General features: G+C 69.9%; 57 protein-coding genes, 1 rRNA gene and 1 riboswitch (1 of these 59 only partly in view). Of the genes, 5 read left to right on the top strand and 53 right to left on the bottom strand.

The window, feature by feature from the left end; genetic code table 11:
- The 7 genes from lpdA to JI746_RS16775 all read right to left on the bottom strand — a co-directional run.
- Nucleotide 1, bottom strand: partial view of a dihydrolipoyl dehydrogenase gene (gene lpdA / locus JI746_RS16805; RefSeq protein WP_201691102.1) — a 1-nt sliver only. Its footprint begins 1,394 nt before the window's first position; a 1-nt sliver of its 1,395-nt coding sequence is all that appears in the window; only part of the start codon is in view: it crosses the left edge, with 1 base visible at nucleotide 1; the stop codon falls past the left edge of the window.
- Between the two features lie 6 nt (nucleotides 2–7).
- A complete protein-coding gene (locus tag JI746_RS16800) occupies nucleotides 8–1,369 on the bottom strand; it encodes a dihydrolipoamide acetyltransferase family protein (protein ID WP_201691101.1) in 1,362 nt (453 codons plus the stop codon).
- 2 nt (nucleotides 1,370–1,371) lie between these two features.
- Complete coding sequence (locus JI746_RS16795) at nucleotides 1,372–2,433, bottom strand: alpha-ketoacid dehydrogenase subunit beta (RefSeq protein ID WP_201691100.1); 1,062 nt, start codon at nucleotides 2,431–2,433, stop codon at nucleotides 1,372–1,374.
- Between the two features lie 2 nt (nucleotides 2,434–2,435).
- Nucleotides 2,436–3,671, bottom strand: coding sequence for a 3-methyl-2-oxobutanoate dehydrogenase (2-methylpropanoyl-transferring) subunit alpha (locus JI746_RS16790; protein ID WP_201691099.1), 1,236 nt, complete (start codon nucleotides 3,669–3,671; stop codon nucleotides 2,436–2,438).
- 180 nt (nucleotides 3,672–3,851) lie between these two features.
- Nucleotides 3,852–4,115 carry a hypothetical protein gene (locus tag JI746_RS16785; protein WP_201691098.1) on the bottom strand — a complete coding sequence of 88 codons (264 nt, stop codon included), beginning with the start codon at nucleotides 4,113–4,115 and terminating at the stop codon, nucleotides 3,852–3,854.
- A gap of 337 nt (nucleotides 4,116–4,452) precedes the next feature.
- Entirely contained in the window at nucleotides 4,453–4,803 is a 351-nt protein-coding gene (locus JI746_RS16780) for a DUF4148 domain-containing protein (RefSeq protein ID WP_201691097.1), read from the bottom strand.
- A 139-nt stretch (nucleotides 4,804–4,942) separates the two neighbouring features.
- Nucleotides 4,943–5,650 (bottom strand): Crp/Fnr family transcriptional regulator, encoded by a 708-nt coding sequence (locus tag JI746_RS16775; protein WP_201691096.1) that lies wholly within the window; start codon nucleotides 5,648–5,650, stop codon nucleotides 4,943–4,945.
- Between JI746_RS16775 and JI746_RS16770 the strand changes: the two genes are divergently transcribed.
- Nucleotides 5,650–7,275 (top strand): adenylate/guanylate cyclase domain-containing protein, encoded by a 1,626-nt coding sequence (locus JI746_RS16770; RefSeq protein ID WP_236599909.1) that lies wholly within the window; start codon nucleotides 5,650–5,652, stop codon nucleotides 7,273–7,275. The two genes, JI746_RS16775 and JI746_RS16770, sit on opposite strands and share 1 nt — an antisense overlap.
- A 32-nt stretch (nucleotides 7,276–7,307) precedes the next feature.
- On the opposite strand, the gene JI746_RS16765 is transcribed toward JI746_RS16770, so the two are convergent.
- The 42 genes from JI746_RS16765 to JI746_RS16560 all read right to left on the bottom strand — a co-directional run bounded on the left by JI746_RS16765 (nucleotide 7,308) and on the right by JI746_RS16560 (nucleotide 44,368).
- On the bottom strand, nucleotides 7,308–7,454 hold the full coding sequence (locus JI746_RS16765; protein WP_201691095.1) for a hypothetical protein: 147 nt from the start codon (nucleotides 7,452–7,454) through the stop codon (nucleotides 7,308–7,310).
- 154 nt (nucleotides 7,455–7,608) lie between these two features.
- Nucleotides 7,609–8,103: a GNAT family N-acetyltransferase gene (locus JI746_RS16760; protein ID WP_201691093.1), complete on the bottom strand. Its 495-nt coding sequence runs from the start codon at nucleotides 8,101–8,103 to the stop codon at nucleotides 7,609–7,611.
- Nucleotides 8,100–8,729 carry a phosphatase PAP2 family protein gene (locus JI746_RS28215; RefSeq protein ID WP_201691091.1) on the bottom strand — a complete coding sequence of 210 codons (630 nt, stop codon included), beginning with the start codon at nucleotides 8,727–8,729 and terminating at the stop codon, nucleotides 8,100–8,102. The genes JI746_RS16760 and JI746_RS28215 overlap by 4 nt, the downstream gene beginning before the upstream one ends.
- Entirely contained in the window at nucleotides 8,729–9,706 is a 978-nt protein-coding gene (locus JI746_RS16750) for a tripartite tricarboxylate transporter substrate-binding protein (RefSeq protein ID WP_201691089.1), read from the bottom strand. Before JI746_RS16750 ends, JI746_RS28215 begins: the two co-directional genes overlap by 1 nt.
- A complete protein-coding gene (locus JI746_RS16745; RefSeq protein WP_201691087.1) occupies nucleotides 9,703–10,770 on the bottom strand; it encodes a thiamine phosphate synthase in 1,068 nt (355 codons plus the stop codon). Before JI746_RS16745 ends, JI746_RS16750 begins: the two co-directional genes overlap by 4 nt.
- A complete protein-coding gene (locus tag JI746_RS16740) occupies nucleotides 10,767–11,534 on the bottom strand; it encodes an SDR family oxidoreductase (RefSeq protein ID WP_201691085.1) in 768 nt (255 codons plus the stop codon). Before JI746_RS16740 ends, JI746_RS16745 begins: the two co-directional genes overlap by 4 nt.
- The gene (locus JI746_RS16735) at nucleotides 11,531–12,535 is read right to left on the bottom strand and encodes an ABC transporter substrate-binding protein (protein ID WP_201691083.1); all 1,005 of its coding nucleotides are present in this window, start codon (nucleotides 12,533–12,535) and stop codon (nucleotides 11,531–11,533) included. The genes JI746_RS16740 and JI746_RS16735 overlap by 4 nt, the downstream gene beginning before the upstream one ends.
- A 9-nt stretch (nucleotides 12,536–12,544) precedes the next feature.
- Nucleotides 12,545–13,300: an ABC transporter permease gene (locus JI746_RS16730; RefSeq protein ID WP_408004107.1), complete on the bottom strand. Its 756-nt coding sequence runs from the start codon at nucleotides 13,298–13,300 to the stop codon at nucleotides 12,545–12,547.
- Nucleotides 13,297–14,118: an ABC transporter ATP-binding protein gene (locus JI746_RS16725; protein ID WP_201691082.1), complete on the bottom strand. Its 822-nt coding sequence runs from the start codon at nucleotides 14,116–14,118 to the stop codon at nucleotides 13,297–13,299. The genes JI746_RS16730 and JI746_RS16725 overlap by 4 nt, the downstream gene beginning before the upstream one ends.
- On the bottom strand, nucleotides 14,115–15,587 hold the full coding sequence (locus JI746_RS16720) for an acyl-CoA reductase (RefSeq protein WP_408004106.1): 1,473 nt from the start codon (nucleotides 15,585–15,587) through the stop codon (nucleotides 14,115–14,117). The genes JI746_RS16725 and JI746_RS16720 overlap by 4 nt, the downstream gene beginning before the upstream one ends.
- Complete coding sequence (locus JI746_RS16715) at nucleotides 15,584–16,663, bottom strand: LuxE/PaaK family acyltransferase (protein ID WP_201691080.1); 1,080 nt, start codon at nucleotides 16,661–16,663, stop codon at nucleotides 15,584–15,586. The genes JI746_RS16720 and JI746_RS16715 overlap by 4 nt, the downstream gene beginning before the upstream one ends.
- Nucleotides 16,660–17,505: a bifunctional hydroxymethylpyrimidine kinase/phosphomethylpyrimidine kinase gene (thiD, locus tag JI746_RS16710; RefSeq protein WP_201691079.1), complete on the bottom strand. Its 846-nt coding sequence runs from the start codon at nucleotides 17,503–17,505 to the stop codon at nucleotides 16,660–16,662. Before thiD ends, JI746_RS16715 begins: the two co-directional genes overlap by 4 nt.
- Before the next feature lie 59 nt (nucleotides 17,506–17,564).
- Nucleotides 17,565–17,660: riboswitch (TPP riboswitch) on the bottom strand.
- Nucleotides 17,661–17,758: 98 nt separating this feature from the next.
- Nucleotides 17,759–18,535 carry an SDR family NAD(P)-dependent oxidoreductase gene (locus tag JI746_RS16705; RefSeq protein ID WP_201691078.1) on the bottom strand — a complete coding sequence of 259 codons (777 nt, stop codon included), beginning with the start codon at nucleotides 18,533–18,535 and terminating at the stop codon, nucleotides 17,759–17,761.
- Nucleotides 18,536–18,538: 3 nt separating this feature from the next.
- Nucleotides 18,539–19,159 (bottom strand): glutathione S-transferase family protein, encoded by a 621-nt coding sequence (locus JI746_RS16700; RefSeq protein ID WP_201691077.1) that lies wholly within the window; start codon nucleotides 19,157–19,159, stop codon nucleotides 18,539–18,541.
- Between the two features lie 64 nt (nucleotides 19,160–19,223).
- Nucleotides 19,224–19,658 (bottom strand): FKBP-type peptidyl-prolyl cis-trans isomerase, encoded by a 435-nt coding sequence (locus JI746_RS16695; protein WP_201691075.1) that lies wholly within the window; start codon nucleotides 19,656–19,658, stop codon nucleotides 19,224–19,226.
- Between the two features lie 38 nt (nucleotides 19,659–19,696).
- Nucleotides 19,697–20,050 (bottom strand): Hpt domain-containing protein, encoded by a 354-nt coding sequence (locus JI746_RS16690; RefSeq protein WP_201691074.1) that lies wholly within the window; start codon nucleotides 20,048–20,050, stop codon nucleotides 19,697–19,699.
- Nucleotides 20,051–20,082: 32 nt separating this feature from the next.
- Nucleotides 20,083–22,068, bottom strand: coding sequence for a hybrid sensor histidine kinase/response regulator (locus tag JI746_RS16685; protein ID WP_201691072.1), 1,986 nt, complete (start codon nucleotides 22,066–22,068; stop codon nucleotides 20,083–20,085).
- Nucleotides 22,065–22,937 (bottom strand): sensor histidine kinase, encoded by an 873-nt coding sequence (locus JI746_RS16680; protein WP_201691070.1) that lies wholly within the window; start codon nucleotides 22,935–22,937, stop codon nucleotides 22,065–22,067. The genes JI746_RS16685 and JI746_RS16680 overlap by 4 nt, the downstream gene beginning before the upstream one ends.
- A 1-nt stretch (nucleotide 22,938) precedes the next feature.
- Nucleotides 22,939–23,940, bottom strand: coding sequence for an ATP-binding protein (locus JI746_RS16675; protein ID WP_236599922.1), 1,002 nt, complete (start codon nucleotides 23,938–23,940; stop codon nucleotides 22,939–22,941).
- Nucleotides 23,937–24,344 (bottom strand): anti-sigma regulatory factor, encoded by a 408-nt coding sequence (locus tag JI746_RS16670; protein WP_201691068.1) that lies wholly within the window; start codon nucleotides 24,342–24,344, stop codon nucleotides 23,937–23,939. The genes JI746_RS16675 and JI746_RS16670 overlap by 4 nt, the downstream gene beginning before the upstream one ends.
- Nucleotides 24,334–24,708 carry an STAS domain-containing protein gene (locus JI746_RS16665; RefSeq protein ID WP_201691066.1) on the bottom strand — a complete coding sequence of 125 codons (375 nt, stop codon included), beginning with the start codon at nucleotides 24,706–24,708 and terminating at the stop codon, nucleotides 24,334–24,336. Before JI746_RS16665 ends, JI746_RS16670 begins: the two co-directional genes overlap by 11 nt.
- A 4-nt stretch (nucleotides 24,709–24,712) precedes the next feature.
- A complete protein-coding gene (locus JI746_RS16660; protein ID WP_201691064.1) occupies nucleotides 24,713–25,573 on the bottom strand; it encodes an STAS domain-containing protein in 861 nt (286 codons plus the stop codon).
- An 88-nt stretch (nucleotides 25,574–25,661) separates the two neighbouring features.
- Entirely contained in the window at nucleotides 25,662–26,327 is a 666-nt protein-coding gene (locus tag JI746_RS16655) for an HAD family hydrolase (protein WP_201691062.1), read from the bottom strand.
- Nucleotides 26,324–26,695, bottom strand: a complete 372-nt coding sequence (locus JI746_RS16650; RefSeq protein ID WP_201691436.1) for a YchJ family protein — start codon at nucleotides 26,693–26,695, stop codon at nucleotides 26,324–26,326. Before JI746_RS16650 ends, JI746_RS16655 begins: the two co-directional genes overlap by 4 nt.
- Nucleotides 26,696–26,730: 35 nt before the next feature.
- Nucleotides 26,731–27,147, bottom strand: coding sequence for a rhodanese-like domain-containing protein (locus tag JI746_RS16645; protein WP_201691060.1), 417 nt, complete (start codon nucleotides 27,145–27,147; stop codon nucleotides 26,731–26,733).
- A gap of 44 nt (nucleotides 27,148–27,191) precedes the next feature.
- Nucleotides 27,192–28,319, bottom strand: coding sequence for an acyl-CoA dehydrogenase family protein (locus tag JI746_RS16640; protein ID WP_201691058.1), 1,128 nt, complete (start codon nucleotides 28,317–28,319; stop codon nucleotides 27,192–27,194).
- 85 nt (nucleotides 28,320–28,404) lie between these two features.
- Nucleotides 28,405–29,070 carry an SDR family oxidoreductase gene (locus JI746_RS16635; protein WP_201691057.1) on the bottom strand — a complete coding sequence of 222 codons (666 nt, stop codon included), beginning with the start codon at nucleotides 29,068–29,070 and terminating at the stop codon, nucleotides 28,405–28,407.
- A 127-nt stretch (nucleotides 29,071–29,197) separates the two neighbouring features.
- A complete protein-coding gene (locus JI746_RS16630) occupies nucleotides 29,198–30,379 on the bottom strand; it encodes an acetyl-CoA C-acyltransferase (RefSeq protein WP_201691056.1) in 1,182 nt (393 codons plus the stop codon).
- Nucleotides 30,380–30,409: 30 nt separating this feature from the next.
- Nucleotides 30,410–30,904 (bottom strand): hypothetical protein, encoded by a 495-nt coding sequence (locus JI746_RS16625; protein WP_201691055.1) that lies wholly within the window; start codon nucleotides 30,902–30,904, stop codon nucleotides 30,410–30,412.
- Nucleotides 30,901–32,715 carry a bifunctional isocitrate dehydrogenase kinase/phosphatase gene (gene aceK, locus JI746_RS16620; RefSeq protein WP_201691054.1) on the bottom strand — a complete coding sequence of 605 codons (1,815 nt, stop codon included), beginning with the start codon at nucleotides 32,713–32,715 and terminating at the stop codon, nucleotides 30,901–30,903. Before aceK ends, JI746_RS16625 begins: the two co-directional genes overlap by 4 nt.
- A gap of 10 nt (nucleotides 32,716–32,725) precedes the next feature.
- Nucleotides 32,726–33,379: a carbonate dehydratase gene (can, locus tag JI746_RS16615; protein WP_201691053.1), complete on the bottom strand. Its 654-nt coding sequence runs from the start codon at nucleotides 33,377–33,379 to the stop codon at nucleotides 32,726–32,728.
- Nucleotides 33,380–33,470: 91 nt separating this feature from the next.
- Nucleotides 33,471–34,649 (bottom strand): isovaleryl-CoA dehydrogenase, encoded by a 1,179-nt coding sequence (locus tag JI746_RS16610; RefSeq protein ID WP_201691052.1) that lies wholly within the window; start codon nucleotides 34,647–34,649, stop codon nucleotides 33,471–33,473.
- 22 nt (nucleotides 34,650–34,671) lie between these two features.
- A complete protein-coding gene (locus JI746_RS16605) occupies nucleotides 34,672–35,133 on the bottom strand; it encodes a PaaI family thioesterase (protein ID WP_201691051.1) in 462 nt (153 codons plus the stop codon).
- A gap of 35 nt (nucleotides 35,134–35,168) precedes the next feature.
- The gene (locus JI746_RS16600) at nucleotides 35,169–35,594 is read right to left on the bottom strand and encodes a MerR family transcriptional regulator (protein ID WP_201691049.1); all 426 of its coding nucleotides are present in this window, start codon (nucleotides 35,592–35,594) and stop codon (nucleotides 35,169–35,171) included.
- A gap of 195 nt (nucleotides 35,595–35,789) precedes the next feature.
- A complete protein-coding gene (locus JI746_RS16595) occupies nucleotides 35,790–36,695 on the bottom strand; it encodes a M48 family metallopeptidase (protein WP_201691047.1) in 906 nt (301 codons plus the stop codon).
- A 42-nt stretch (nucleotides 36,696–36,737) separates the two neighbouring features.
- Nucleotides 36,738–37,502, bottom strand: coding sequence for a lysophospholipid acyltransferase family protein (locus JI746_RS16590; RefSeq protein WP_201691045.1), 765 nt, complete (start codon nucleotides 37,500–37,502; stop codon nucleotides 36,738–36,740).
- Nucleotides 37,503–37,516: 14 nt separating this feature from the next.
- Entirely contained in the window at nucleotides 37,517–38,086 is a 570-nt protein-coding gene (gene gmhB / locus JI746_RS16585) for a D-glycero-beta-D-manno-heptose 1,7-bisphosphate 7-phosphatase (protein ID WP_201691043.1), read from the bottom strand.
- Between the two features lie 16 nt (nucleotides 38,087–38,102).
- Nucleotides 38,103–40,208, bottom strand: a complete 2,106-nt coding sequence (gene glyS / locus JI746_RS16580; protein WP_201691041.1) for a glycine--tRNA ligase subunit beta — start codon at nucleotides 40,206–40,208, stop codon at nucleotides 38,103–38,105.
- A 1-nt stretch (nucleotide 40,209) separates the two neighbouring features.
- Nucleotides 40,210–41,115, bottom strand: coding sequence for a glycine--tRNA ligase subunit alpha (gene glyQ, locus JI746_RS16575; RefSeq protein WP_201691039.1), 906 nt, complete (start codon nucleotides 41,113–41,115; stop codon nucleotides 40,210–40,212).
- Between the two features lie 67 nt (nucleotides 41,116–41,182).
- Nucleotides 41,183–42,727, bottom strand: a complete 1,545-nt coding sequence (gene lnt / locus JI746_RS16570; protein WP_201691037.1) for an apolipoprotein N-acyltransferase — start codon at nucleotides 42,725–42,727, stop codon at nucleotides 41,183–41,185.
- Entirely contained in the window at nucleotides 42,724–43,608 is an 885-nt protein-coding gene (locus JI746_RS16565) for an HlyC/CorC family transporter (RefSeq protein ID WP_201691035.1), read from the bottom strand. Before JI746_RS16565 ends, lnt begins: the two co-directional genes overlap by 4 nt.
- A 103-nt stretch (nucleotides 43,609–43,711) precedes the next feature.
- Entirely contained in the window at nucleotides 43,712–44,368 is a 657-nt protein-coding gene (locus JI746_RS16560) for a GNAT family N-acetyltransferase (RefSeq protein WP_201691031.1), read from the bottom strand.
- A 167-nt stretch (nucleotides 44,369–44,535) separates the two neighbouring features.
- Between JI746_RS16560 and JI746_RS16555 the strand changes: the two genes are divergently transcribed.
- Nucleotides 44,536–46,299, top strand: coding sequence for an adenylate/guanylate cyclase domain-containing protein (locus JI746_RS16555; RefSeq protein WP_201691030.1), 1,764 nt, complete (start codon nucleotides 44,536–44,538; stop codon nucleotides 46,297–46,299).
- A gap of 4 nt (nucleotides 46,300–46,303) precedes the next feature.
- On the opposite strand, the gene JI746_RS16550 is transcribed toward JI746_RS16555, so the two are convergent.
- The 3 genes from JI746_RS16550 to JI746_RS16540 form a co-directional block, all read right to left on the bottom strand.
- Nucleotides 46,304–46,963 carry a Crp/Fnr family transcriptional regulator gene (locus tag JI746_RS16550; protein ID WP_201691029.1) on the bottom strand — a complete coding sequence of 220 codons (660 nt, stop codon included), beginning with the start codon at nucleotides 46,961–46,963 and terminating at the stop codon, nucleotides 46,304–46,306.
- Nucleotides 46,964–47,027: 64 nt separating this feature from the next.
- The gene (locus JI746_RS16545) at nucleotides 47,028–47,663 is read right to left on the bottom strand and encodes a helix-turn-helix transcriptional regulator (RefSeq protein WP_201691028.1); all 636 of its coding nucleotides are present in this window, start codon (nucleotides 47,661–47,663) and stop codon (nucleotides 47,028–47,030) included.
- A 98-nt stretch (nucleotides 47,664–47,761) separates the two neighbouring features.
- Nucleotides 47,762–48,727, bottom strand: coding sequence for an esterase/lipase family protein (locus tag JI746_RS16540; RefSeq protein ID WP_201691026.1), 966 nt, complete (start codon nucleotides 48,725–48,727; stop codon nucleotides 47,762–47,764).
- A 59-nt stretch (nucleotides 48,728–48,786) separates the two neighbouring features.
- Between JI746_RS16540 and JI746_RS16535 the strand changes: the two genes are divergently transcribed.
- Genes JI746_RS16535 through JI746_RS16525 form a run of 3 tightly spaced genes read left to right on the top strand, consistent with a single transcriptional unit; the run spans nucleotide 48,787 to nucleotide 52,199 of the window.
- A complete protein-coding gene (locus JI746_RS16535) occupies nucleotides 48,787–49,524 on the top strand; it encodes an FFLEELY motif protein (protein ID WP_201691025.1) in 738 nt (245 codons plus the stop codon).
- 46 nt (nucleotides 49,525–49,570) lie between these two features.
- Nucleotides 49,571–51,259: an AMP-binding protein gene (locus JI746_RS16530; protein WP_201691021.1), complete on the top strand. Its 1,689-nt coding sequence runs from the start codon at nucleotides 49,571–49,573 to the stop codon at nucleotides 51,257–51,259.
- A 25-nt stretch (nucleotides 51,260–51,284) separates the two neighbouring features.
- A complete protein-coding gene (locus tag JI746_RS16525) occupies nucleotides 51,285–52,199 on the top strand; it encodes an MBL fold metallo-hydrolase (RefSeq protein WP_201691019.1) in 915 nt (304 codons plus the stop codon).
- Between the two features lie 61 nt (nucleotides 52,200–52,260).
- On the opposite strand, the gene rrf is transcribed toward JI746_RS16525, so the two are convergent.
- Nucleotides 52,261–52,373: ribosomal RNA gene (gene rrf / locus JI746_RS16520) — 5S ribosomal RNA — on the bottom strand.
- Nucleotides 52,374–52,500: the final 127 nt, after the last annotated feature.

The raw sequence follows: 52,500 nt of genomic DNA, 5'->3' as shown, positions 1-52,500 counted from the left end.
TCGTTTTCTACTCCACGAACAGCATGGCCGGCGACTCGAGCAGGGCCCGCACTGCCTGGATGAAACGCGCCGCGTCCATGCCGTCGATCACGCGGTGGTCGAAGGACGAGGACAGGTTCATCAGCTGCCGTGCGACGACCGCGCCGTTGCGGATCACCGGCCGCTCGACGATCCGGTTGACACCGACGATCGCCACTTCGGGATGGTTGATCACCGGTGTGGTGACGATGCCGCCCAGCGGCCCGAGGCTGGTGATCGTGAGGGTGGAGCCGGCGAGTTCCTCGCGCGTGGCCTTGCCGGAGCGCGTGGCGTGCGCCAGGCGCGCGATCTCCCGCGACAGCCCCCACACGTCCTGCGCCTCCGCATGGCGCAGCACGGGCACGGCGAGGCCGGCGTCAGTCTGCGTTGCGATGCCCAGGTGCACCGGGTTCGAGCGCGCGATCACGCCCGCATCGTCGTCGAAGCGCGCGTTGACCTGCGGGAAATCGTCCAGCGCCAGCACCACCGCACGCGCGATGAAGGGCAGCACCGTAAGCTTGCCGCGCGTGTCGCCGAACTTCGCATTGAGCTGCGCCCGCAGGGCTTCCAAGTCGGTGACGTCCACTTCCTCGACGTAGCTGAAGTGCGGGATGCGGCGCTTGGCCTCCTGCATCTTCTGCGCGATCTTGCGGCGCAGGCCGATCACGGGAATGGCTTCCTCGCCCTGCCGCTGGCGCAGCGCGGTGGCGCGCGCCGTGGGCCCCTGGCCGCGCGCGGCGAGATAGACGTCGAGGTCCTCGTGGATGATGCGGCCGGCGGGGCCGCTGCCGTGCACGAACTGCAGCTCGATGCCGAGATCCCAGGCGCGGCGGCGGACGGCCGGGGAGGCGATGGGCTTCTCTCCCGGCGGCCGCATCGGCGCCGGCGTGGCGCGCGGCGGTTCGCGCCGGCCCAGGCTTTCCTCCCTCCCCCTCTGGGGGAGGGCCGGGGTGGGGGCGCTCCCGGCCGCCGGCGCATCGACATCCGCGTTCTCGTGCGTAATGTCGTCCTTCCGGTCAGGAGCAACAGGCGCCGCGCCGGCGCCAGCCCCCACCCCAACCCTCCCCCGGAGGGAGCCTGCAGCCGCGCCTTCGCGCACGTTGCCTGCCCCTTCGACTTCCAGGCGGATCAACTCGGCGCCTACCGCCATCAACTGCCCCGGCTGGCCGCCGAGCGTTTCCACTTTGCCGGCCACGGGCGAGGGAATCTCCACCGTCGCCTTGTCGGTCATCACGTCGGCGAGGATCTGGTCTTCCTTCACCGTGTCGCCGGGCTGCACGCGCCAGGCCACCAGTTCCACTTCGGCGATGCCTTCGCCGATGTCGGGCATCTTGATCGCATAGAGTCCCATGATCAGCCCTCCACCGCGCGCTGCAACGCGGCGCCCACGCGCCCCGGGCCGGGGAAGTAGGCCCATTCGGTGGCGTGCGGATACGGCGTGTCCCAGCCGGCCACGCGCTCGATCGGCGCTTCCAGGTGGTAGAAGCAATGCTCCTGCACGGTCGCCGCGAGCTCGGCGCCGAAGCCGCTGGTCCTGGTCGCTTCATGCACCACGACGCAGCGGCCGGTCTTCTTCACCGATTCCAGCACCGTCTCCAGGTCCAGCGGCCAGAGCGAGCGCAGGTCGATGATCTCGGCATCGACGCCGGTCTCTTCGGCCGCCGCCAGCGAGACCCAGACCATCGTGCCGTAGGTGATCACCGTGAGTTCCTTGCCGGGGCGGACCACGGCGGCCGATTCGAGCGGCACGCTGTAGTAGCCCTCGGGGACGTTGCCCAGCGGATGCTTGGACCACGGCGTCACCGGCCGGTCGTGGTGGCCGTCGAAGGGGCCGTTGTAGAGGCGCTTGGGCTCCAGGAACACCACCGGGTCGTCGCTCTCGATCGAGGCGATCAGCAGGCCCTTGGCGTCGTACGGGTTGCTCGGGATCACGGTGCGCAGGCCGCACACGTGCGTGAACAGCGCCTCCGGGCTCTGGCTGTGCGTCTGGCCGCCATAGATGCCGCCGCCACAGGGCATGCGGACGGTGAGCGGGCAGGTGAAGTCGCCGGCGGAGCGGAACCGCAGGCGCGCGGCTTCCGAGACGATCTGGTCGTAGGCCGGATAGAAGTAATCGGCGAACTGGATCTCCGCCACCGGCCGCAGGCCATAGGCACCCATGCCGACGGCGGCACCGACGATGCCTCCTTCGTTGATCGGCGTGTCGAAGCAGCGCGACTTGCCGTATTTCTGCTGCAGGCCTTCGGTGACGCGGAACACGCCGCCGAAATAGCCGACGTCCTCGCCGAACACGACGACGTTGTCGTCGCGCTCCATCATCACGTCCAGCGCGCTGCGCAGCGCCTGGATCATGGTCATGGGCCGGGTCTCGCCGGCGGCCTGCGCGACCCGGGCTTCCTTCGTTTTCGTGAGCATCTTCAGACCCCCAACTCTTGTCTCTGGCGGCGCAGGTGCGCGGGCATCTCGGCGTAGACGTCCTCGAACATCGTGGACGCGCTCGGGATGTGGCCATCGAGCAGCGTGCCGTGGCTCTCGGCTTCCTTCTGCGCGGCGGCCACTTCGGCTTCGAGTTCGAGCTGCACCTGCTGGTGTTCCTGGTCCGACCACGCGCCGAGCGTGATCAGGTGCTGCTTGAGGCGCTGCACCGGGTCGCCGAGCGGGAAACGCTCCCAGTCGTCGGCCGGGCGGTACTTGGTGGGATCGTCGGAGGTGGAGTGCGGCCCGGCGCGGTAGGTCACCCATTCGATCAGCGTCGGCCCGAGGTTGGAGCGCGCGCGCTCCGCCGCCCAGCGCGAAGCCGCCAGCACCGCGAGGAAGTCGTTGCCGTCCACCCGCAGCGAGGCGATGCCGGCACCGACGCCGCGCGCGGCGAAGCTGGTCGATTCGCCGCCGGCCACCGCCTGGAAGGTGGAGATCGCCCACTGGTTGTTGACCACGTTCAGGATCACCGGCGCGCGGTAGACATGGGCGAAGATCAGCGCGTTGTGGAAGTCCGATTCGGCGGTGGCGCCGTCACCGATCCAGGCGGAGGCGATGCGCGTGTCGCCCTTGATGGCCGAGGCCATCGCCCAGCCCACCGCCTGGATGAATTGCGTGCCCAGGTTGCCGGAGATCGAGAAGAAGCCGGCCCGCTTGTACGAATACATCACCGGCAGCTGCCGGCCCTTGAGCGGGTCGCGCTGGTTGGACAGCAGCTGGCACATCAGCTCCGCCAGCGGGATGTCGTCGCGCGAGAGCAGCAGCCCCTGCTGGCGGTAGGTCGGGAAACACATGTCCCCGGGCTCCAGCGCCTGGGCGTGCGCCACCGCGATCGCTTCCTCGCCGAGGCACTGCATGTAGAACGAGATCTTCTTCTGCCGCTGCGCGATCAGCATGCGGGCGTCGAAGATGCGCGTCTTCATCATGGCGCGCAGGCCCTTGCGCAGCTGCGCAGGGCTCACTTCCGGCACCCAGGGGCCGACCGCGTGCCCCTCCGCGTCGAGTACGCGGATCAGCTCGTACGCGAGGTCCTGCGTATCGAAATGCGAAGTGTCCACCGGCGGCCTTCGCGCGGCCCCGGGCGCGGAGACATGGAGGTAGGAAAAATCGGTCGGACTGCCGGGGCGCCCTGAAGGCTCCGGCACGTGCAGGCGCAAGGCCTCGTGCTGGCTCATCGAATGTCTCCGCGCGATCGTGTCGCGCCTCATTGTGGAGGGCGGAACGCGACGGCGGGTGGCTGCGCGCCCCACGAAAGCCGCGTGGGTAACGCGGCAGCAGCGACTATAGCCAATGCCGGGCTGGGCAGGGCGGTTCCACGAGCCGACGAGCGTGGGGTGCCAGAGAACGCGCGATCGTCACCTGTCGCGATGCCGCGCTTCGCCCCACGACCAGCGCGGCGGCTCCCCCGTGATCCAGCACACCACGGTGAGCACCACGCTTGCGGCAGCGACAGCGACAAGAAAGCGGACGACGCCCGCACCCGGTGGGTACATGACGCAGATGCCGACGATCGCCGCGAGGTAGAGAGCGAGCACGACCCAACCCTGCCACGCGGATGGGACGCCCCACCCCCATCCATGGCGCTTGGCGGGAAACCAGTAGTTCCGGGGTCGGGGCATGTTGCTGCGTCTCCTGTGGCGGTCAAGGTCGGACTCGAACGGCTCGCAGCGCCGAAGCGGTGCGCCGCGTACGGATCATGCGCGCGGGCACTTGACCCCCACGCAGGTGCGGCGCCCATCTGGCACCCTGCGCGGAGTTTGATGCGGGATCGAGGAGGCAGGTTCAGCGGAAACGCTGAAGCCGAGGGGATGTGCGGCGATGCTGGGGTGCCGGCGCCATGGCAGGCCGGGGGGAAAGCGGCGAAGCGTGCGGCGGCCGCGATCCTCTACTGCGTGCGGCGGACCGGCCGCTGCGCCCGCTGCGAGCGCGCGCCGGTCATGTCCGCCACGGAGGATCTCAGTGGGCGTTGACGGGCTGGCCGGCAAGCACCGCGCCGGCGACACCGGGCGTGCGGGCCGACAGGTACGCCGAGCCGCTGTCTTCGCCGGTGAGGGCCGCAGTCTCGTCGCGCGACTGCATGTATTCGGCGTTGACCTGCGCGCGCGTCTTGCTGCCTTGCAGGCCGCGCAGCTGGTCGTAGCCCTGGGCCCAGGGGTTCACGCCGGAGGCCTTGTACTGCTGCAGTTCGACCGTCACTTCGGCGCGGCTCTTGGCGCCCGTGACAGGCGTGGTGTTGGCCAGCGGGCTCTCGGCGAAAGCGGAGGAAGCGGCAACGAAGGCGATGGCGGCGATGAGGGTGCGGTTCATGGTGGCTCCTTGGGGTTGTGGGGGTGGACGTCGTGTCCACAACCCAGACTCTAGGGATCCACCGCTTCGAGCGATGTGCGTTTGCGCACCGGCTTTCGACGATGCCGGCAGGCGCCGCACGCCGCTGGAACGACGCGCCTCAAGCCGCGGAGCGCACCTCCTCCACCATGCGTTCCAGCTTGGGCACATCCAGCAGCACCAGCGCATTGCCGTCCTTCGCGAGCAAGCCCTGCTTCGTGAGCAGGGACAGTTCGCGCGTGACCTGCTCGCGGTAGGTGCTGACCTGGCTCGCCATGTCGGCGTGCTTGGGCGCGGGATCGATGCGCGCCTGGGTGCCCGTGGCGCCGCTGGCGCGCGCCAGCCGCAGCAACTCCGCGTGGATGCGGTTCTGCACGCCCAGCGTGCTCAGTTCGATCACCCGCTCGGAGAGCTGCCGCACGAGACCCGCCAGCCGCTGCAGCACGCGCTCGCGCACCAGTTCCTCGGCGGCGATCAGCGCGCGGAAATCCTCGGGCGAGAGCGAGGCGACCAGCACGCTGTCCAGCGCCAGCACGTCGGCCGAGCGCGGCGCCCCGTCGATGGCGGCCAGGTCGCCGAACATCTCGCCGGGCTCCTCGTCGCGGAAGGTGACCTGCTTGCCGCCGGCGGAGAAGCTCGTCACGCGCACGTGGCCGCTCACCACGAAATGCACGTCGCGATCGTGGCTGTTGCGCGCCACAATCACCTGCCCCGGCTCCACCGTGCGCCAGGCGAATCGAGCAGCGAGAATCTCCAGGCGCTCCTGCGAGAGCCCCTGCAGCATCTTCACGTTGCGCAACCCGAAAGTCGACGCCTGAACTGTTGCCATTGAACCCCCTGCACCCCCGACCGCGCACGCTGCGACTGGCCTCCGGGCTGATCCTGCTGACCTACGTCGCGACCCACCTGTTGAACCACGCGACCGGGCTGGTTTCGCTCGCCGCCGCCGAAGCGGGGCGCGAAATCTTCGTGGCGTTCTGGCGCAGCCCGCCGGCGACGCTCGCATTCTATGGGGCGCTCCTGCTGCACTTCGGCCTCGCGCTGTCCGCCCTGTACGAGCGCCACACCCTGCGCATGCCGCCGCTGGAACTGACCCGCATCACGCTGGGTTTCACGATCCCCCTGCTGCTCGCCTTCCACATGGTGCAGACGCGCCTGGCCTGGGAGCTCATCGCCTGGGACGACACGTACCGGCGCATCACCGCGTCGATGTGGTCCAGCAACTTCAGCCTGCGCCAGCTCACGATGGTCGTCGTCGTGTGGCTGCACGCCTGCCTGGGCCTGCAGCTCGCCTTCCGCCACCGCGCGGGCTGGCGCCGCTGGCAGTCGACCCTGGTGGCGCTCGCGACCCTGCTGCCGGTGCTGGCCTTCACGGGCTATCTCGCGATGGCCCGCGAAGCCTCCGCGCTGCCGGTGCAGGCGCGCCCGCCGGGTCCGCACGACGCGACGCTGCAGCGCTGGGTCGAGATCGTCTTCTACACGCCGCTGGCGCTACTCGCGGCCACGCTCACGGCGCGCTGGGCGCAGGTGGCCTGGGCGCGCGCGAGCCGGCGGCTGGTGCGCATCAGCTATCCCTCGCAAACCGTCGATGTGCCCGCCGGCTACTCCGTGCTGGAGGCGAGCCGCGCCTTCGGCATTCCGCACATGTCGGTGTGCGGCGGGCGCGCCCGTTGCTCGACCTGCCGCGTCGAAGTGCTGGCCAGTGCGGCACCCCTGCCCGCCCCCGGGCCGGACGAGGCGCACACGCTGGCGCGCATCGGCGCCCCGCCGGCGGTGCGCCTGGCCTGCCAGTTGCGCCCCACGGCCGCCATCGAGGTCAGGCCGCTCGCCACGGTGCGCAGCACCGCGCCCGCCCACGACGCCTGGGGCCCGACGGCCGAGCGCGAGGTGGTGGTGCTGTTCGCGGACCTGCGCCGCTGGACGGGGCTTTCGGAGCATCACCTCCCGTTCGACCTCGTCTACGTGCTGGACCAGTACTTCGAAGCGGTGGGCGATGCGGTGCGCGAAGCGGGCGGCATCCCCAACCAGTTCATCGGCGACAGCGTGATGGCCCTGTTCGGGCTGGAAACGGACACCGTCACGGCGGCACGCCAGGCCCTCGCGGCGGCCGAGGCGATCGAGCGGCGCATGGCGGCCGTCAACGACAGCCTGGCGGCCGAATTCCGCCGGCCGCTCGATTTCGGCATCGGCATCCACGCCGGCACGGCCGCCGTGGGCACCGTGGGCTACCGCGAGACGCGCACCCTGACGGCCGTCGGCGACGCGGTCAACACGGCGAGCCGCCTGCAGGAGCTGACCAAGCTGCTGAAAGTGCGGCTGGTGGTGTCGGAGGAAGTGCTGCGCCGCGCCGGCCGCGCGCACGACGACTGGCAGCGCCACGACCTGGAGATCCGCGGCCGGCAGGGGCGGCTCGCGGTGTACGCGCTGCCCACCTTCTGCAACGCGCCGGCGTAGCGGGCGCAGGCGCCTTTCCCAGGTCCGGTTCTCTAGCGGCGATCGCCGCGCGCGGCCGGCTTGCCGCGCGCCACGCGCTTGAGCGCTTCCAGTGCGCTGTGCGAGCCTTCGCCGCTATGCGGCGGGGCGGGCGCCTTGGCGGGCGGCGCAGGCTGGTGGGGCGCTTTCGTCGGCTGCATGGGGGGCTCCGTGGGGTTGCTCGGCCTGCAGGGCCGTGGTCTTTGCGATTAAGCCCAATGTACCAACATGCTGGCTTATGGCAACTGGGCAATTACGTAGCCGCACCGGCACTTCCGGGCCCCTGCCGCCGGCAAGGCCTGCGCCGCCTGCGTCCTAGTCCGCCTGCAGGTAGACGACGCCGGGTCGCAGTTGCTCCAGCAGCAGGTAGTCCGTCCCGTGCAGGCCCAGGGCCCGGTACGTCGCCTGCGCGGCGCGGTTCCCGCGCTCGACGTACAGGCGGAATCCGCAGACGTCCGGCTCCTGCGCCGCTGCGGCCGTGACGTGGGCGTAGAGCGCGCGGAACACGCCGCGGCGGCGCCAGGCCGGCCGCACGTAGACGCTTTGCAGCCACCAAAAACGGCCATCGCGCCAGTCGCTCCACTCGGTCGTGACCATCAGCGCCGCGACGACTTCCCCCCCGGCCACGGCGACCAGGTAGAAGCCCAGCGCCGGCTCGGCGAGCAGCCGTCGCACGCCGCGCCCCACCACCTCGGGCAGCAGCCGCTTGCCTTCGGTCTCCTGCGCCATCGCGCAGTTGAAGGCGGCGATCACGTCGGCATCGCCGGCCTGTGCGCGGCGGATCTGCAGCGGTGCGGGGGATGCGCTCATGGGCGCAATCTACTCCAGGGGGCGAAGAACAGCGCCAGGCAGATCGCACCCACGGCGACGCCGGCGACCACGTCGCTCAGGTAGTGCGCGCCCAGGTAGACCCGGCTGAAGGTGACCAGCAGCACCATCAGCGTCGCCAGCGCCACGGCCGTCGCCCGGATCGCACGGCTGCGCCAGCGCGCGAAGGCGAGCGCGCACAGGGCGCCGTAGAACACCGTCGATCCGGCCGCATGGCCGCTCGGGAAACTCAGCGTGAGCAGGTGCACCAGCGGCTCGCCCGCCACCGGCCGCGGCCGGTGGAAAACGTTCTTCAGTCCGGCATTGAGCAGCATGCCGGCCGGCACGACCGCCAGCCGGGCCACCTGCGGCCAGTGCCGGCGCCAGGCCAGCCACGCCGCCACCGCCAAGGTCGCCGCCAGCAGCCATTTGGTCTGGTGCGCGTCGGTCACCCCTTGCAGGAATGCGGTCGCCCCGGGGCTGCGATGCGCCGCCAGCCAGAGCGTCACGCGCAGGTCCAGGCGGGTGACCGGCCCCTCGGTCCAGACCTGCAGCGCGAGCAGCGCCACCAGCACCATGCAGGCGAGCACGAGCGCCAGCCGCCCGGCATGACGGACCGCGCGAGGCACTAGCTCACCTGCGCGCCGGATTCCTGCACGGCGCTGCGCCAGTGCAGGATCTCGCGGCGGATCGCGGCAGTGAAGTCGGCGGGAGTGGAAGCCAGCACGTCCATTGACTGGCGTTCCAGTTGCGCGTGCACCGCAGGCTCCTTCAGCACCGCGGCGATGTCGGCGTACAGCGCCTGCACCAGCGCGGCCGCCATGCGGGCCGGCCCGACGATGCCGAAGATGCCGTCGTAGGCCAGGCCCGGGAAGCTCTCGTCCAGCGAAGGCGTGTCGGGGAATTGCCGGTTGCGGCGCGGATCGGCCACCGCGAGCAGCTTGAGGCTGCCCGCCTGCAGGTGCGGCACGGCGGAATCGAGCACCACGAAGGCGGCCTGAACGCGGCCCGGCAGGAGCTCGCGGTAGGCGCTGCTGCTGCCCGCGAAGGGCACGTGCACCAGGCGCAGGCCGGCGCGCTTGCGCAGCAGCTCGCCCGTGATGTGGCCGCCGGTGCCTATTCCCAGCGAAGCCCACGGGATGGGCTCAGGGCGGGACTGCGCCAGCGCGATGAACTCGGCGAAGCTGGAGACGCCCAGCGAAGGATGGGCCACCAGGGCCACCGTGGTGCTGCCGATCTGGGTGATCGGCGTCAGGTCGCGCAGGGTGTCGTAGGGCAGGTCCTGGCGCAGGCTCGGATTGATGGTGAGCGAGTTGATCGCCAGCCCCAGCGTGTGGCCATCGGGCGGCGCCTGCACCACGGCGCGGGTGGCGATGATGCTGCCGCCGCCGGGGCGGTTCTCCACCAGCACCGGCTGGCCCCAGCGGTCCGCCAGCTTTTCCGCCAGCGGCCGCAGGATGGCATCGGTGGATCCGCCCGCCTGCTGCGGCGAAACGATCAGGACCGGCCGCGTCGGCCGGAAGCCCTGTGCCCGGACGGCGGGTGCGAGGCCCGCAGCGGCCAGTCCGGCCAGCAAGGTGCGGCGCGTGATGCGGCTCGCGTTCATGCGACGCTCCCGGCACGGTCGGCGGCGCGCGGCAGGCTGGGATGCGGCCATTGCGGCGCATCGACGGCAGGCTGCGCGCGGCCTTCCTGCAAGGCGGCTTCGAAGCGGGGCACCGACGCCCGCGGATCGTCGCCCAGCCCGCGCACGATGCACACGCCGTCGCAGCCGGTGCGCGCGACTTCCTGCACCTGCCGCGGCTCGAGGATGCCGCCGATCGCCGTGACCGGCGCCTGGGCCGCGCGGCACCACCAGGCGAGGTTGTCCATGCCTTGCGGCAGCCAGGGCATGTCCTTGGTGACCGTGGGCCACACGGGGCCGCAGGCGATGTAGCGCGGCGCCAGCGTGCGCGCCCGCGCCAGCTCCCACAGGCTGTGCGAGCTCACGCCCAGCGCCATGCCGCTGGCGAGCAGGCGCGCGCGGCCGGCCTCGCCGAGCGCCAGCAGGTCTTCCTGGCCCAGGTGCACGCCGGTCGCGCCGAGTTCCTGCGCGAGCTGCCAGTGGTCGTTGATGAAGAGTTCGGCGTCGTGCGCAGTGCTGGCGGCGATCGCCTGCTGCACTTCGTCGCGCAGCATCGCCTGCCAGGCCGCATCGGGGGAAGCCGGTTTCTTGATGCGCAGTTGCACCGTGCGCACGCCGGCGGCCAGGACCTGGCGCAGGCGTGCGGCGCTGTCGACGATGGCGTAGAGGTCCAGGCGCCGGGAGTGCCCCCTCCCCGACCCTCCCGCAGGGGGAGAGGGAGGAAGAGACTCGCCCCAGGAAAGCGAAGGAAGGACGAAGGGCGCCGTCATCTTCGCCACGATCGCCGCGTCGGCGTCGACGAAGCCCTGCGCCAGCGCCTGCCGCATCGCGCTGGCGAACGCCGGGGCCGACTGCGCCGTGCCCGCGAGCCAGCCGCGCGCCTCGCGCGTGTCGATCCAGTCCAGGCCGTCGCGCGCGCCCACGATGCACACCGCGCGGGCGCCGCGATCGCGCAGCCGCTGCGCCAGCAAGGGCGCCTGCGCCGCGAGGCCCGCGCGTTCGCGCGCTTCATCGGCCGTGCAGACCACCAGTTCCTTGTCGTTCATTGCATCACCCGTCCACCATCGACGAAAAGCACCTGCCCGGTGACGAAGCCGCTCCACGGGGAGGCGAGAAACAGCACCGGACCGGCCACATCCTCGGGCCGTGCCAGCCGCCGCAGCGGCGTGCCCGCCATCAGTGCCTCGCGGAACGACGCCCGCGTGCCGCTGCTGCCTTCGGTGGGATACACCAGCCCCGGCGCGACGCAGTTGACGCGAACCCCCAGCGGTCCCAGCTCGCTCGCCAGGTTGCGGCTGAAGCCGACCAGCGCCGACTTCGCCGTCGTGTAGTCGTGGTAAGGCACGACCGGGTCCGCCACCAGGTCGCTGACCAGGTTGACGATGCTGCCCTGCGCCCGCCGCCGGAACTGCGGCAGCACCGCGCGGCACAGGTGGAAGGCCGCGCCCACCGAGCCTTCGAACTGCGCCTGGTAGTCGGACCAGGCCAGGTCGGAGAAGGTCTTGCGTTGCTGGGGGTCGAAGGTGTAGGAGCGAAAGGCGTTGTTCACCAGCACGTCGATGCGGCCGGCCTCTTCCACGACGCGTTCGACCAGGCGCGCGGCCTCTTCGGGCACGGTGACGTCGGCCTGCACCGCGAACGCGTCGCCGCCGGCCGCCTCGCATTGCGCCACCACCTGCGCCGCGGCCTCGGCGTTGCGCAGGTAATTGACGGCCACCGTCGCCTGCTCCGCCGCGAACGCGCGGGCGATCGCCGCGCCGATGCCGCGGCTCGCCCCGGTCACCAGCACCACCTGGCCGGCGAAGTTCATCCCGGCTCTCCGCGCCGCCCGGGCAGCAGGTCCTGGCTGACCACCCTGGACACGTCGATGGGCTTGCCCACCAGACCGAGCTTGCGATAGGTGTCCGCCGCCGCCTGCAGCGAGGCCACGTCGAGGGCGCCCAACCCGTTGCGCCGCGTCAGCGCCGAGACGCTCGCCGCATTGCGCAGCTTGATGATCTCGAGGTTGAGCGCCGGATCGGTGCCGTCGATGGCCCGCTTCACGGCAAGCTGCGCCGCTTCATCCGGCCGGGCCAGCATCCACGCCGCCGCATCGGCATAGCCGCGCAGGAAGCGCTGCAGCGCCGGACGCTTCGCCTGGTACACGTCCTCGCGCACGACGAACAGGTCGCTGGACATCGGCAGAACCTTGCCCACCTCCATCACGTTCACTTCGGGCAGGCCGCGGCGGCGCCCGATCAGCAGGCCGGTGTCCGTCGCCGCCGTCGCATCGACCTGTCCCTGCATCAGCGGCGCGAAATTCAGCAGCCCGGTGACCACCACCGTCACATCCGACTCGCTCAGGCCGGCCGAATGCAGCAGCACCTGCAGCCCCTGGCGGGTGCCGCTCGCCAGGCTGTAAACGCCGATCTTCCGGCCCTTGAGGTCCGCCGGTTTTACGATGCCGCTGCCTTGCAGCGACACCACGTTGAACACGTTCTGCGGGTAGATGTCGTAGATCGCGCGCAGCTTCTCGCCCTTGTCCAGGGCGGCGAAGAAGGTGAGCGGATCGCTGAAGGCGACGTCGGCCTGGCCGCTGAGGATGTTGCGGATCGCGTCCGCGCTGCCGGCGCCGGGAACGTATTCGAGCGCGATGCCCTGCGCCCGGTAGAAGCCCTTGTCCTCGTCGACCAGCAGTGGCGTCACCTCGGTGATCGGCTTGTTCCAGCCGGCCACGACGATGCGGTCCAGGCGCGGCGGCGCGGTCTGCGCCAGGGCGCCAAGCGGCGCGGCGGCCAGGGCGGCCAGCAGGTGGCGGCGATGCAGGTTCATCATTTCTCCTCAGCTCGTGCGGGTGAAGGGCAGCAGCAGCCAGCGCTCGAGCCACAGCGTGGCGTGGTAGGCCAGCATGCCGAGCGCGGCGATCAGCACCAGCACGGCGAACATCAGGGACGTGTCCATCGTGCCTTGCGAAGCGATCACCAGCGCACCGAGGCCGCGGCTGGCGCCTATGAATTCGCCGACGACGGCGCCCACCAGGGCCAGCACCACCGCGACGCGTACGCCGGCCAGGATGCCCGGGAGGCCCGAGGGCAGCTTCAGGCGCCACAGGGTCTGGGCCCGCGTGGCGCCCAGCATGCGGAACAGCTCCAGGCGCTCGGGCGCCACCTGCTGCAGCGCGGTGAGCGTGTTTTCCAGCAGCGGAAAGAAGCAGATCAAGGCCGTGATCACGACCGTGGACGTGATGCCGAAGCCGAACCACAGCACGAACAGCGGCGCCAGCGCCAGCTTGGGGATCACCTGGCTCGCCACCACGTAGGGCATCAGCAGCCGGCGCAGCGTGGCGGATTCCGCCAGCGCCACGCCGGCCGCGAAGCCGATCGCGCAGCCGCTGATCACGCCCAGCACGAGTTCGAGCGCGGTGGTGCGCAGGTGCGGCCAGAAGTAGCCGCTGGCCAAGCCCTGCCACAAGGACTGCGCCACAGCCGAAGGCGGCGGCAACACGAGCTTCGACAGGCCCAGCATGCGGCAGGCCGCTTCCCACGCGAGCAGCAGCGCCGCCAGCAGCAGCCAGGGGCCGAGGCGGATGCGGATCACTGCACCACCCTCCTGCCGTCGTGCCCGCGCAGGCGGGCACCCAGGGCATCCTGGATTCCCGCCTGCGCGGGAATGACGGGCTCCTCGAGATGCAGCGCCGCGCGCACGCCGGCGCAGGCCTGCGCGAAGGCGGCACTGGTGCGCGTGGCCGGCGTGCGCTGCGGCAGGCCGACCGCGATCTCCTGCACGATGCGACCGCCCTCGACCACATCGATCCGGTCGGCGAGGTACACCGCCTCCGCGATGTCGTGCGTGACGAACAGGACGGTCGTCCCCAGGGTGCCGCACATCTGCAGCAGGTCGCGCTGCAGCTCCTCGCGCGTGATCGCATCGAGCGCGGCGAACGGCTCGTCCAGCAGCAGCAGTGCCGGCCGCAGGATCAGGGCGCGGGCCAGTGCGACGCGGCTCTGCTGGCCGCCGGAGAGCTGGCGCGGGTACTTGCGGGCGTGGGCGGCGAGCCCGAGCTGTTCGAGCCACTGGAGCGCCTGCGCCGTCTCCTCCGCGGTCGGGCGATGATGCAGCGACACGGGCAGCAGCACGTTGTCGATCACGCGCTGCCATTCCAGCAGGTTGGGCGACTGGAACACGAAGCCGATGTCGGTGCCGATCGCGTCGCGCCGGCGGCCGCGGAACACCACTTCGCCGGCGTCCGGGTGCAGCAGGCCGGCGGCCAGTTTCAGCAGCGTGGTCTTGCCGCAGCCGCTGCGGCCCACGAGGCAGTGGAAGGCGCCCTGGGCCACCTCGAGGTCCGCACCCTCCACCGTCGGCGGCCAGCCCGGGAACGCGAAGCGCACGCCGCGCAGCGACAGCAGGCTCACGGCAGGTGCTCCTGCGCGTAGGGCGCGAGCCGGTCCGCGGCGCGTTCGGCCCCAGCCTCGATCTCCACCATGCGCACCAGGTCCGCCAGGTTGAAACGGCCGTCGTGATGCCAGCCGGCTTCGGGCGCCGTCATGGCCCCGAGCGCGCACACGCGCGTGACGCCGACCTGCCCCAGGGCCTCGGCCAGCCGATAGAGCTGCTGCGGCTGGCAGGCGATGCCCACGGTCTGCAGGAAGGCCGCATGCGGCGCGGCGAGCGCCACGACCTCGTCGAGCGCGTCGACCGCGCTCACGTGGATGCTGCGGCCGCCGCCGGTGGGAGCGAGCGGCTGGGCACGGTCGCTGTACACGACGCTCCACGCCACCTGCGCATCGCCGACCAGCTCGCAGCCGTCGTCGGCCAGCATGCGCACTTCGGCCGACTGGCGCCAGCCGGCCAGCGCCGCTGCTTCCTCCAGCGCCAGCGCGCGCCGAGGAAACTGCTGCTGCAGGTTCGCGAGTTCGGCCGCGAGGTAGTGGGCGAAGGCCCGTGGATCCACCCTGCCCCCACGCTCGACATAGAAGTGATGCGGCGAATAACAGCCCTGCTGCTCGTAGCGCACGATGTCGTGCGCCGCGAGCCGCGCAGTGGCCGGGCCGCGCTGCGTGTCGAGCGCCGCCTTGCCGACCAGGCCGAAGCCCAGCTTGTGGCCGTAGCCGATGAAGCGCGTGGTGACCGGCACCTGCGCGCGCACCTGCGCGATCGCTTGGTTGCCGCCATAGGCCAGGACCGTGTCGGCCTCGGCGAACACCGCGGCGGCGCTCTGCGCATCACCGCCCTTCCACCAGGCGATGGCGAGGCAATCGGCCAGCGGCGGGTGGACCTCGGCGAGCAGGCGCGCGAACAGGCTGGCGAACACCGGTTCGGCGCTGGGCAGCTTGCCGAAGGTGCCGGCCTTCACCAGCAGGCCGCAGGCCAGGCTCCACAGCGGCAGGGCCGGCACGTTGCCGGCCCAGCTGTGCACCAGCAGGTCCGGCCCGAAGGCGCGCACCAGGCCGCCCTTGGCCGCCGGCTGGAATTCGTCCAGCACCTTGGGATTGGCGAAGTCCTCCGCGACGAAGCGATGCAGCTGCGCGGCCCGAAACGCCTGCAGGAAACCATCGAGCCCCAGGCGCACCATCTCCGCGTCGTAGCCGCTCACGACGGGCAGCAGCCGTTCGGCCTCGCGCCGGAACGGATCGGCCGGATCGAGCAGGCGCGCGACCGCGGCATCGACGATCTGCACGATCCGCGACACGGTCAAGGGCTTCAGGTGCTGCGCGCTCGCCGCCTTGACGCGCCGTGCCAGCGCCGTGAGCTGCGCCGGCTGCAGCACCGGAACACGGACCTCCAGGCGCTCGCCCGCCGCGGCGAAAGGCAGCGTGTGCCACGCCACCTCCTGCGCGTCCAGGCCAGGCAGGTGACCGGCGGTCCACGTGTGCATCGTCACGCCCGGCTTGCCTGCAGGAATTCCTGCACCGCGAGCGAGCAGCCCCTGGCCTGCGCGCCCTCGGCGCGTCCGAGCAGCAGGAAGCCATCGCCGCTGGCCACGCCAACGTCCTCGGTGAGGAGGGTGGTGACCGAATTGAAGTTCGCCAGGTCGCAGTGCACCAGGATGCCGCGCTCGCCGGCAGGCACTTCGCGGCCGGTGAGCGGATCCACGAGGCGCGAGCGGATCCAGTGCGGGCCGGACTTCACCGAGGGCACGCAGGCATTTCCGTCGTCGTAGAGCTGCGTGCTCAGTTCGGTCATGCCGTACATGTTGATGCAGTGCTCGCGCGGCACGCCGAAGGCCGCGGCGAGCGCCGCATAGAAATCGTCCGGCGGCAGTTCGCGCGACTGGCTCTTGTAGCCGCCGGTGTCGAGGATGCGGCTGCCGGCGGGCAGCCGGAAGCGCCCGCCGGCAGCCGACAGGGCATCCATGAAATGCACGAAGCTGTAGCTCGCGCCCAGCACGGCGCAAGCGTCGCCGCTGCGCTCCGCCTCGTCCAGGAACCCGCGCAGGCCGTCGGCGTCCATGCCCTGCGGGCCGACGAACCAGGCGCTGTCGGCCGTGCCGAACTCCTTCACCGCCAGCGCGAGGTAGTGCGCGAGGGAAGAATGGGGCATCTCCTGTTCACTGGGGAACAGGACGGCCATGCGCAGCCGCGGCGTGCCCTGCATGAAGCGGCGTGCGAAGTTGCGCCGGAAGGACGCGTCCCAGACCGCGATGGTCGGGTGGTAGTGGCGGCCCTTGACGTCGCCGCGGGTCGTGCCGCTGGTCATGAAGACGCGCTCGCAGCTGTCGGCGGGCGCGCAGCTCAGGGTGGCTTCCTTGAAGGCGCTGATCGGCACGGCGGGGATGTCGCGCCAGTTCCTGACCGTGCGCGGCGTCGCGCCACGGCCCTGGCAGAAGCGGCGGAACGCGGCGTTGCCGGCGTGCTGCTGCGCGAACAGGCGCAGCGCCAGCGCGTCGAATTCGGCGTCGCTGCAGCCGTCCTGCGCGAGGAAGGCGAGCAGCGTGTCGACCGTGTCGTCGCGATTCATGACAGGGGCCGCTTGTGCAGCGGCTGCGGCGCGAACGCGTGGTTCAGCGGGCCGCTGCCGGCGCCGGTACGCACGTCGGCGCCGGCCGCCAGCGCGCCGCGCACGAAGCCGCGGGCACTTTCGACAGCCTGCACCAGGTCGGCGCCGAGTGCGAGCTGGCTGGCAATCGCACTGGAGAGCGTGCAGCCCGTCCCGTGCGTGTTGCCGCTCGCGATGCGCGGCGCGCGCATCCACAGCGGCGGACTGCCGCGCACGAGCAGCAGGTCGCTGACCGTGTCGCCCGCGAGGTGCCCGCCCTTGACCAGCACCGCATGCGCGCCGCGTTCGATCAGCTGCCGTGCCGCGGCCTGCATGTCCGCTTCGGAGCGCAGCGGCTGGCCGACCAGCAGCGCCGCCTCGTCGAGGTTGGGCGTGACGACGCTGGCCAGCGGGAACAGTTCGCGCACCAGCACCTCGACGGCCTCGTCGTCGATCAGCTTGGCACCGCTGGTGGCGATCATGACCGGGTCGAGCACCACCTCGCGCAACGCGTGGCGCCGCAGGGCCGCGGCGACGGTGCGCACCGTGTCGGCGGAGTGCAGCATGCCGATCTTGACCGCGTCGACGCCGATGTCCTCGACGACGGCATCGATCTGGTCGGCGAGGATCTGCAGCGGGACGGCGTGGATGGAGCGCACGCCGAGGGTGTTCTGGGCCGTCAGGGCCGTGATGGCGGTCATGCCGAAGCAGCCCAGCGCGGCGAAGGTCTTCAGGTCGGCCTGGATGCCGGCGCCGCCGCCGCTGTCGGACCCTGCGATGGACAGGACCCGCGGGTAGCGCAAAGTGGGGACGGTGGTGTGCAAGGGGGCTCCTTCGCGAGCGAAATGGGTGCTCCGAAGGGATCGCCCCGGACCCGCGAGGGGGTCAGGCTTGCAGCTCTCCTTCCGCCGGTCTGAACCGGTTCAAGTTCACGGGTCTGGATCTCAGCACGCTTTTGCGTACACCCCGGAGCTGGGGGGATTGTGGCACAGGTCCCGCGCTTCGCGCTCCCTGGGTTCCCGCCTGCGCGGGAACGACGGTGTGGGGCTTGCAGCGCCGAACGTCGCGGCAGGCCCATCAGAACTTCGTGTACCCGCCGTCGATCAGGAACTGCTCGCCGGTGGCATACGCGGACGCATCGCTCGCCAGATACACGGCGACGCCGCCGAAATCATCGATCGTTCCCCAGCGCCGCGCCGGAACACGCGGCAGCACGGCCTCCGCGAAGCGGGGATTGGAGAACGAGCGCTGCGTCATCTCCGTTGCTATCCATCCCGGCAGGATGGAATTGACCCGGATCCGGTGCCGTGCCAGCTCCACCGCCAGCGCCCGCACCATGGCCGTCACCGCGCCCTTGGACGCGCCATAGTGGCAGTTGCGCGCCGCGCCCTCCACCGCCGCCGTGCTGGCCGTCGCCACCAGCGAGCCGCCCTGCCCGTGCTGCGCCATGTGGCGCGCCGCCGCCCGCAAGGTGAGGAACACGCCCTCCACATTCACGCGCTGCACGCGCCGGAACTCGTCCAGCGTCATCTCGGTGAGCAGCACGCCCTTGCTCGACACGCCGGCGTTCGCGAAGCAGGCGTCGACGCGACCGAGCGCCGCCACGGAGTCGGCGAAGGCGCGCTCCACCTGGGCCTCGTCGCCGACGTCGCACCCGAAGGCATGGACGCGCGCGCCATCGCCGCATTCCTCGGCCAATGTGCGGTGGGCCGTCGCGGTCTTCTCGGGGTTGCTGCCCCAGATCGCCACCTTCGCCCCGGCGGCGAGCAGCGCCCGGGCCATGCCGTAGCCGATGCCGCCATTGCCGCCGGTGACCACCACCCCGCGACCACCGAGATCGAACGGGCGGTACATGGATCAGGCCCGCTGCGCGGCCAGCACCTTCTGCACCTGCGGCTGTGCATCCATGCGGGCGAGGTGCTCGGCGACCTTCGGGAAGCGCTGCACGTCGACCTGGTCGCCCTGCAACCAGCGCGTGAGGGTGTAGAGATACAGGTCGCTGGTGCTGAAACGTTCCCCCAGCACCCACGGGCCCTCGAACATCTGCGTCTCGATCAGCTCGAAGCTGTCGGCCATCGTCTGCGGGACCTTCTTCTTCATGGACTCGATCGCCTGCGGATCGTCCGTCCAGCGGTAGCCGCGCGCGCCATGGGCATGCGCGACGTGCACCGTCGAACAGAGGTAGCTGTTGAACGCGTTCATCTTCGCCAGCTGGAACGGATCGTCCAGCGGTGCGAGCTTCGCCTCGGGCTGGGTCTGCGCGATGTACTGCAGCAGTGCGGGCGTCTCGGTCAGGACGCCCTGCGGCGTGACGAGCGCCGGAACGCGCCCCTTCGGGTTGATGCGCAGGTATTCGGGGGAGCGCTGCTGCTGCTCCTTGAAGTTCAGGCGCACCGCTTCATAGGGAGTGCCGGCGTATTCCAGCGCCAGGTGCGTGGCGAGGGCGCAGGTGCCAGGGGCGTAGTAGAAGGTCAGCATGCGCGCGATTGTGGTGCGTCCGCGCGCCTGCACCATCGGGGAACCCCCGCCCCCGAAACACGAATTACGAGTTGATTCCGAGCAGCTCGATGTCGAAGATCAGCGTCGAATTGGGCGGAATGCCGGGCCGGCCGCTGGGGCCGTAGGCGGTCTGCGGCGGGCAGGTCAGGCGCGCCTTGCCGCCCGGCTTCATCAGCTGCACCGCCTCAGTCCAGCACGGGATCACGCGATTGAGCGGGAACGAGATCGGCTGGCCGCGCTTGTACGAGCTGTCGAACTCCTTGCCATCGGTGAACGTGCCGCGGTAGTGCACCTTCACGGAATCGGTTGCCTTGGGCGAGGGGCCGCTGCCGGCCTGCATCGACTCGAAGATCACGCCGCTGGGCAGCGTCGTCTTGGCGACGCCGGTGGCGGTGGCGGCGGCGTTGCCGGGCGTCTGGGCACAGGCGCCGAGGGCGGCCAGCGCCACGATGGAAACGGCGATCGACAGGAAGCGCATGGTGCGTTCTCGAAGTGGTGGATGGCGGAGATTATGGGTCAGGTGCCGGGGGCGGCCGGCAGGAGGCCGCGCTGCTCCAGCGCGGCCCGCGTGGCCGCCACGCTCGCCCGCAGCCCGGCGACGAGCTCGCGGTCCGGCGTGCCGGCGAGCGCCGCGGCCTCCAGCCGGACGGCGACGGCGCTGATCGCCGCGAGCCCCAGGGTGCCGGCCGAGCCCCTGACGCGATGAGCCTGCCTGGCCACCGTGTCGGCACTGGCGTCCTCCTGCTCGATCCGGGCGCACGCGTCCTCGTAGCCCTGCAGGGCCACGCGCATGAATTCGGCGAGTTGTTCTTCGCTCGCCATGCGCCGCAAGCCGGCCAGGGCGTCTTCGTTCAGCAGCGGAGCGTCCATCGCAGCACTATCCCCTGCCGCCGCGGCCCTTCTCAGGCGTTCGCGCCGGGCTGGCGGCTGCGGGTGATCGCCTCGACCAGCTTGTGCGGCTTGAGCGGCTTGGACAGGTGCAGGTCGAAGCCGGCGGCCAGCGTCTTCTGCAGGTCCTGCGGCCGCGCGAAGGCCGTGAGCGCGATGACGGGCAGGTGCGCGCCGCCCCGCTCGCCCTCCAGCTCGCGCACGCGCCGCACCAGTTCGTAGCCGTCGCGCCCGGGCAGGCCGATGTCGCTCACGAGCACGTCGGGCCAGGCCTGCTGCATGGCCTGCAGCGCGCTGTCGTAGTCGCGCGCACTGCGCACCCGCGCGCCGCGGTCGGCGAGCACCACGCCCAGGATCTCGCTGGCTTCGGCGTCGTCCTCCACCAGCAGCACATCGAGGCCTTGCAGCGGCGTGCCTTCGATCTCCTCGTGCAGTTCGCCGCCGGTGGTGTCGGCGAATTCGGCCGTGTCCGTGACCGGCACCGCCGGCAGGTCGACCTGCATGCGGGTGCCGTGCCCCTCGCCTGCACTGTGCGCGCTCACGCGGCCGCCGTGCAGGTCCACCAGGTGCTTGACGATCGACAGGCCCAGCCCGAGGCCCCCGTGGCGCCGGTTGCCGGGCGAGTCGCTCTGGGCGAAGCGGTCGAACAGGTACGGCAGGAAGTCGGGCTTGATGCCCTGCCCGAAGTCCTGCACCGACAGCTGCAGCCGTTCGCCGGTGCGCTGCAGGCCCACGAGCACGCGGCCGCCTTCCGGCGAGAACTTGATCGCGTTGGTCATCAGGTTCCAGACGATCTGCTGGAAGCGCGCCGGATCCAGGAACGCGGTCGCGTGCGCGCCGTCGACCTCCGTCTCGACCTGCAGGCGGCGCTCGTCGATGCTGCCGGCGAGGGCGCCGATGGAGGCCGTCACCAGCTCCGCCGGATCCGTCCACTCGCGGTCGAGGTGCAGCTTTCCCGAGTTGATGCGCGCGACGTCGAGGATGTCCGAGATGATTCGCGCCTGCGTCTTCACGTTGCGCTCGATGGCATCGAGCCCCTTGGCGCCCTCCGGCGTCGTGCCGCGCCGCTTGAGGATGTGCACCCAGCCGACGATCGCGTTCAGCGGGGTGCGCAACTCGTGCGACAGCACCGCGATGAAATCGTCCTTGGTGCGGCTGTGGTGTTCGGCCAGCTGGCGCGCGGCCTGCTCGCGTTCCAGCAGCTCGCGCCGGCGCTGCTCCAGCTCGTAACGGGCCGAGACGTCGATCGCGATGGCGATGCGCACGCCGGGCTCCACGTGCGAGGAGACGCTCCACTCCAGGTGCACCGGCTCGCCGTTCGCGGCGAGCAGCGGGAATTCGCCGCGCCAAGGCGGTCGGTCCTGCGCCGGCGTGGCGAGCTGCGCCTGCACGCGCTCGCGCCATTCGGCGGGCACGAGCTCGCTCAAGGCCACGCCCATCAGCGCCTCGCGCGAGCGGCCCAGCATGCGCAGCATGGCGGGGTTGGCATCGGCGAAGCGCGCCTCTTCGTCCAGCAGCGCGATGCCGCTTTGCGCTTGGTCGTAGATCGCGCGGAAGCGCTGCTCGCTGCGGCGCAACTGGTCTTCGGCCAGGCGGGCGCGGATCAGCGCCTGCAGCGTGGCCACGAGCACGGCGGGTTCCACGGGGTGCACGAGATAGGCGTCGGCGCCGGCGTTGAGCCCCGTGACGCGGTCTTCGTCGCGCACGTAGGCCGCCGACAGGTGCACCACGGGCAGCAGCGCCGTCACGGGCTGGGCGCGGATCATGCGGCACAGCTCGAAGCCGTCGATGTCGGGCAGGTGCACGTCGAGCACCACGGCCGACACGCCTTGCGCGATCAGTGCCAGCGCTTCGGCGCCGCTGCCGGCCTCCACGGTCTGGAAACCGGCGGCGCGGATCAGGCGGCCGGTGGAGTAGCGCGTCGCAGGGTTGTCGTCGACCACCAGCACGGTGTGCGCGCCACGATCGATCGTGACGTTGATGGCCTCGGCGGAGATCATCGCGGCTGCGGGCCTTCCAGCCGCACGGGGATGGTCACCGAGAAGGTGGAACCCTTGCCCGGTTCGCTTTGCAGGCTGACGCTGCCACCGAGCAGCTCCGCCAGCTTCTTGCTCAGGGACAGGCCCAGGCCGGTCCCGCGCAGGCGCTTCTGCAGCGCCGACTGCACCTGCGAGAAGTCCGAGAAGATCGCCCGGTGGAACTCCGGCGCGATGCCGATGCCGGTATCCGACACCGAGAAGGTCACGTGCGCATCGCCCTCCACCTTCGCGGCGACGCGCACTTCGCCGCGCGGGGTGAACTTGAGCGCATTGGAGATGAAGTTGCGCAGGATCTGCGACAGCTTGCGGTCGTCGGTATAGAGCTTCGGCACGTCGACCGGCTCCTCGAACACGAGGTGCACGTCGGGATTGGTCAGCACCGGCTTGAACATGCCGCGCAGCGCCGAGAACAGGTCGACCATCTCGAACCAGGCCGGCGAGATCTCGACCCGGCCGGCCTCCACCTTGGCCAGGTCCAGCAGGTCGTCCACCATCTCCGCGAACTCGGTGGCGTTCTGCTGGATGAAGGACACCTGCTTTTCCTGTTCCTCGCTCAGCGGTCCGTCGACGCGATCGAGCAGCAGGCGCGTGATGCTGCGGATCGAGTTGATCGGCGTGCGGAACTCGTGGCTCATGTAGGCGAGGAAGCGGCTCTTGAGCTCGGTCGCCTCGCGCAACTGGTCGGCCTGCGCATCCAGCTCCGCGTACAGCGCCAGCACGCCGCGGTTGGTCTCCTCGAGTTCGGCGCGCAGGCCCTCCGCCTCGCGCCGGCTCTGGGCGAGCGCCGCCTGGAGTTCTTCCGGCGAGGGTGCCGGCTTGTCGGTTGCCATCTCAGTCCTTGCGCCGCAGCACGGCGACGGTCGCATCGTCGCGCCCCCGGCAATGATCGCGCACCAGGACCGCGGCGGCGAGCGCCGGATCGCGGCCGAGCAGGGGGGCGAGCAGCGCGGCCGGCCAGCGGCTTTCGATGCCGTCGGAGAAGACCACCAGCAGCGCGTGGTCCGGCCAGGGGATGCTCTGCTCCTCGGGCGTGCGGATCGTGACCCCGGCCGTGCCGTGCTGGCCCAGGATCGCGCGGTCGCTCACCCCCGAGACGAGCCGGGCCATGACGTTGCCGGCGCCGGCGCTGCGCACCGTGCCCGTCGCGGCATCGGCCTGCAGCAGCATCACGGCGGCGCCGCGGGTGCTGCGCAGGCGCTGGTGCGTGCGTTCCAGCAGCAGGCTGGGGCTGGCCAGCGGATCCTCCGCGAAGGCTTCGAGCGCGGCCGCGGCGGCTTCGGCCGCGTCGGGGCCGTGGCCGAGCCCGTCGGCCACCACCAGGGCCGCGATGTCGCCGTGAAGCGCAAAGCCCCAGCCGTCACCGCAAACCCGCTCGCCGGGCGCCGCGATGGAGACGGCGCCCGTGCAGGCGGCCTGCGAGTCCTGTGCCACTCCCGTGCCGACGCGCGCCAGCACCACCGTGCCGCCCGGCACGCTGCTGTGGATGTCGAAGTGGCGGGACAGGCGCCGTACCGCGCCCAGGCCGGTGCCGGGCGTGCCGCCGGTGGAATAACCGTCGCCCATCGAGCGCTCGAGGTCGAGGATGCCGGGGCCTTCGTCCACGGCGATCACTTCCACCTCGCGCCGCGCCGGGCGCGGCGACAGCAGCATGCGCCCCTTCACCGCGTGGCGAGCCAGGTTGGTGCCGAGCTCCGTGACGACCAGCGCCAGCCGGCCCGCATCGGTCTCGTCGAGTCCGCAGTCCTCCGCCAGCTGCGCGGCGTGGCGGCGCGCCTCGCCCACGCGGCTGGTGTCCTCCATCGGGAAGACCGCGTGGAAGCCGGCCGAGATCATTTCCACCGCGTGATGCTCACTCGGGTGCCGGCGCCGGGCGTGGACTGGAGTTCGAACTCGTGCACCAGGCGCTTGCTGCCCGGAAGGCCCAGGCCCATGCCGCTGCCGGACGTCCAGCCGTCGGTCATGGCCAGCCTCGTGTCCCTGATGCCGGGGCCCTGGTCCTCGAAGTGCAGGCGCAGCCCGCGCCGCACGCCGTCGTCCAGCACTTCCCAGCGCATGGTGCCCCCGCCGCCGTGGACCAGCGTGTTGCGCGACAGCTCGCTGGCCGCGGTGATCATCTTGGTCTGGTCCACCAGCGAGAACTTCAGCTGTTGCGTGAGCACGCGCACCTTCTGCCGGCTGGCGACGATGTCTTCCTCGGAATGCAGCGGCACGCTGCCGGTGCTGTCGTCAAGGGGCAAGCGGATTCTCCCTGCGGCCCTGCGCCAGCAGCTCCATGCCGCGCTCCACGTTGAGGGCGGTGCGGACGCCGGCGAGCGAAAGGCCCAGTTCGACCAGGGTGATGGCGACGGCGGGCTGCATGCCGACGACCACGGTGGTGGCGTCGAGGATGCGCGAGATGCCGGAGATGCTGGCGAGCATGCGGCCGACGAAGGAATCGACGATCTCCAGGGCGGAGATGTCGATCAGCACGCCCTTGGCGCCAGTGGTCGCGATCTTGTTGGCGAGGTCGTCCTGCAGCGCGAGCGCCATCTGGTCCTGCATGTCCACCTGGATCGTCACCAGCAGGGTGTTGCCCATCTGCAGGATCGGGATGCGGTACATGGGCCTACACCTGGCGACGCGTGATCACGAAGCCTTGCTGCTCCATCGCGAGCGCCAGCGCGTCGGCCAGCGAAGACTTCGAGGCGATGCCCTGCAGGTCGATGCCCAGGTGCACGATGGTCTGCGCGATCTGCGGCCGGATGCCGCTGATGATGCATTCCGCGCCCATGAGGCGGATCGCGCTGACGGTCTTGAGCAGGTGCTGCGCCACCAGCGTGTCCACCGTGGGCACGCCGGTGATGTCGATGATCGCCAGCCGCGAGCCGGTTTCGACGATGCGCTGCAGCAGCGTTTCCATCACCACCTGCGTGCGCGCGGAGTCGAGGGTGCCGATCATGGGCACGGCGAGCACGCCCTCGAACAGCTTGATCACCGGCGTGGACAGCTCCAGCAGGTCCTGCTGCTGGCGGCGGATCAGGTCCTCGCGGGTGTGCTGGTAGGTGGAGACCGTCCATTGCGCCATGCGGTCGACCAGCGACGAAATCGTCCACGCGACGGCCATCTGCTGGCCCGGCAACAACTGGGCCTGGGACTGGATCAGGCCGAACAGCGGGCGCTTGAACGCCAGCACGAAGGCGCTGGTGTCGCCCGCCGACTGCCCTTGCGCGGCACGCGAGCGCGACAGCGATTCGAGCGAGTCGCGCACCGTGCTCCACTCCGCGGCCTGGAAGGCATGGGGATCGGCACCGGCCTGCAGCGACTCACGCACGCCGCGCAGGATCTCCCCCGCATCGGTGCGCATGGTGCGCCGGCCGGCTTCGGTGATGCGGCTGGAATTGGCCCCGGCCTCCTGCAGCCACTCGGTGAGGATCTGTTCTTCGTGCTCGCCGATCAGCCGCAGCACGGCATCGCTTTCCTGGCTCATTGTGATTGTGGCCGGTGATGAAAAAGGACGGCCATTATCAGAGTCAAGGTCGAGCTGATGTGTAGGAGAAGGCCGACACCTCCCCGATTCACCCTCCGAGTGCGACCGCCAGCTCGTTCATGTCCGTGAAGATGACCGACGCCCCTGCGGCCCGCAGCTCCGACGGAGCATCGTGCCCGGCCTCCGGCGGGCTGTAGCCGAACACCGTGGCCCCGGCGCGCACGCCGGCCGTCACGCCGGTGACGGTGTCCTCCACCACGGCGCAACGCGCCGGAAGCGCACCCAGGGCGGCCATCGCGGCCAGGTAGACGTCGGGCGCGGGCTTGGAGCGCGGCATCTCGTGGCCGCTGAAGATGCGGCCGGCGAAGTAGGGCAGCAGCCCGCACCGGGCCAGCTGCATCTCCACCTTCCAGCGATCGGCACCGGAGCAGCAGGCGATGCGTCCCTGCACGGTGTCGCTGATCGCCGCCACCGCGGCCACCGCATTGCGGATCGGCTGCACGCCGGCGAGCAGCTGCTCGTTGCGGCGCTCGCGAAAGCGCACCAGCCAGTCCTCGGTGAGCGGCTGCCCGGTGTGGGCCTCGATCAGCGCAGCTTCGTCCTTGACCGCCTTGCCGAGGAACAGGCGCATGCATTCCTGCCGCGTGAGCTTCCAGCCGCGCTCCTCCAGCATGTCGCGCAGCACGCCATTGGTGATGCCTTCGCTGTCCACCAGCACGCCATCGCAGTCGAACAGCACCGCATCGAACTTCACTGCATCTCTCCATCGACATAGAACCAGCGGCCATCCTCGGCCACGAAGCGGCTGCGTTCGTGCAGGCGCTGCGCCCGCCCGGCCAGGCGCGAGCGCGCCACGAAGGTGACCTCGGCATGCGTCGCATCGAGCACCTTGTGCGCGCGCACCTCGAGTCCCAGCCACTTGAGGCCGGGCTCGAAATCCACCTCCGGTGGCCGCGTGGACGGATGCCAGGTCGCGATCAGGTAATCCGCGTCTTCCAGCACGAAGGCGCAATAGCGCGAGCGCATCAGCGATTCGGCATCGGGTGCCGGCCGCTGCGCGAAGTCGGCCAGGTACGGACCGCAGCAACGCGCGAAGGCAAGCGGCCTGCGGCGCGCATACATGTGACCACAGGGGCACGGCCCTTCCGCCGTGACGCTCACGCCTTGTTCGCCTTGCGCTGCTCCAGGGTCTCGGTGGGGCCGCCCTGCTTCACCCACTCCGTGTAGCCGCCGTCGATGTGCGCCACGTTGGTCATGCCCATGTCCTGCAGCGCCTTGGTGGCCAGCGCGCTGCGCCAGCCGGCACCGCAGAACAGGACGAATTCCCGGCCCTCGTCGGCGAACACCTTCTTGAAGTAGGGCGACGCGGGATCGACCCAGAACTCCAGCATGCCGCGCGGGGCGTGGAAGCTGCCGGGCACGGTGCCTTCGGCCTGCAGCTCGCGCACGTCGCGGATGTCGACCAGCTGCACGTCCGGGCGCGCCATGCGCTCGCGCATCTGCGCCACGGTGTAGGTGCGGACCTGTGCCATCGCCTCGTCGACGAGCGCGCGGTAACCTCGCGTGATGGGCATCTTCGTTCTCCTCCAGGGTTGAATTGCGGGGCCAGCCGGGCATCCTAGAGCGCGCGCTGGATCAGGATCTTCTGCACGTCCGAGGTGCCTTCGTAGATCTGGCACACGCGCACGTCGCGCCAGATGCGCTCCACCGGGAAGTCGTTGACGTAGCCATAGCCGCCCAGCGTCTGGATGGCGGCGCTGCAGACCTGCTCGGCGATCTCGCTGGCGAACAGCTTGGCCATCGCGGCTTCCTTCAGGCAGGGCTTGCCGGCGTCGCGCAGGCTGGCCGCATGCCACACGAGCTGGCGTGCGGCTTCGAGCCGGGTCGCGCAGTCCGCCAGCCGGAAGCCCACCGCCTGGTGGTTGAAGATGGCGGTGCCGAAGCTCTCGCGCTCCTTGGCGTACTGCAAGGCGACCTCGAAGGCGCTGCGCGCCATGCCGATGCTCTGCGCCGCGATGCCGATGCGGCCGCCCTCCAGCGCCGACAGCGCGATGCGGTAGCCCTCGCCTTCCTCGCCGATCAGGTTGGCGGCGGGGATGCGGCAGTCCTCGAAGCGGATCTGGGCGGTGTCGCTGGAATGCTGGCCGACCTTGTCCTCCAGCCGCGCGACGATGTAGCCGGGCGTGTCGGTCGGAACGAGGAAGGCGCTCATGCCGCGCTTGCCGGCGGCCTTGTCGGTCACGGCGATCACGATCGCGAGCTGGCCGTTCTGGCCGCTGGTGATGAACTGCTTGACCCCGTTGATCACGTAGCCGTCCGCGGAACGCGTGGCGCTGGTGCGCAGCGCGGAGGCGTCGCTGCCCACGTGCGGTTCGGTGAGGCAGAAGACGCCCAGCAGCTCGCCTTGCGCGAGGGGCGCGAGCCACTGCTTCTTCTGCGCCTCGCTGCCGTAGCGCATCAGGATCGCATTGACCGGGCAGTTGGTCACGCTGATGGCGGTGCTGGTGCCGCCGTCGCCGGCGGCGATCTCCTCCAGCACGAGCGCCAGCGTCAGGTAGTCGAGGCCGGCGCCGCCGTACGCCTCCGGCACGCAGATGCCATAGGCGCCGAGCGCCGCCAGGCCCCGGTGCGCCTCGCGCGGGAAGGTGTGCTCGCGGTCCCATTGCGCCGCGTGCGGCCAGAGCTGCTCGCGCGCGAAATCGCGCACCGCGTCGCGGATCATTTCCTGCTCGGGGGTCAGCAGCATCGGGCCTCCCGCCGGGCGGCCCCAGGGGAGGCCTGCGCCCCCTCGGAGGGCCGCAAACGAATGTGAGCTAGGGCGTCCATGTGGTTCACCAGCCCTTGAAGGGGGTGCCGTCGTAGTCGAGGAAGGGCACGTGGCGGTGCTTGTACGCCAGGGCGAGGGTGCGGCGCATCCACTCGACGCTCGCGTCGACGGCCAGCGGGGCGTCCTCGCCGCCCATGTCGGTCTGGACCCAGCCGGGGCTCAGCACGATGAAGGTGGCCTTGGGGTAATCGGGCTGCGCGGCGGCCACGGTCATGTTCAGGGCCGCCTTGCTGGCGCGGTACACCCAGCTGTAGCTGGAGTCCACCCCAGAGATGTGGCCCATCTGGCTGCTGATGAAGGCGAACTTGCCGCCGGCGGCTTCGACCAGGGGCGCCACCTGCGGGATCGCCTGCATCGCGCCCCAGACGTTGGTGCGCATCACGCGGTCGAAGTCCTCGCGGGCGGGCGGTGCGGTGGCGCCGCCGCGCGACATCACGCCGGCGACGTAGAGCGCGAGGGCTATCTTCTCGCCATCGAGCTGCCAGCCCAGGCCGCTGACGCTGGCGGGATCGGCGACGTCGAGCCTGAGCGCGCTGGCCCCGAGCGCCTGCAGGCGCGCCAAGCCTTCGTCGTCGCGCGCGGTGGCGATGACGGTCTCGCCGGCCGCACGGTACTGGCGCACGAACTCGAGGCCGAGGCCGCGGGAGGCGCCGAGGACGAGGATGTTCATGGGGTGGATGGGATGGATGTTCGTAGGCTGGCGGTGAGCCGCGCAGCGCGTGAACCCCAGCGATGCGCGAACGCTGGGGTTCACGGCGCGCAATGCGCGCGTTCACCACCAGCCTACGGATTCAGGCTCACACCAGTTCCAGCGCCACCGCCGTGCCTTCCCCGCCACCGATGCACAGCGTCGCCACGCCCCGCTTCCCGCCACGCGCCTTCAGCGCATGCAGCAGCGTCACCATGATCCGCGCCCCCGACGCGCCGATCGGGTGGCCCAGCGCACAGGCGCCGCCGTTGACGTTGACGACGTCGTGCCCGATCTTCAGCTCCTCCATCAGCGCCATCGGCACCACGGCGAAGGCCTCGTTGACTTCCCACAGGTCGACGTCGGAGACCTTCCAGCCCGTCTTCGCCAGCAGCTTCTGCGTGGCGCCCACGGGTGCGGTCGCGAACCACTCGGGCTCCTGCGCGTGCGTGGCATGGCCGACCAGGCGCGCCAGCGGCTTGACGCCCAGGCGCGCGGCCGTGCTTTCCTTCATCATGACCAGCGCCGCGGCGCCGTCGTTGATCGAGGAAGAAGACGCGGCGGTGATCGTGCCGTCCTTCTTGAAGGCGGGCTTGAGCTGCGGGATCTTGTCCAGCTTCACCTTGCCGGGGCCCTCGTCGATGGTGACGACGCGCTCGCCGGCGCGGTCCTTCACCGTCACCGGCGTGATCTCGGCGGCGAAGGCGCCGGAGACGGTGGCCTGCTGCGCGCGCTTGACGGAGGTGGTGGCGAAGGCGTCCTGCGCCTCGCGCGTGAACTTGTACTTCGCCGCGCAATCCTCGCCGAAGGTGCCCATCGAGCGGCCCGCCTGGTAGGCGTCTTCCAGGCCATCGAGCATCATGTGGTCGTAGACCTTGTCGTGCCCCATGCGGTAGCCGCCGCGGCCCTTGAGCAGCAGGTAAGGCGCATTGGTCATGCTCTCCATGCCGCCCGCCACCATGATCTCGTGGGTGCCGGCCAGCAGCATGTCGTGCGCGAACATCGCGGCCTTCATGCCGGAGCCGCACATCTTCGACAGCGTCACGGCGCCCGTGCTCTTGGGCAGTCCGGCCTTGAACAGGGCCTGGCGCGCGGGCGCCTGGCCCTGACCCGCCATCAGGCAGTTGCCGAACAGCACTTCGCCGACGGCGTCGCCCGGGATGCCGGCGCGCTCGACGGCGGCCCGGATTGCGGCGCCGCCGAGGTCGTGCGCGGCCAGCGCCGAGAAGTCGCCCTGGAAGCCGCCCATGGGGGTGCGCGCGGCGCCGACGATGACGATGGAATCAGCCATGGTTTCTCTCCTTGTCGAAGGAACGGGACATCAGGTGTCCTGGGGGATCGGACCGCCTTCTTCTTCGGCGATCCGGCGGATGTAGTCGCGGAACTCGGGGTCCTCGCCCCGCAGCAGGTAGTCGAGGTTGCGGTGGAAGTCCTTGCGCCGGCACCACTCGCGCATGAAGTCGTCCCAGCTGTTCCAGCGCCGGGCCTCGTCCTCGCTCATGCGCGGCTTGTGGGCCACGAGGTAGGCGCGCTCGAACAGCGAGATCAGCATATCGAAGATCACCAGCGTGCGCTCGCGCTGCTCCGGCGTCGGCTGGCCCAGCGGCTCGTTGGTGCGCAGCTGCAGGTCGGAGTTGGCCAGCACCACCTTGAGGAAGTCCGTGTACGCGTCGGACAGCAGCAGGTAGGCCTCCTCGTCCTCGTTGTCGCGCTCCTTGCGCTGCTCCCAGGCGAAGAACAGGATCGCGAAGGGCAGGCCCAGCGTGGTCACGATGAAGCTGGCCACCTCCCACAGCTCCTTCCAATCCTCGCTCATTGCGCGGCTTCCGCGGGCTCGGCGGCTTCGCTTGGCCGGCGCGCGAAGCGCTTGGCGCGCTCGTACGGGAACACGTCGTGCACGTAGCCGGCCAGGATGCGTTCCTTGTGCTGCTGCCAGAACGCGGGATCGAGCAGCTCGGCATGGTGCTTCATGAACACCTCGCGCACCGCGGGATGACCGAGCAGGAAAGGCGCGAAGGTCTCGGGGAACACGTCCTTCGGCCCCACCGAGTACCAGACCTCGCCCGACATCTCCTCTTCCTCGTTGCGCGGCTGCGGCACCTGGCGGAAATTGCAGTCGGTGAGGTATTCGATCTCGTCGTAGTCGTAGAAGACGACCTTGCCGTTGCGCGTGACGCCGAAGTTCTTCCACAGCATGTCGCCGGGAAAGATGTTGGCCGCGACCAGGTCCTTGATCGCGTTGCCGTATTCGGTCACCGCGCGCTCCACCTGGCCGTGTTCGCCGGCGTCGAACGCCTCCTGCAGGTAGATGTTCAGCGGGATCATGCGGCGCTCGATGTAGAGGTGCTTGAGGATCACCTCCTCGTGGCCATCGCCGTCACGGTCGCTGATCTCGAGCTGGCTGGGCGCGAACCTGCGGATCTCCTCGATCAGTTCGTCCTCGAAGCGTTCGCGCGCGAACGCCACCTCGCTGTACTCCAGCGTGTCGGCCATCCGCCCCACCCGATCGTGCTGCTTGACGAGAAGGTACTTGGACTGGATCTGTTCGCGCGACGTTTCCTTCTGCGGCGGGAAGTAGTCCTTGATCAGCTTGAAGACGTAGGGGAAGGACGGCAGGTCGAACACCAGCATCACCATGCCCTTGATGCCGGGGGCGATGCGGAACTTGTCGCTCGAGTGCTTCAGGTGGTAGAGGAAGTCGCGGTAGAACAGCGTCTTGCCCTGCTTGGCCAGGCCCAGCGCGCTATAGAGTTCGCCGCGCGGCTTGCGCGGCATGAGCGTGCGCAGGAACTGCACGTAGGCGGCGGGGATCTCCATGTCCACCATGAAGTAGGCGCGGGCGAAGGAGAACAGCATCTGCAATTCGTCCTCCCCGAACAGGCAGGCGTCGATGACGAGTTCGCCGCTGCGGTTGTGCAGGATCGGCAGCGCGAAGGGCAGTTCGGCAAAGCCGTTGATGATCTTGCCCACCACGTAGGCGCCCTTGTTGCGGAAGAACAGGGACGACAGCACCTGGATCTGGAAGTTGGCCCGCAGCTTCACGTGCGCCAGCCGCGTGGCGATCGCCTCCACGATGTAGCCGGCGTCGCGCTCCAGGTCCTCGAAAGGGCACTGCAGCTGGAAGTTGTCGACGATGCGCACCACGTTCTCGCGCAGCGTCTCGCGGCTCGGATAGTAGGCGCGGTAGGTGGGCGCGGCCGCCGGCTCGTCGTTCTCGATGAACTCCGTGCTGACGGCCGGCCGCACGAAGATGAAGTCGTTGTGGAAGTAGGTCCGGTGCAGGATCTTGGTCGTGACCGAGTTGAAGAAGGTCTCGGCGCATTCCGGCTGGTGGTGGTCGATCAGCAGGCCGATGTAGTGCAGCTTCACCTGGTGCCAAACGTCCATCGGCTGTTCGCCGGCCTTGAATTCCTGTTCCAGCCGCACCACCGCTTCGCGCACCCGCAAGTCGTAGAACTCGATGCGCTCGCGCTGGCCGCGCTGCTGGCCGTGCCAGTCGGCGGTCTCGAAGCGGCGCTTGGCGCGCTGCGACTCCAGGCGGAACAGGCGGTAGTGCCGGTTGAAGCCGTCCAGCATCGCCTGCGCGATGGCGTAGGCGAGCGGCGAGTCGAGGCGCTGCGGGAACATGGCCGCGGGGCTAGCTGCGCGCGGCGATCACGCCCTCGACAGCGGCCCGGTACACCGGCTCGATGGAATCGGTGCTGTTCACAGTCATCCCCAGGTCCTGCAGCAGCCCGTCGTGCACGCCGAAGGCCCAGCCGTGGATCGTGACGTTCTGGTTCTTGGCCCAGGCGTCGACCATCACGGTGCTGACGCACAGGTTCACCACCTGCTCGATCACGTTCAGGTCGACGAGCGTATCGGCCCGCCGCTCCGGCGCGATGTTCTCGAGGATGCCGCGATGGCGGTCGCGCACGTCCTGGATGTGGCGGATCCAGTTGTCCGCCAGCCCGATGCGCTCGCCGTGCAGGGCCGCCATCACGCCGCCGCAGCCGTAATGGCCGACGATCATGATGTGTTCCACCTTCAGCATCTCCACGGCGAACTGCACGGTGGACAGCGCGTTCAGGTCCGAATGCACCACCACGTTCGCGACGTTGCGGTGGACGAACACCTCGCCCGGGTCGAGCCCGGTGATCTGGTTGGCCGGGACGCGGCTGTCGGAGCAGCCGATCCACATGAACTTCGGCTTCTGCTGCTTCTGCAGGCCGGTGAAGAACCCCGGGCGATCGCGCTCCATCTGCGCGGCCCAGGCGCGGTTGTGGGTGAAGAGGTCGGTGATGGATGGCATGGCGCTATTTTGACGGCCTGGGGTTGAGCGTTGAGCGTGCGGCGTTGAGCGAGGGCTCCACGCTGAACGCCGCACGCCCAACGCCGGACCTCTACATGGTCTCGGCGAACAGCTCCCTGCCGATGAGCATGCGGCGGACTTCGCTGGTGCCGGCGCCGATCTCGTACAGCTTGGCGTCGCGCCACAGGCGCCCGAGCGGGAATTCGTTGATGTAGCCGTTGCCGCCGTGGATCTGGATCCCCTCGCCGGCCATCCAGGTGGCCTTTTCGGCGCAGTACAGGATCACCGATGCGCAGTCCTTGCGCACCTGGCGCACGTGCTCGCTGCCCAGCATGTCGAGGTTCTTGCCGACCGTGTAGCAGAAGGCGCGCGAGGCCTGCAGCACCGTGTACATGTCGGCGACCTTGCCCTGGATCAGCTGGAACTCGCCGATGCTCTGGCCGAACTGCTTGCGGTCGTGGATGTAGGGCACCACGTTGTCCATCACCGCCTGCATGATGCCGATGGGCCCCGCGGCCAGCACGGCGCGCTCGTAGTCGAGGCCGCTCATGAGCACCTTGGCGCCGCCGTTGAGCGCGCCGAGGATGTTCTCCGCCGGCACTTCGACATCCTGGAACACCAGTTCGCCGGTGTGGCTGCCGCGCATGCCCAGTTTGTCGAGCTTCTGCGCGATGGAGAAGCCCTTCACGCCCTTTTCGATCAGGAAGGCGGTGACGCCACGCGCGCCCAGTTCCGGCTCGGACTTCGCATAGACCACCAGCGTATCGGCGTCGGGGCCGTTGGTGATCCACATCTTGCTGCCGTTCAGGACGTAGTAGCCGCCCTTGTCCTCGGCCTTCAGCTTCATCGAGATCACGTCGCTGCCCGCGCCCGTCTCGCTCATGGCCAGGGCGCCGACGTGTTCACCGGAGATCAGCTTGGGCAGGTATTTCTTCTTCTGCGCCTCGGTGCCGTTGCGCTTGATCTGGTTCACGCACAGGTTGCTGTGCGCGCCGTACGACAGGCCCACGGAGGCGGACGCGCGCGAGATCTCCTCCATCGCGAGCATGTGCGCCAGGTAGCCCATGCCGGCGCCGCCGTACTCCTCCGGTACCGTGATGCCCAGGACGCCGAGCTCGCCCATCTTGCGCCACAGGTCCATCGGGAACTGGTCGCTGCGGTCGACCTCCGTGGCGCGGGGCGCGATCTCCGCCTGCGCGAAGGCGTGCACGGTGTCGCGCAGGGCCTCGAGGTCCTCGCCGAGGCCGAAGTTCAGGCCGGGTAGCTGCATGGTGTCTCCTCTCTCAGGGGCTTCAGTGCTTGATGTCGTCGCGGCCGGTGATCGTCATGAGCGTGGCGCCCATGGTGGCGATCAGCTTCTCGCTGCCTTCGTGCAGGGCGTAGGCGCGGCCTTCGGTGACGCTGATGGTGCGCCCGGCCTTGACCACGACGCCTTCCATGCGGAAGGACGCGCCGCGCGCCGGCGCCAGCAGGTTGATCTTGTATTCGATGGTCAGCACGCCCGCCTCGGCGGGCATCAGCGTCGAGGCGGCGTAGCCGCAGGCCGAATCGAGCGCCGTGGCGACGATGCCTGCATGCAGGAAGCCGTGCTGCTGCGTCAGCTCCTGGCGCCAGGGCAGCGCGATGACCACGCGGCCGGGGGCGATCTCCGCCAGCGTGGCGCCGATGGTGTGCATGGCGCCCTGCAGCGCGAAACTGGCGCGCACGCGCTCGGCGAAGGCGGGGTCCTGCGGGGCTGAGCGCGGTGCGTCCATGGCGGATGGCGGATTGACGTTGACGTAAACGTCAATTATGCCCGGACCTTGTCCGCCTTGTCCTTTTCCAGCCGCGCCAGCAGGGCGCGGGCTTCCTTCTCGTGGGTGCGCACCTCGTCCAGGTTGGCCTGCAGCTCCGCCAGCTGGTCTTCCAGCTGCTGCCGGTGCTGGGCCAGGATGGTGAGGAACTTGCGCAGCTGCGGCCCGGTATCGCGCGGGCTGTCGTACATGTCGATGATGTCCTTGGCCTCGGTGAGCGACAGGCCGAGGCGCTTGGCGCGCAAGGTGAGCTTCAGGCGCGTGCGGTCGCGCGTGCTGTAGACCCGGTTGCGCCCCCCCGGGCCGGAGCGCGCCGGCTGCAGCAGGCCCATGTCCTCGTAGAAGCGGATCGCCCGGGTCGTGAGGTCGAATTCGCGGGCGAGGTCGCTGATCGTGTAGGTGGACTGGGAATGCGCGGACATGGCAACGGGAGAGGCGGGGCGCGGGCCGCGTCATCTGGCTTCGCGGCCCGCCAGCCGGCATTACATCTGACGTTTACGTCAACGTCAACCTGTAGGCTGGCGGTGAACCGCGCAGCGCGTGAACCCCAGCGATCGCGAAGCTGGGGTTCCCGGCGCGCCCTTGCGCGCGGTCACCGCCAGCCTACGAAGCCCGGCTCACCACCCCGGCAGCGCCTCGTCCTTCAGGTGCGCCCGCAGCTCGGGATAGTTCGGCACGACGGTGCGCACCGTCTCCCAGAAGCGCGGGCTGTGGTCCATCACCCGCAGGTGGCTCAGTTCGTGCGCCACCACGTAGTCGATCACCGGCAGCCGGAAATGCACCAGCCGCCAGTTCAGGCGGATGGCGCCGTCGCTGTGCGCCGTGCCCCACAGGGTGCCGGCACTGGTCAGCGTGAGCTTGCGCCAGCGCACGCCCAGTTGCGGCGCGTAGTGGTCCAGCCGCTGGGTGAACAGGGTCCTGGCCTGCCGCATCAGCCAGGCCTGCACGGCGTCGCGGATCTGGGCGCCGGTGGCCGTGTGCGGCAAGCCGACATGGAGCGTCTGGCGGGCGACGCCCGGCAGCGTGCTGGTGTCGGTGTGCAGCACGCCGCCGACGTCGCTGTAGCGCGGATCGAGCACCACGATCGCAGGCTCGCCGAGGTAGGGGAAGGTGGCGCCGTCCTGCCACTCGATGCGTGCGGCCTCGAGCCGGGCCTTGCGTTCGCGGGCGGCCTCGAGCTTGCTCACGATCCAGCGGCTCTTGGCGCGCACCGCCTGGTCGACCTCGCCCAGGGGCACCCAGCGCGGGGCGGTGACCACCAGGCCCTCGGGGCCGACCACGAAGCCGATGTTCTTGCGCCGCGCGCGCCGGAATTCGTAGGCCACCAGCACCTTGCCCAGGAGGGCTTCGCGGTTCGCATCGGGGTGGCGGAAGGCCTGCGGCGCCAGGACGCTGTCGAAGGGCTCGCCGCGCACCGGGCGCAGGTCTTCTTCGGTCAGGACCTGGCGCACCTCGGGTGGGGGTGCGGATTTCGCCTTCGGCTCGTCGAACAGATCGAGAAGGAGCTGGAGCGGCGACTGCATGGGCCGCGATTTTACGGGCGCGGCGGCGCGGCCCGCAGCGCGTTACACCTGCGCGGCCTGCTTGCTCGAATCGTGCACGTAGGCGTCGGGATCGAGCCGGCGCATCTCAGCCTCGATCCAGGCCTCGACCTCGCGCATCAATTCGTCGGCGGCGCGGCCCTCGCTCGGGATCGGCTTGCCGATCGAGACTTCGACCAGGCCCGGATACTTGATCATCGACTTGCGCGGCCAGCAGCGCGCGGAGCTCACCGCGATCGGGATCACGGGCGCGCCGGTGGCCACCGCCAGCCGGGTGCCGCCGGACTTGTAGGTGCCGGCTTCGCCGCGCGGGATGCGCGTGCCTTCCGGGAACATGATCACCCAGGTCCCTTGCGCCAGCAGCCGCTTTCCCTGCTCCACCACCTTGTTGAAGGCCTGGGCGCGCTGGCTGCGGTCGATGTGCACCATGTCCAGCCGGCCGATCGCCCAGCCGAAGAAGGGGATGTACAGCAGCTCGCGCTTGAACACGTAGGCCAGCGGATGCGGCATCAGCACCGGCATCAGGAAGGTCTCCAGCGTCGACTGGTGCTTGACCAGCAGGATCGCCGGACTGGTCACGCCGGACGGCAGGTTGTCCCAGCCCTGCACGCGCCAGTGCACGCCGCAGATCACCTTCAGGCCGACCATCACCTGGCGCAGCCAGCCGCGCGCGATCCTGTACAGCGTGTAGGGCCGGGCGAAGGGCGACATCACCACGATGGTGAGCGCATACGGGATCACGGTGAGGAGCATCCACAGCGCGTGGATCACGGAACGCAGCAAGGCCATGGCGCGCGAGTATGTCAGGACGCCGGGCGCGGCGCAGGCACTTTCGCGATCAGCCAGTCGGCGAAGGCGCCCAGGTCCTGGTGGACGCGGGTGTGCGCGGGATAGCTGTCCGGTAGCGGCTGGCCCTTGAGCGAAGCGGCCCGGCCGGTGAGCACCAGGTGCGGCAGGCAACCGACGGCCACGCCCGCGACCAGGTCGCGCGGCGTGTCGCCCACCACCGGCACGGTGCGCAGGTCGACGCCGAAGCGCTCGCCGATCTGCTCGAACAGGCCGGGGTTGGGCTTGCGGCACTGGCAGCCTTCGTCCGGCCCGTGCGGGCAGTAGAACACCGCGTCGACGCGGCCGCCCAGCGCCGACAGCGCCTTGTGCATCTTGGCGTGGATGGCGTTCAGTGACGCCACGTCGAACAGGCCCCGCCCCAGCCCCGACTGGTTGGTGGCGACGGCCACGTGCCAGCCGGCGTGGTTCAGGCGCGCGATCGCCTCGAGCGCACCGGGCAGCGGGATCCACTCGGCGGGCGATTTCACGAACTCGTCGCTCTCATGGTTGATGGTGCCGTCGCGATCGAGGATGACGAGTTTCATGGCGGCGGCGGGGCGTTTACTGGGCAAGGCGGGACAGGTCGGCGACCCGGTTCATGGCCTGGTGCAGGGTGGCGAGCAGGCCCAGGCGGTTCAGGCGCAGGTCGGCTTCCTCGGCGTTCACCATCACGTCGTCGAAGAAGGCGTCGACCGGGCCGCGCAGCGCCGCCAGCGTCTGCAGCGAGCCGGTGTAGTCGCCGGATTCGAACTGGCTGCGCGCTTCCGGGGCGAGCCGCTGGGTGGCCGCATAGAGCGCCTTTTCGGCGTCCTCGCGCAGCAGCTGTTCGCTCACGTGTGCATCGGCCTTGTCGGCCTTCTTCAGGATGTTGCCGATGCGCTTGTTGGCCGCCGCCAGCGCCTGCGCTTCGGGCAGCGCCGCGAAGGCCCGCACGGCGGCGAGCCGCCGGGGCACCTCGCCCAGGCGCTGCGGCCGCAGGGCCAGCACGGCGTCGACTTCGTGCGCGCTGAAGCCCTGCTCGCGCAGCAGGCCGGCGAGGCGCTCGTAGATGAAGTCCACCAGCTGCGCCTGCGTCCCGGGCTGCGCCTGGGGGAAGGCCGCCAGCGCCTGCTGGACCAGGTGGTCGAGCGACAGCGGCAGGTCGCGTTCCAGCAGCATGCGCACGATGCCCAGGGCATGGCGGCGCAGCGCGAACGGGTCCTTGTCGCCGGTGGGCAGCTGGCCGATGGCGAACAGGCCGGCCAGGGTCTCGAGCTTGTCGGCCAGCGCCACCACCACGCCCACGTCGTTGCGCGGCAGGCCGTCGCCGGCGAAGCGCGGCCGGTAGTGGTCCTCGATCGCGATCGCGATCGCGTCGCCCAGGCCGTCGTGGCGCGCGTAGTAGCCGCCCATGATGCCCTGCAGCTCGGGGAACTCGCCGACCATGTCGGTCAGCAGGTCCGCCTTGGCCAGCTGCGCCGCCGTGTCCGCCTGGCGCGCCAGCAGGTCGCCGCCGACCTGGGCGCCGAGCACGTTGGCGATCGCCCGCACGCGCTCGATGCGTTCACCCTGGGTGCCCAGCTTGTTGTGATATACGACCTTCGCCAGGCCGGGCACGCGCGACTCCAGCGTCTTCTTGCGGTCCTGGTCGAAGAAGAACTTGGCGTCGGCCAGCCGCGGGCGCACCACGCGCTCGTTGCCGCCGGTGACCGCGCTGGCGTCCTGCGGGCGGATGTTGCTCACGACGAGGAACTGGTGGGTGAGCTTGCCGTTCGCGTCCAGCAGCGGGAAGTACTTCTGGTTGGCCTTCATCGTGAGGATCAGGCACTCCTGCGGCACTTCGAGGAATTCGGTCTCGAACGCGCAGGTCAGGACATTGGGACGCTCGACGAGCGCCGTCACTTCGTCCAGCAGGGCCTCGTCCTCGATGGGGCGGACGCCGCCGCCCACGCGCGCGGCGGCCTCCTGGAGCTGCCGCACGATCTCCGCACGGCGCTCGGCGAAGCTCGCGATCACTGCGCCGTCGCGCGCCAGCGTCGCGGCATAGCTGTCCGCGTCCTGCAGCACGATGTCCTCCGCCGCCGCCTCGAAGCGATGGCCGTGCGTGGTGCGGCCGGCCTGCAGGCCGAGCGCCTGCACGGGCACCACGTCGCCGCCATGCAGCGCCACCAGCGCGTGGGCCGGGCGCACGAACTTGACGTCGGTCCAGCCGTCGGCGAGCTGGTAGGTCATGACCTTGGGGATCGGCAGCCTGGCGATGCTCTCCTGCAGCGCCTTCTGCAAGCCGTCGGCGAGCGTCGCGCCTTTGGCCGTGCTGTCGTAGAACAGCGCCTCGGCCTTGCCGTCCATGGCGCGCTTGAGTTGCGGGACCGCGGAGGCATCGGCACCCAGCGCCTGCAGCTTCTTCAGCAGCGCCGTGGTGGCGTTGCCGCTCGCATCGAGGCCGACGCTGGCCGGCATCAGCTTCTGCGAGATGGCCTTGTCCGGGGCCTGCGGGGCCACGGCGGTGATGTGCGCGGCCAGGCGGCGGGGGGAGGCGAAGGCGGTGAGCTGCGATTCACCGCTCGCCAGGCCCTGCGCCCTGAGCTGCTCCAGCAGCACGCCGGCGAAGGCGTCGCCCAGCTTCTTCAGCGCCTTGGGCGGCAGTTCCTCGACGAACAGTTCGACCAGCAGGTTCTTCAGCGTCATGTCAGGCGGCCTTCTTCTGCAGTTCGGCCACCCACTCGCGCGGCGCCATCGGGAAGCCCAGGCGCTCGCGGCTCTCGTAGTAGCTCTGGGCGACGCTGCGCGCCAGGTTGCGGATGCGGCCGATGTAGGCCGCGCGTTCGGTCACGCTGATCGCGCCCCGCGCGTCCAGCAGGTTGAAGGTGTGCGCCGCCTTGAGCACCTGCTCGTAGGCGGGCAGAGCGAGCTGCTGCTCCATCAGGTGCTTCGCCTGCTTCTCGTGGGCGGCGAAAGCGGTGAACAGGAACTCGGCGTCACTGTGCTCGAAGTTGTACGCCGACTGCTCCACCTCGTTCTGGTGGTACACGTCGCGGTAGGTGAGGCCTTCGGTCCACTTGAGGTCGAAGACGTTGTCGACGCCCTGCAGGTACATGGCCAGCCGCTCCAGCCCGTAGGTGATCTCGCCCGTGATCGGCTTGCAGTCGATGCCGCCCACTTGCTGGAAATACGTGAACTGCGTGACCTCCATGCCATTGAGCCAGACTTCCCAGCCCAGGCCCCAGGCGCCGAGCGTGGGGTTCTCCCAGTCGTCCTCGACGAAGCGGATGTCGTTCTTCTTCAGGTCGAAGCCGACGGCCTCCAGCGAGCCGAGGTACAGCTCCAGGATGTTGCCCGGCGCCGGCTTGAGCACCACCTGGTACTGGTAGTAGTGCTGCATGCGGTTGGGGTTCTGGCCGTAGCGGCCGTCCTTGGGCCGGCGGCTGGGCTGCACGTAGGCGGCCTTCCACGGCTCGGGGCCGATGGCGCGCAGGAAGGTCGCGGTGTGCGAGGTGCCCGCCCCGACTTCCATGTCGTAGGGCTGGAGCAGCGCGCAGCCCTGGGCGTCCCAGTACGACTGCAGCTTCAGGATCAATTGCTGGAATGTGAGCATAGGCGGCGGGACGCCCCGTGCGACGCCCCGTGTCGGCGCGGGCCGGCGGCCCGCGGAGCCTTCCATTTTAGGGCTGCGGGCGCCGCCGGCCGGCCCAGGCGGCCCATAGCATCGCGGCGAGCGCGAGGATCCACAGCGGCGCCAGGCCGACCCGGCTCACCCAGCGCGCGTAGGGCGTGAACGCCGTGCCGCCTTCGACCTCGCCGACCAGCACCCCGCGCGTGTGGCGCGGCAGGGCATGCGTGACCTGGCCGAAGCGGTCGATGATGACGGTGGCGCCGGTGTTGGTGGCGCGGATCATCGGCCGCTCGAACTCCAGCGAGCGCATGCGGCTGATCTGCAGGTGCTGGGCGATCGCGACCGTGTCGCCGAACCAGGCGATGTTGCTCACGTTGACGAAGATGGTGGGCGCCGTGGCAGGGTCGGCGAAGCGCGCGCCGAGTTCCTCGCCGAACAGATCCTCGTAGCAGATGTTGGGCGCGAGGCGCTGTCCCTGCCAGGTGAACGAAGGCTGGCCGACGTCGCCGCGGTTGAAGTCGCCCAGCGGGATGTCCATCATGCGCGTGAACCACTTGAACAGCGGCGGGATGAATTCGCCGAAGGGCACCAGGTGGTGCTTGTGGTAGCGGTAGCTGGCGTCCCCCGGCCGGAAGCCCATCACCGAGTTGGTGTAGCCGTCGTCAAAGTTGCCCAGCGGGATGCCGACCAGCGCAGCGCGCTCGCCGGTCGCGAAGGCGTCCCGCAACGCCGCCAGGTAGCCCTCCGGCAACTGCGCCGGCAGCAGCGGGATCGCCGTTTCGGGCGCGACCACCAGTTGCGCCTTGGTGTCGCGCAGCCGCGCGCCATACCACTCCAGCGCGAGCGGGATGCCGGAGCCGCCTTCGAACTTCTCGTCCTGCGGGATGTTGCCCTGCAGCAGGCCCACCTGCAGGCGCGGCCCGCCTGGCGAGGGCGGCGGCGCATTCGCCGTGTGCACGTTGCAGGCGGCCAGCAGGCCGGCGGCCGCGGCGAGCGCCACCCAATAGCGCCAGGAACCCTGCGCCGGTCGCCGCGCCAGCGTCGTGAGCAACCAGGCCAGCCAGGCCGCGACCAGGCCGATCCCGTACACGCCGAGCCACGGCGCCAAGGGAGCCAGCGGCCCGTCCACGTGGGCGTAGCCGCCCGCGCCCCAGGGAAAGCCGGTGAAGAGCGTGCCGCGCAGCAGCTCCGCGCCCAGCCAGAGGCACGCGAACAGCACGCCATCGCGCCAGGGCGGGCCGGCCACGTGCCGCCACAGGCCGGCCGCCAGCGCGTAATACAGCGCCAGGAAGCCTGCGAGCAGCAGCACCGCGGCCACGGCCAGCGGCGCCGCCAGGCCGCCATACACGTGCATCGAGATGAACAGCCACCAGAAGGTGGCGGTGAGCCAGCTGGTCGCGAACACCCAGCCAAGGAGCGCGGCCGACTTCCACCCGGGTGCGCGCCGCAGCAGCGCGACGAGCCCCGCGAGCGAGAGCAGCTGCAGCCACCATTGCGGCTGCCCGTTGCCGGGCCAGGCGAGCGACAGCGCCTGCAGGAGGCCGGCGAGCGCTGCGAGGACGAAGGGCGCCAGGCGGACCGCGCGCGGGCTCAAGCCGGGCCGCCGTCCGGCTCGGCGGGGCTGACCTTGAACCAGCGCACCGCGCCGCCCTTGGTGTGCAGCACCACGAAGTTCAGCCCGCCCAGGACGACGGATTCGCCGCGCTTGGGCACGTGGCCCATCTCGTGCGCGATGAGGCCGCCGATGGTGTCGAAGTCGTGTTCCTCGGCCTCTTCGGACATGTCCAGCTTGACGCCGAAGGCTTCGTTCACGCGCTCGATGGAGGTGTCGCCGCTCACCCGGTAGGTGCGGTCGGCCAGCCCGAAGATATCGCCCTCGTCCTCGACGACGTCGAATTCGTCCTCGATGTCGCCGACGATCTGCTCCAGCACGTCCTCGATCGTGATCAGCCCGGCGACGCGGCCGAATTCGTCGATGACGATCGCGAGGTGGTTGCGATTGCCGCGGAATTCGCGCAGCAGGTCGTTCAGGCCCTTGGTCTCGGGCACCAGCGCCGCCGGCCGCAGCAAGGCGCGCAGGTTCAGGTCCGGGGCGCGCTGCAGCTTCAGCAGGTCTTTCGCCAGCAGGATGCCGATGATGTTCTCGCGGTCACCCTCGTAGACGGGGAAGCGCGAATGCGCGGTGTCGATCACGAGGTGCAGGATGTCCTCGTAGGGCGCGTCGATGTTGATCAGGTCCATGCGCGGCGCGGCGACCATCACGTCGCCTGCCGTCAGGTCGGCCATCCTGATCACGCCCTCGAGCATCACCCGCGACTCGGGGCCGATGATGTCGTTGTCCTCGGCGTCCGCCAGGGCTTCGATCAGCTCCTCCTTGGAATCGGGGCCCGGGTGGATGAACTCGGCAACCTTTTGCAGGAAGGTGCGCTTGTCCTGCTTCTCTTGCGCAGCGCGCGCAGGGTGAGGGTCTGACACAGCCGGGACGGCGGGGAGTGGAGGGACCGATAGGATACCGGATTGGCTGGGCTCGCTGACTCAGCCGCGCCGGGAGGCTGTTCGCAGTGGAGCGCCCGCGCGCTCAGCGGCCGCTCTTGGCGCGCGCCGCGATCGCGCCGCGCCGCGCTTCCTGCAGGCCGGCCAGCAACTCGAGGAAGGTGCGGGCCTGCTTCTTCAGGCGGTAATCGACCTGCGCCACCTGCTCGTCGACGACTTCCGTCATGCGGCTGTCCAGCGTGGCCGGCGGCAGGCGCAGGTAGGCCTCGGTCTCGCTGCCGTCGCGCTCCAGGGTGGCCCCGGCGTGGCGGGCGATCTTGATCATCGCCGTGTTCTCGGACAGCGCGTGGATGAACATCAGCTCCACGCCTTCGTTGCGGGCATGGGTGACCGCGCGGTCGAACAAGCGCGTGCCATAGCCGCGCCCGCGCGCCTCCGCCAGCACGGAGACGCCGAATTCCGCACCCGGCGGCGTGCCCGGTTCGCTCGGAATGAAGGCCAGGTGCGCCATGGCGATCAGTTCCAGCTTGCGGTTGAAGATGCCGAAGATGTCGTCGCGATCGAAATTGAGCTGGTCGACGTAGCGGCGGATCTGTTCGTCGTTGGCGGCGTAGCCGAAACGCAGGTAGCGGTCGTGCGGTTGCAGCGCCAACAGGTGCGCCGAGATGCGCCGGCGATGCCCGGCGCCGAGGGAGCGGATCGGGACGATCCGCGAGGGGCGGGAGGGTTGCTGTTCGGCCATGCCCAAATGTAAGGGTTTCCCCTGACATTGAGGAGATCCATGTGCTGAAAACCCCACAACCGACTGCACGCTGCGCGCCCTTCGGACGGACGAGCCTTGCGCCGCCCGTCGAACGGCGTGATACAAGTAGCCACACTCCTGCCGCTCCACCCCTGGATGCCCGCTGCATGACAGACGCGCCAAGGCTCACACGCACCACCAAGATCATCGCGGTGGCGGACGTCGTCGAATCGGTTCGCCTGATGGAGCAGGACGAGCAGGAGTTCATCGCGCGCTGGCAGGGCTTCGTCGGCTTCGTGCAGCAGCGGCTGGCGGCGGAGGGCGGCCGCATCCACAAGAGCCTCGGCGACGGCCTGATGCTGGAATTCTCGGATGCGCAAGGCTGCATCCGCTGCGCACTGGCGATGCGGGCCTGGTTCGCGGAGAGCAACGAGCGGCTTCCTCCGGAAGACCAGGTGCAGTTGCGCATCGGCGCCCACCTGGCCGACTACGTGGCGGATGCCTACGACATCTACGGCACCGACGTGAACCTGGCCGCGCGCATCGCCTCGCTCGCCGGCCCGGGCGAGATCGTGATCTCCGCCGCCCTGCGCGAGCACCTGGGGGCACCGGCCGGCCTGGTGCTGCAGGACCTCGGCACCTGCCACCTCAAACACGTTCGCGAGCCGGTGCACGCCTTCCGCATCGGGGAGGCGGGCGAGGCGCCCGTGATGCCCCTGCGGCGGCTGGCGACCCATTCGCTGCGGCCGACGGTCGCGGTGCTTCCATTCGGGATGGAGTCGCCGACCGCGCAGGGGCTGACCGGCGAGGCGCTGGCCGACGACATCGTGGCCGCCCTCGCCGGCAGCGAGCACCTGCAGGTGGTTTCGCGCCTGTCGACCGCCCAATTCGGCGGCGGCAAGGCCGATCTCGCGGAACTGCGGCGCAACCTCGGTGCGCACTACGTGCTCGATGGTCGGGCCCGCGGCCCCGCCGCCGACCTTTCGCTCTACATCGAGCTGGCGGATGCGGTCAGCGGCCATGTCGCCTGGGCGCAGACCTTCCACGGACCGCTGCGCGGAGCGGATCTCGGCGAAGGCAGGCTGATGCGGCAGGTGGTGGCCGCGGTCCATTCGGCGGTGCTGCGCCACGCGCTCGATCGCTCGCGGGAGGCGGTGCTGCCTGCCCTCGACGGCCATACCCTGCTGCTGTCCTCGATTGGCCTGATGCACCGGCTGGCGCCCGCCGACATGGACCGCGCGCGCACGATGCTGGACCACCTCGTCGAGCGGGGCCGCGGCCAGCTCGCCCCGCACGCCTGGCTCGCCCACCTGCATGTGCTGCGGCTGCGGCAGGCCGGCGCCGGGCCGGCCGGCAGCGACGGCCAGGCAGCGCGCCAGCACGCGGCCGCCGCCCTGCGCTGCGACCCCGGCTCCGTGCGGGCGCTGGCGGTGCAGGGCCAGGCCTGGCTCCATGCCGCGCAGGATGCCGAGGCGGCGCAAGAGTGCTATGCCCAGGCGCTCTGTGGCCGTCCGGACGACGCCCTGGCGCTCGTCCTGCAGGCGGAACTGCGGGCGCTGCAAGGCCTGGGCGCCGCCGCGCAGGAACTGGCCGCGCGCGCGATGGCATGCTTGCCACTGGAGCCTATGCTGCCCCTGTTCGAGGGGGTCGTCGCCCTGGCCGCGCTGGTCGCCGGCGATGCGGCGGGCGCCCTGGCGTCCGCCCGCCGGGCGGTGGAGCGCAATCCGCAGTACCTGCCGGCCCTGCGCACTCTGGTGGTCGCCCAGGTCCTGGATGGACGGCTGGTGGAGGCGCACCGCACGGCGGCTCGGCTGGCGGCGCGCGAGGCGGACTGGGGAGCGAGCGCTTGCGTGCCGCCGCTGCCGGCCTTCAGCAGCGTCGCGGCGCAGTACGCCGAGGCGCTGCAGCGCGCCGGCAGGCCGCCGCCCTGAGCACCTACCAGCGGGCCGGCAGCTTCTTCTTCAGCGTGATCCGCTTGATCCCGAGTTCGACGTAACCGCCCTTTTCCAGGTCCTTCAGGAGGCGGCTGACCATTTCACGCGACGCGCCCACGCGGCTGGCGATCTGCTGGTGGGTGATCTGCGTAAGCTGGATCGGCGCAGCCTGGCTGGCCGGCCCCTGCTGGCCTTCGAGCGTGTGGATCACCCGCCCGTACACATCCAGCAGCGCCATCTGGCGCGCGATTTCGGTGGCGGAGCGGGCCCGCCGGATCACCCGGGCGACCAGGGCCAGGGCGAACGCCGGCTCCTCCTCCAGGTGCTGCTGCACCGCGGCGCGGGAGACGAGCGAACACAGGGTGGTCTCGAGTGTCATGACCGAGGCGGAGCGCGGACCACCATCGAGCGACATCTCCCCGAAGTAGTCGCCGGCGCTGATAGTGCCGTAGGTGATCTCGCGGCCGTTCTCGTCGGTGGCGTAGACCTTGACCTGCCCCTGCAGCAGGACGAACAGGGAGTCGCCCGTGTCTCCCTCGTTCAGCACGATGCTGTTCTTGCGATAACTGCGCAGGATGCCCCGCGCGGCCAGGCGCCCCAGCGAGGGCTCCAGGCCGGCGATCAGCTTCTCCTGCTCCGTGGCGATGCGCGACACGGCCATGTCCACCCCCCTCGAGTGAGAGAAAACTCTAGCACGAGAGCCGCCGAGCTGGCGGCATGCCAGCCTAGTGCAGCGGGTCTTGCAGGTACGTCGCCCCCAGCGGAGGCAGGACGGCGACCTGGCCGACGAGCGCCCGCACGCCATTCGAGCGCGTCTTGGCGCACAGGCTGCGGACGTGGCTGCGCACAGTGGAGACGGCCACATTGAGCTGCGCCGCGATCTCAGGGGCGGAAAAGCCCTGGCACAGGATGCTGAGGACCTGTTCCTCCGTCGGCGTGAGCCCGTGGCTGCGCGCGAAGAAGCAGAGCATGAGGGCGTCGCAGACCGAGGCCCTGGAAAGGAACAGCGCGATCGGCGCGCTGGCGCGCGGCTGCTGACCCCGCAGGGGAACGACGGCGATGCTCAGGCGGCCGTTGCCCGAGCGCAGCGCGATCAGGCTGCGCAAGCCCGTATCGGCCTTTTCCAGCGCCTGCAGCAGCACGCGGGATTGCCTGGCGTCGGTGGTCTGGAGCTGCCCTTCGTGCAAGATCAGCGCCTCGCGTCGGGCCAGTTCGTGCCGTGCCGCCTGGTTGGCATGCAGCAGCTGGCCGGTGGCGGACGCGACCAGCACGCCGTGTGCCAGTTCGTCCATGATCAGCGCGAACCCGCTGTTGGCGGGCTCGAGATCGCGCCGCGGCGCCAAGCTGGCGCCTTTGTTCATGCTTTCGTTCATTTATCTCACCCCCTGGACGCGGAGGGTTGAAAACATTCGTATTGCTCCGCGTCAGGCACAGCTTAAAAAGCGGCACAGCAGGGCAGTTAGCTATTTTCAGGACTCCGACCTGTGACGGATTTACCTTGACGGGCCCCGTCGATCTCGCACAGGAGGTCCATGCAGCCCTGGAGCACCTGCGGATGGAAGGCGAGCGCCACGTGCGGCTGGCCGCCGACGTAGCGGTTGTCGGCGTGTTCCAGTGCCGCGGTGGCGGCCGGAAACACGATGTTGTCGCAGTTGGAGTACCAGCAAGTGGTGGGCGGCAGGGCGTGGCGCGCCTCGTGACGGGCAAGCTCGCGGACCCAGTCGCTCTGCAGGCGCATCTGGCGTCCATTGGGCGTGCGGCTGAAGCGCCCCATCCACGTGCCGCCATGGGGACTCGCGATGGTCACGAGTCCAGCGAGCGGGCGGCCGGCCCCCTGCGCTCGCCACCAAGCCCGCGCGGCCAGCCCCCCCATGCTGTGGCCGATGACGAGTGCCGGCCGGCCGGTGCACTGTTCCACCTGGCGCACGGCCTGCTCCACGATGGGGGCGTAAGCGTCGATGGGCGCGTACACCGGCTCGAGGTTCACCGCGACGTACGCGCGCCCCTGCGCGCGCAGCTTTCGCATCCACGCATTCCAGAAGCCGCGATTGCACATGAACCCGTGCACGAGGACCACGCCCGTGCGCCCCTTGCCTTCGGCAGCCAGGTGGTCGCCGACGGTACGCCAGCGGAAGGGCTGGCGCCACCAGAAGGCCGCGAAGAGGTGGGCGCTCTCGGCCAGCCACGCGCGCAGCATCTGCAGCGCAGAGGGGGGCGGCACGCGGGCGTCGGATCTGTTGATGGCCGCGGAGAGCGCAGCCTCGATCGCGAGGACGAGAGGACCGAGCGCCGCGATGACTGCGATGCCGCCGAGTGCCTCCCACGTTGAAACCGGCCATCGCCAGGCCGCCCACTGCGCGGCGGCTGCAAGTTGCGCGCACACCGAGGACTGCAGCAGGCGCGCGAGGCTCGAGTGGCGCGGCATGCTGGAAGTATCCCACGCAGGGCAGCGGCCGGCGGCCGGGGATCGCTAGACTCGGCGCCGTGAAGAACGCTGCCGAAACGATCCGCCAGGCCGTCGCCGAGGTCGAAGCGCTGCGCCGCGAAAGCCGGGAGCTGCCCGAGATCGGCGCCGCCGTCACCAGCGTGAAGCGGCTGCAGGCGCGGCGCTTCGCGGGCACCTACGCCGACTTGCTCGCGTCGGGAGCGTATGGCGCCGCCGCGCGCTTTTTCCTGCAGGAGCTGTACGGCGAGCGCGACTACGCGGAGCGCGACGCGCAGTTCGCACGCATCGCCGGCGCGGTGGAGAAGCTGTTCCCGAAGGACGTGGCGGAGACTGCATCGGCACTGGCCCAGTTGCACGCGCTGACGGAGTCGCTCGATCATGCGGTCGCCCGCGCGATGGCCCCGCACGCAAGCGATGAAGTGTCCGCGTATGTGCAAGCGTGGAAGGTGGTGGGCCGGCGCGCGGATCGCCAGCGGCAGCTCGAAACCGTCGTCGCCATCGGCTCGGAACTGACGCGCCTGACGCGCCTGCCCGGCTTGCGCCTGATGCTCAGGATGATGCGCGCCCCGGCATCGGCCGCCGGGCTCGGCGCGCTGCAAGGCTTTCTCGAATCGGGCTTCGACACCTTCGCTTCCGTGGCACGCGATCGCGGCGGCGCCGAGCGCTTCCTGCAAACCATCCGCGAGCGCGAGCAAGTGCTCATGGAAAGGATGTTCGAAGCCGACGTTGTCGCTTGCGAGACGGAGCTGCGGCGTACCTTGGGACAAGCCCGCTAGCGCCTGCGCGCTGCCCTCCGAGAATCGGCTGAAGGAGCTCATCACGATGGAATCCAGGCCCTGGCTGCAAAGCTATCCACCCGGCGTGCCGCACGACATCGATCCGTCGGCCTACGCTTCGCTCACGCAGCTGCTGGAGGAGTCCTTCCGCGAGCACGCGCAGCGACCCTTCTCCGTGTGCATGGATCGCTGGATGCGCTACGGGACGCTGGATGCGCACTCGCGCGCGCTCGGCGCGTGGCTGCAGGCCAGGGGATTGGAGCCGGGCGCGCGGGTGGCGATCATGATGCCGAACGTGCCGCAGTTCGCGGTGGCGATGGCCGCCGTGCTGCGGGCCAGCTGCGTCTGCGTGAACGTCAATCCGCTCTACACCGCGCGCGAACTGGAGCACCAGCTGAAGGATTCCGGTGCGAGCGCGATCATCATCCTGGAGAACTTCTGCCATACGCTGCAGGAGGTGATCGCGGACACGCCGGTGCGGCACGTGGTGCTCACCGGCATCGGCGACCTCCTGGGCGGCTGGTACGGTCGCTGGATCACGTTCGCCGTGCGGCACGTCGCCCGGCTGGTCCCCGCATTCCGCCTGCCTCTCACCGAAGGCCGGACCGTCACTCCCTTGCCCCAGGCGCTGCGCGAGGGGGCCCGCCAGACGCTGCGCCCGGTGGAGCAATCGCGCGATTCCGTCGCCTTCCTGCAGTACACGGGCGGGACGACGGGCCTGGCCAAGGGCGCCGTGCTCACGCATGGCAACGTGGTGGCCGCGATCCTGCAGGCCCAGGCCTGGTTCACGCCGGCGCTCGCACGGGTCGGCGAGACCCATCGCATCAACAGCATCGCTGCGTTGCCGCTGTATCACATCTTCGCCCTGACGCTGCTGTTGCTGGGGGTGCGCTGGGGCGCGCATCTGACGCTGATTCCGAATCCGCGCGACATCGGCAAGTTCGTGGAAGTGCTGAAGAAGCGGCCGTTCCACATCCTTCCTGCGGTGAACACGCTGTTCAACGCCTTGCTGCAGCATCCGCAGTTCCGGTCGGTCGATTTCTCGCCCTTGTGCGTGTCTCAGGCGGGCGGCATGGCGGCATCGGAAGGCACGGCGCGCCTGTGGCAGCAGGTCACCGGCTCCGTGATGGTCGAGGGCTGGGGAATGAGCGAGACCTGCGCGATCGGCACCAACAACCGGCTCGACTCCACCGTGTTCTCGGGGACCATCGGTCTGCCGCTGCCGGGGATCGATATCGCGATCAAGGACGACGCGGGGCGCTCGCTCGCGCTCGGCGAAGCGGGTGAGATCTGCATCCGCGGCCCGAACGTGACGGCCGGCTACTATCGACAACCGCAAGAGAATGCGAAGGCATTCACCGCCGACGGTTACCTGCGCACCGGCGACATCGGCATCATGGACGCGCACGGTTTCACCCGCATCGTCGATCGCAAGAAGGACATGATCCTGGTCAGCGGCTTCAACGTGTACCCCAATGAGCTGGAGAACGTGGTCTCGACCTGTCCGGGGGTGGTGGAGTGCGCCGCGGTCGGTTTGCCCGACGAGAAGCAGGGCGAGGCCATCAAGATCTACGTGGTGAAGAACGATCCGACGCTCACCGAGGAAGAAGTGGCGCATCACTGCCGCGAGAACCTCACCGGCTACAAGGTGCCGAAGTACATCGAATTTCGCGACGAGCTGCCGAAGACGAACGTGGGCAAGATCCTGCGGCGTGAGCTGCGCACGAGCCGCTGAGGCCTTGGCTTTGACGATTTCAGGGATGGACTCGCTTCCTTCGGGCGTTCTCGTTCTCGAACGAGGCTGGCTGTCCGCGAACATCATCGTTCTGCGCGGTGCGGACGAAGCCGCCGTCGTGGACAGCGGCTACTGGACGCACTCGCCAATGATGCTGGATCTCGTCGCACAAGCGGTGGGGGATCTGCCGGTCACGAAACTGGCCAATACGCATCTGCACAGCGACCACTGCGGCGGAAACGCGGCCCTGCAAGTGCGGCATCCGGCGCTCCGCACATGGATTCCGCCGGGACTCGCAGACGCCGTGCGTGCGTGGGACGAGGTGGCGCTGTCCTATCAGCCAACCGGACAGCATTGTCCGCGCTTCAAGTTCGACGGCACGCTGGCGCCGGGAGGCGAGATCTTGCTCGGTGCGTCGAAGTGGCAGGTGCACGGTGCACCCGGTCACGACCCGCACTCCGTTGTCCTTTTCGAGCCGGAGTCGCGGACGCTGATTTCCGCGGACGCACTGTGGCAGAACGGCTTCGGCATTGTCTTTCCGGAACTGCACGGCGAACCCGGGTTCGATGAAGTGGAGGCGACGCTGGGCCACATCGAGCGCCTCGCGCCGCGGGTGGTCATACCTGGTCACGGACCGGTGTTCACCGATGTCGTCGGCGCCATCGGGCGCGCGCGCACCCGCCTCAGTGGGTACCGAGCGGATCCAGCGCGCCATGCCTTGCACGCGGCCAAGGTGCTGCTCAAGTTCAAGCTGCTCGAGCTCCAGCATGTGCCCCTGAAGGACTTCACAGCGTGGGCCAAAAGCGTGCCCTACTTCCTGCTGGTCCACGACCTGTGGTTCGCCGGGCAACCGCTGCAAGAGTGGCTTGTCACAGTCATCGGGGAATTGGTGCGCGCCGGCGCTGCGAAATCCGACACGGAGTTCCTCGCCAACGTCTGATCACGTGGGCCCGCAAAAACAAAAGGCCCGGCATTGCTGCCGGGCCTTTGTCGCTATTACAGCCTGACGATGTCCTACTTTCACACGGGAATCCGCACTATCATCGGCGCAGAGGCGTTTCACTGTCCTGTTCGGGATGGGAAGGAGTGGGACCACCTCGCTATGGTCATCAGGCATGACTTTTTGCCCTGCTGCAGCTGGTGCAGCAAGACCAATTCATAGAGTCTTGTCAGCTTGGTGCTTTCGCACCGGTTTTGATTGCGTTCAACCCTGGCATAACACCTTGATCTGCAGCATCGGC

This window comes from Ramlibacter alkalitolerans (genome assembly GCF_016722765.1).
GTDB classification, from domain to species: Bacteria; Pseudomonadota; Gammaproteobacteria; order Burkholderiales; family Burkholderiaceae_C; genus Ramlibacter; species Ramlibacter alkalitolerans.
This window is presented reverse-complemented; position numbering and strand designations above follow the sequence as displayed.

Bases quoted from the DNA above. Each gene is read 5' to 3' on its own strand.
- JI746_RS16590 (WP_201691045.1), bottom strand. From the start codon at position 37,502: ATGGCCTTGCTGCGTTCCGTGATCCACGCGCTGTGGATGCTCCTCACC.
- JI746_RS16680 (WP_201691070.1), bottom strand. From the start codon at position 22,937: ATGGCAACCGACAAGCCGGCACCCTCGCCGGAAGAACTCCAGGCGGCG.
- JI746_RS16635 (WP_201691057.1), bottom strand. From the start codon at position 29,070: ATGAACATCCTCGTCCTCGGCGCCTCCCGCGGCCTCGGCCTCGAGTTC.
- JI746_RS16625 (WP_201691055.1), bottom strand. From the start codon at position 30,904: ATGAGCGAGGATTGGAAGGAGCTGTGGGAGGTGGCCAGCTTCATCGTG.
- JI746_RS16715 (WP_201691080.1), bottom strand. From the start codon at position 16,663: ATGAATCGCGACGACACGGTCGACACGCTGCTCGCCTTCCTCGCGCAG.
- JI746_RS16630 (WP_201691056.1), bottom strand. From the start codon at position 30,379: ATGGCTGATTCCATCGTCATCGTCGGCGCCGCGCGCACCCCCATGGGC.
- JI746_RS16695 (WP_201691075.1), bottom strand. From the start codon at position 19,658: ATGCGCTTCCTGTCGATCGCCGTTTCCATCGTGGCGCTGGCCGCCCTC.
- JI746_RS16545 (WP_201691028.1), bottom strand. From the start codon at position 47,663: ATGAACAAAGGCGCCAGCTTGGCGCCGCGGCGCGATCTCGAGCCCGCC.
- JI746_RS16675 (WP_236599922.1), bottom strand. From the start codon at position 23,940: ATGATCTCGGCCGGCTTCCACGCGGTCTTCCCGATGGAGGACACCAGC.
- JI746_RS16595 (WP_201691047.1), bottom strand. From the start codon at position 36,695: ATGCAGTCGCCGCTCCAGCTCCTTCTCGATCTGTTCGACGAGCCGAAG.
- can (WP_201691053.1), bottom strand. From the start codon at position 33,379: ATGCCATCCATCACCGACCTCTTCACCCACAACCGCGCCTGGGCCGCG.
- JI746_RS16775 (WP_201691096.1), bottom strand. From the start codon at position 5,650: ATGGCAACAGTTCAGGCGTCGACTTTCGGGTTGCGCAACGTGAAGATG.
- gmhB (WP_201691043.1), bottom strand. From the start codon at position 38,086: ATGAAACTCGTCATCCTCGATCGCGACGGCACCATCAACCATGAGAGC.
- JI746_RS16555 (WP_201691030.1), top strand. From the start codon at position 44,536: ATGACAGACGCGCCAAGGCTCACACGCACCACCAAGATCATCGCGGTG.
- JI746_RS16795 (WP_201691100.1), bottom strand. From the start codon at position 2,433: ATGCTCACGAAAACGAAGGAAGCCCGGGTCGCGCAGGCCGCCGGCGAG.
- JI746_RS16740 (WP_201691085.1), bottom strand. From the start codon at position 11,534: ATGAACTTCGCCGGCCAGGTGGTGCTGGTGACCGGGGCGAGCCGCGGC.
- glyQ (WP_201691039.1), bottom strand. From the start codon at position 41,115: ATGCTCACATTCCAGCAATTGATCCTGAAGCTGCAGTCGTACTGGGAC.
- JI746_RS16685 (WP_201691072.1), bottom strand. From the start codon at position 22,068: ATGATCTCCGCCGAGGCCATCAACGTCACGATCGATCGTGGCGCGCAC.
- JI746_RS16705 (WP_201691078.1), bottom strand. From the start codon at position 18,535: ATGTACCGCCCGTTCGATCTCGGTGGTCGCGGGGTGGTGGTCACCGGC.
- JI746_RS16560 (WP_201691031.1), bottom strand. From the start codon at position 44,368: ATGGCCGAACAGCAACCCTCCCGCCCCTCGCGGATCGTCCCGATCCGC.
- JI746_RS16650 (WP_201691436.1), bottom strand. From the start codon at position 26,695: ATGTATGCGCGCCGCAGGCCGCTTGCCTTCGCGCGTTGCTGCGGTCCG.
- glyS (WP_201691041.1), bottom strand. From the start codon at position 40,208: ATGACGCTGAAGAACCTGCTGGTCGAACTGTTCGTCGAGGAACTGCCG.
- JI746_RS16530 (WP_201691021.1), top strand. From the start codon at position 49,571: ATGGAATCCAGGCCCTGGCTGCAAAGCTATCCACCCGGCGTGCCGCAC.
- JI746_RS16640 (WP_201691058.1), bottom strand. From the start codon at position 28,319: ATGCTGCTGACCCCCGAGCAGGAAATGATCCGCGACGCGGTGCGCGAT.
- JI746_RS16800 (WP_201691101.1), bottom strand. From the start codon at position 1,369: ATGGGACTCTATGCGATCAAGATGCCCGACATCGGCGAAGGCATCGCC.
- JI746_RS16610 (WP_201691052.1), bottom strand. From the start codon at position 34,649: ATGCAGCTACCCGGCCTGAACTTCGGCCTCGGCGAGGACCTCGAGGCC.
- JI746_RS16525 (WP_201691019.1), top strand. From the start codon at position 51,285: ATGGACTCGCTTCCTTCGGGCGTTCTCGTTCTCGAACGAGGCTGGCTG.
- JI746_RS16665 (WP_201691066.1), bottom strand. From the start codon at position 24,708: ATGTACCGCATCCCGATCCTGCAGATGGGCAACACCCTGCTGGTGACG.
- JI746_RS16735 (WP_201691083.1), bottom strand. From the start codon at position 12,535: ATGAACCTGCATCGCCGCCACCTGCTGGCCGCCCTGGCCGCCGCGCCG.
- JI746_RS16760 (WP_201691093.1), bottom strand. From the start codon at position 8,103: ATGAGCGCATCCCCCGCACCGCTGCAGATCCGCCGCGCACAGGCCGGC.
- JI746_RS16690 (WP_201691074.1), bottom strand. From the start codon at position 20,050: ATGGACGCTCCGCTGCTGAACGAAGACGCCCTGGCCGGCTTGCGGCGC.
- JI746_RS16745 (WP_201691087.1), bottom strand. From the start codon at position 10,770: ATGAACGACAAGGAACTGGTGGTCTGCACGGCCGATGAAGCGCGCGAA.
- aceK (WP_201691054.1), bottom strand. From the start codon at position 32,715: ATGTTCCCGCAGCGCCTCGACTCGCCGCTCGCCTACGCCATCGCGCAG.
- JI746_RS16765 (WP_201691095.1), bottom strand. From the start codon at position 7,454: ATGCAGCCGACGAAAGCGCCCCACCAGCCTGCGCCGCCCGCCAAGGCG.
- JI746_RS16605 (WP_201691051.1), bottom strand. From the start codon at position 35,133: ATGGACGCACCGCGCTCAGCCCCGCAGGACCCCGCCTTCGCCGAGCGC.
- JI746_RS16660 (WP_201691064.1), bottom strand. From the start codon at position 25,573: ATGAGCCAGGAAAGCGATGCCGTGCTGCGGCTGATCGGCGAGCACGAA.
- JI746_RS16785 (WP_201691098.1), bottom strand. From the start codon at position 4,115: ATGCCCCGACCCCGGAACTACTGGTTTCCCGCCAAGCGCCATGGATGG.
- JI746_RS16750 (WP_201691089.1), bottom strand. From the start codon at position 9,706: ATGAACGCGAGCCGCATCACGCGCCGCACCTTGCTGGCCGGACTGGCC.
- JI746_RS16540 (WP_201691026.1), bottom strand. From the start codon at position 48,727: ATGCCGCGCCACTCGAGCCTCGCGCGCCTGCTGCAGTCCTCGGTGTGC.
- JI746_RS16645 (WP_201691060.1), bottom strand. From the start codon at position 27,147: ATGCCCATCACGCGAGGTTACCGCGCGCTCGTCGACGAGGCGATGGCA.
- JI746_RS16790 (WP_201691099.1), bottom strand. From the start codon at position 3,671: ATGAGCCAGCACGAGGCCTTGCGCCTGCACGTGCCGGAGCCTTCAGGG.
- JI746_RS16600 (WP_201691049.1), bottom strand. From the start codon at position 35,594: ATGTCCGCGCATTCCCAGTCCACCTACACGATCAGCGACCTCGCCCGC.
- JI746_RS16780 (WP_201691097.1), bottom strand. From the start codon at position 4,803: ATGAACCGCACCCTCATCGCCGCCATCGCCTTCGTTGCCGCTTCCTCC.
- JI746_RS16700 (WP_201691077.1), bottom strand. From the start codon at position 19,159: ATGCTGACCTTCTACTACGCCCCTGGCACCTGCGCCCTCGCCACGCAC.
- JI746_RS16550 (WP_201691029.1), bottom strand. From the start codon at position 46,963: ATGGCCGTGTCGCGCATCGCCACGGAGCAGGAGAAGCTGATCGCCGGC.